The 57671-nt window shown below is 41.0% G+C and carries 36 protein-coding genes and 1 pseudogene (2 of these 37 only partly in view); 17 read left to right on the top strand and 20 right to left on the bottom strand.

Annotated features, from left to right (window positions below; translation table 11 throughout):
• The 6 genes and pseudogenes from ureC to H8S90_RS04555 form a co-directional block, all read right to left on the bottom strand.
• Nucleotides 1-1826 carry the 5' portion of an urease subunit alpha gene (gene ureC / locus H8S90_RS04580; protein WP_187341408.1) on the bottom strand. 28 nt of this gene lie to the left of the window's left edge, so 1826 of the gene's 1854 nt are visible here — the first part of the coding sequence; the start codon lies at nucleotides 1824-1826; the stop codon falls past the left edge of the window.
• Nucleotides 1827-1934: 108 nt separating this feature from the next.
• Nucleotides 1935-2231 (bottom strand): annotated as a pseudogene (gene ureB / locus H8S90_RS04575) (urease subunit beta); the annotation flags it as partial.
• A 19-nt stretch (nucleotides 2232-2250) separates the two neighbouring features.
• Nucleotides 2251-2553 carry an urease subunit gamma gene (ureA, locus tag H8S90_RS04570; RefSeq protein ID WP_187341406.1) on the bottom strand — a complete coding sequence of 101 codons (303 nt, stop codon included), beginning with the start codon at nucleotides 2551-2553 and terminating at the stop codon, nucleotides 2251-2253.
• A gap of 88 nt (nucleotides 2554-2641) precedes the next feature.
• Nucleotides 2642-3865, bottom strand: coding sequence for a porin (locus H8S90_RS04565; protein ID WP_187341405.1), 1224 nt, complete (start codon nucleotides 3863-3865; stop codon nucleotides 2642-2644).
• An 89-nt stretch (nucleotides 3866-3954) separates the two neighbouring features.
• On the bottom strand, nucleotides 3955-5358 hold the full coding sequence (locus H8S90_RS04560; protein ID WP_222852237.1) for a cell wall metabolism sensor histidine kinase WalK: 1404 nt from the start codon (nucleotides 5356-5358) through the stop codon (nucleotides 3955-3957).
• Nucleotides 5342-6034: a response regulator transcription factor gene (locus tag H8S90_RS04555; protein WP_187341403.1), complete on the bottom strand. Its 693-nt coding sequence runs from the start codon at nucleotides 6032-6034 to the stop codon at nucleotides 5342-5344. Before H8S90_RS04555 ends, H8S90_RS04560 begins: the two co-directional genes overlap by 17 nt.
• Before the next feature lie 255 nt (nucleotides 6035-6289).
• Here H8S90_RS04555 and aspS point away from each other — a divergent pair, with 255 nt between their 5' ends.
• Entirely contained in the window at nucleotides 6290-8035 is a 1746-nt protein-coding gene (gene aspS / locus H8S90_RS04550; protein ID WP_187341402.1) for an aspartate--tRNA ligase, read from the top strand.
• Between the two features lie 89 nt (nucleotides 8036-8124).
• On the opposite strand, the gene H8S90_RS04545 is transcribed toward aspS, so the two are convergent.
• Together H8S90_RS04545 and mutY are read right to left on the bottom strand one after the other, a co-directional pair.
• A complete protein-coding gene (locus tag H8S90_RS04545) occupies nucleotides 8125-8577 on the bottom strand; it encodes a single-stranded DNA-binding protein (RefSeq protein ID WP_187341401.1) in 453 nt (150 codons plus the stop codon).
• Entirely contained in the window at nucleotides 8538-9647 is a 1110-nt protein-coding gene (mutY, locus tag H8S90_RS04540) for an A/G-specific adenine glycosylase (protein WP_187341400.1), read from the bottom strand. Before mutY ends, H8S90_RS04545 begins: the two co-directional genes overlap by 40 nt.
• Before the next feature lie 355 nt (nucleotides 9648-10002).
• Between mutY and H8S90_RS04535 the strand changes: the two genes are divergently transcribed.
• The 7 genes from H8S90_RS04535 (at nucleotide 10003) to H8S90_RS04505 (ending at nucleotide 21072) form a co-directional block, all read left to right on the top strand.
• Entirely contained in the window at nucleotides 10003-10287 is a 285-nt protein-coding gene (locus H8S90_RS04535; RefSeq protein ID WP_187341399.1) for an HU family DNA-binding protein, read from the top strand.
• Nucleotides 10288-10315: 28 nt separating this feature from the next.
• Entirely contained in the window at nucleotides 10316-11158 is an 843-nt protein-coding gene (locus H8S90_RS04530; RefSeq protein ID WP_187341398.1) for a tetratricopeptide repeat protein, read from the top strand.
• Nucleotides 11159-11553: 395 nt separating this feature from the next.
• Nucleotides 11554-13107, top strand: coding sequence for an Rne/Rng family ribonuclease (locus H8S90_RS04525; protein WP_187341397.1), 1554 nt, complete (start codon nucleotides 11554-11556; stop codon nucleotides 13105-13107).
• Between the two features lie 99 nt (nucleotides 13108-13206).
• Complete coding sequence (radA, locus tag H8S90_RS04520; RefSeq protein WP_187341396.1) at nucleotides 13207-14586, top strand: DNA repair protein RadA; 1380 nt, start codon at nucleotides 13207-13209, stop codon at nucleotides 14584-14586.
• A gap of 73 nt (nucleotides 14587-14659) precedes the next feature.
• Nucleotides 14660-15055 (top strand): hypothetical protein, encoded by a 396-nt coding sequence (locus H8S90_RS04515; RefSeq protein ID WP_187341395.1) that lies wholly within the window; start codon nucleotides 14660-14662, stop codon nucleotides 15053-15055.
• A 186-nt stretch (nucleotides 15056-15241) separates the two neighbouring features.
• On the top strand, nucleotides 15242-16387 hold the full coding sequence (locus tag H8S90_RS04510) for an efflux RND transporter periplasmic adaptor subunit (protein WP_187341394.1): 1146 nt from the start codon (nucleotides 15242-15244) through the stop codon (nucleotides 16385-16387).
• A 65-nt stretch (nucleotides 16388-16452) separates the two neighbouring features.
• Nucleotides 16453-21072 carry an efflux RND transporter permease subunit gene (locus H8S90_RS04505; RefSeq protein ID WP_187341393.1) on the top strand — a complete coding sequence of 1540 codons (4620 nt, stop codon included), beginning with the start codon at nucleotides 16453-16455 and terminating at the stop codon, nucleotides 21070-21072.
• Nucleotides 21073-21386: 314 nt separating this feature from the next.
• Here H8S90_RS04505 and carB read toward each other — a convergent pair whose 3' ends face one another.
• Nucleotides 21387-24203 carry a carbamoyl-phosphate synthase large subunit gene (gene carB / locus H8S90_RS04500; RefSeq protein WP_187341392.1) on the bottom strand — a complete coding sequence of 939 codons (2817 nt, stop codon included), beginning with the start codon at nucleotides 24201-24203 and terminating at the stop codon, nucleotides 21387-21389.
• A 256-nt stretch (nucleotides 24204-24459) separates the two neighbouring features.
• Here carB and pnuC point away from each other — a divergent pair, with 256 nt between their 5' ends.
• The gene (gene pnuC / locus H8S90_RS04495) at nucleotides 24460-25059 is read left to right on the top strand and encodes a nicotinamide riboside transporter PnuC (protein ID WP_187341391.1); all 600 of its coding nucleotides are present in this window, start codon (nucleotides 24460-24462) and stop codon (nucleotides 25057-25059) included.
• Nucleotides 25041-25586, top strand: a complete 546-nt coding sequence (locus H8S90_RS04490; protein ID WP_187341390.1) for an AAA family ATPase — start codon at nucleotides 25041-25043, stop codon at nucleotides 25584-25586. The genes pnuC and H8S90_RS04490 overlap by 19 nt, the downstream gene beginning before the upstream one ends.
• Nucleotides 25587-25614: 28 nt before the next feature.
• Here H8S90_RS04490 and H8S90_RS04485 read toward each other — a convergent pair whose 3' ends face one another.
• From H8S90_RS04485 to H8S90_RS04435, 11 genes are all read right to left on the bottom strand, one after another.
• Nucleotides 25615-26670, bottom strand: a complete 1056-nt coding sequence (locus H8S90_RS04485) for a TerC family protein (RefSeq protein ID WP_187341389.1) — start codon at nucleotides 26668-26670, stop codon at nucleotides 25615-25617.
• A gap of 4 nt (nucleotides 26671-26674) precedes the next feature.
• The gene (locus H8S90_RS04480) at nucleotides 26675-27646 is read right to left on the bottom strand and encodes a polyprenyl synthetase family protein (RefSeq protein ID WP_187341388.1); all 972 of its coding nucleotides are present in this window, start codon (nucleotides 27644-27646) and stop codon (nucleotides 26675-26677) included.
• A 151-nt stretch (nucleotides 27647-27797) separates the two neighbouring features.
• On the bottom strand, nucleotides 27798-28643 hold the full coding sequence (locus tag H8S90_RS04475; protein ID WP_187341387.1) for a protein-glutamate O-methyltransferase CheR: 846 nt from the start codon (nucleotides 28641-28643) through the stop codon (nucleotides 27798-27800).
• Between the two features lie 3 nt (nucleotides 28644-28646).
• Complete coding sequence (locus H8S90_RS04470) at nucleotides 28647-29036, bottom strand: response regulator (protein ID WP_187341386.1); 390 nt, start codon at nucleotides 29034-29036, stop codon at nucleotides 28647-28649.
• Nucleotides 29021-33091 carry a response regulator gene (locus H8S90_RS04465; RefSeq protein ID WP_187341385.1) on the bottom strand — a complete coding sequence of 1357 codons (4071 nt, stop codon included), beginning with the start codon at nucleotides 33089-33091 and terminating at the stop codon, nucleotides 29021-29023. The genes H8S90_RS04470 and H8S90_RS04465 overlap by 16 nt, the downstream gene beginning before the upstream one ends.
• A gap of 9 nt (nucleotides 33092-33100) precedes the next feature.
• Nucleotides 33101-34210: a hybrid sensor histidine kinase/response regulator gene (locus H8S90_RS04460; protein ID WP_187342922.1), complete on the bottom strand. Its 1110-nt coding sequence runs from the start codon at nucleotides 34208-34210 to the stop codon at nucleotides 33101-33103.
• A 318-nt stretch (nucleotides 34211-34528) separates the two neighbouring features.
• Nucleotides 34529-34858: a hypothetical protein gene (locus tag H8S90_RS04455; protein ID WP_187341384.1), complete on the bottom strand. Its 330-nt coding sequence runs from the start codon at nucleotides 34856-34858 to the stop codon at nucleotides 34529-34531.
• Between the two features lie 131 nt (nucleotides 34859-34989).
• Nucleotides 34990-35643: a ligase-associated DNA damage response endonuclease PdeM gene (pdeM, locus tag H8S90_RS04450; RefSeq protein ID WP_187341383.1), complete on the bottom strand. Its 654-nt coding sequence runs from the start codon at nucleotides 35641-35643 to the stop codon at nucleotides 34990-34992.
• Nucleotide 35644: 1 nt separating this feature from the next.
• Nucleotides 35645-38083 (bottom strand): ligase-associated DNA damage response DEXH box helicase, encoded by a 2439-nt coding sequence (locus tag H8S90_RS04445; protein WP_187341382.1) that lies wholly within the window; start codon nucleotides 38081-38083, stop codon nucleotides 35645-35647.
• The gene (locus H8S90_RS04440; protein WP_187341381.1) at nucleotides 38084-39685 is read right to left on the bottom strand and encodes an ATP-dependent DNA ligase; all 1602 of its coding nucleotides are present in this window, start codon (nucleotides 39683-39685) and stop codon (nucleotides 38084-38086) included.
• A complete protein-coding gene (locus H8S90_RS04435; protein ID WP_187341380.1) occupies nucleotides 39669-40685 on the bottom strand; it encodes a ligase-associated DNA damage response exonuclease in 1017 nt (338 codons plus the stop codon). The genes H8S90_RS04440 and H8S90_RS04435 overlap by 17 nt, the downstream gene beginning before the upstream one ends.
• Nucleotides 40686-40771: 86 nt before the next feature.
• On the opposite strand from H8S90_RS04435, the gene dapF reads away from it, so the two are divergent.
• From dapF to H8S90_RS04400, 7 genes are all read left to right on the top strand, one after another.
• Nucleotides 40772-41596 (top strand): diaminopimelate epimerase, encoded by an 825-nt coding sequence (dapF, locus tag H8S90_RS04430; RefSeq protein ID WP_255501814.1) that lies wholly within the window; start codon nucleotides 40772-40774, stop codon nucleotides 41594-41596.
• Between the two features lie 682 nt (nucleotides 41597-42278).
• A complete protein-coding gene (locus H8S90_RS04425; protein ID WP_187341379.1) occupies nucleotides 42279-45512 on the top strand; it encodes a SusC/RagA family TonB-linked outer membrane protein in 3234 nt (1077 codons plus the stop codon).
• 22 nt (nucleotides 45513-45534) lie between these two features.
• Nucleotides 45535-46962 (top strand): SusD/RagB family nutrient-binding outer membrane lipoprotein, encoded by a 1428-nt coding sequence (locus H8S90_RS04420; protein WP_187341378.1) that lies wholly within the window; start codon nucleotides 45535-45537, stop codon nucleotides 46960-46962.
• Between the two features lie 1140 nt (nucleotides 46963-48102).
• Nucleotides 48103-51330, top strand: a complete 3228-nt coding sequence (locus H8S90_RS04415) for a TonB-dependent receptor (RefSeq protein ID WP_187341377.1) — start codon at nucleotides 48103-48105, stop codon at nucleotides 51328-51330.
• A 25-nt stretch (nucleotides 51331-51355) separates the two neighbouring features.
• Nucleotides 51356-52813: a RagB/SusD family nutrient uptake outer membrane protein gene (locus tag H8S90_RS04410; RefSeq protein ID WP_187341376.1), complete on the top strand. Its 1458-nt coding sequence runs from the start codon at nucleotides 51356-51358 to the stop codon at nucleotides 52811-52813.
• Between the two features lie 665 nt (nucleotides 52814-53478).
• On the top strand, nucleotides 53479-56730 hold the full coding sequence (locus tag H8S90_RS04405) for a SusC/RagA family TonB-linked outer membrane protein (RefSeq protein ID WP_187341375.1): 3252 nt from the start codon (nucleotides 53479-53481) through the stop codon (nucleotides 56728-56730).
• A 12-nt stretch (nucleotides 56731-56742) separates the two neighbouring features.
• Nucleotides 56743-57671, top strand: partial view of a RagB/SusD family nutrient uptake outer membrane protein gene (locus tag H8S90_RS04400; protein ID WP_187341374.1) — the 5' portion only. It continues 574 nt past the right edge of the window; 929 of the gene's 1503 nt are visible here — the first part of the coding sequence; the start codon lies at nucleotides 56743-56745; its stop codon lies off the right edge, out of view.

The following is a 57671-nucleotide window of genomic DNA, read 5'->3' as shown; positions in this document are numbered from 1 at the left end:
GGAAGCTCCTTGAGCGGTTCACACGTAGCCAGAACACCATCCACTTTAACTTCATAAGTCTCTGGGTCAACCTCTATATTTGGCGTAGCATTATTATGCACCATATCTTTTTTAAACACATTTCTACATCCTTTAACAGGCAAGGACGTGCGGGCAAGGCCTAGATTTTTGATATTGCCGTTTTCCAAAGAAACCGCCGAAACAAAATTCAGGCAGATCTTCGTCAATGCTTTGCCATAGTACCCAAACATCGGGCGATAGATGATGGGTTGTGGTGTAGGGATAGACGCATTGGCATCACCCATTTTCGATCCGAGGATCATTCCACTTTTGATAATGAGCTCAGGTTTAGCGCCAAACAGTTCAGGTTTCCATAAGACGAGGTCGGCATACTTGCCCGGCTCTATCGATCCTACATATTCGTCAATTCCATGCGCTTTAGCCGGATTTATGGTAAATTTAGAGACATAACGTTTTACCCGGAAATTGTCATTATCTCCTTTTTTATCTTCATCCAAGGCTCCTCTTTGCACCTTCATTTTATGTGCCGTTTGCCAAGTCCTGGAGATGACCTCTCCCACACGGCCCATGGCTTGGCTATCGGAACTCATGATGCTAAAGACACCCATATCCTGCAAAATATCTTCTGCTGCGATGGTTTGCGGACGTATCCTGGAATCAGCAAAGGCAACGTCTTCTTTAACGTTCTTATCCAGGTGATGGCAAACCATTAACATATCCAGGTGTTCCTCAGCGGTATTTACGGTATAGGGCTTTGTTGGATTTGTTGAAGCAGGGAGGATATTCGGATACATGGAAATCTTAATAATATCAGGTGCGTGACCGCCTCCCGCGCCCTCGGTATGGAACGTATGAATAACCCGGCCATCGATCGCGTTGACCGTGTCTTCCAGAAATCCGGCTTCATTCAACGTATCGGTGTGGATGGCTACCTGTACATCATATTTGTCGGCAACTTTCAAAGCGGCATCAATAGTAGCAGGAGTAGAACCCCAGTCTTCATGTATTTTCACACCTAAAGCACCCGCTTCGATTTGTTCTTCGATAGGCCTTGTGGTAGAAACATTCCCCTTACCGAAGAAGCCAACGTTCACCGGAAGGTTTTCAAAAGCTTCCAGCATGCGCTCGATATACCATTTCCCCGAGGTTACGGTAGTCGCCAAAGTACCGTCTACCGGACCTGTTCCTCCTCCGATAAATGTGGTCACACCGCTGTATAAAGCGGTTTCTACCTGTGTCGGGCTGATGAAGTGGATATGCGTATCCACACCGCCGGCAGTAAGGATCATGCCTGCTCCACCATGTACTTCCGTTGACGCACCGATGATCAATCCTTTGGTGATACCATCCTGAACATCGGGGTTACCTGCTTTGCCGATGCCCACAATCTTACCATCTTTTATACCTACATCGCCTTTAACAACACCCCAGTGATCAATAACGATGACATTGGTGATACAGAGATCCAGCACATCCTCATCCCTAAGTGCACGCGCAGACTGCCCCATCCCATCGCGAACCGTTTTTCCTCCACCAAATTTATTTTCCTCGCCGTAAACGGCATAATCTTTCTCAATTTCAATAAAAAGCTCCGTGTCTGCCAGACGCACCTTATCTCCCGTTGTAGGACCAAACAGGGCAGCATATTTATCGCGCGGGATATATAATTCGTTATCGATATATTTTACGGATGCTTCGTCTAAACCTAATCTTTCCAAAGCCAGAGCATCGAGCCCTAAAGCTGTTGTGCCGGCCGTGGTAAGGCCAACCACTTTAATCCATTTTCTTCTACTCCAATTTGACATAATATAAATCGTTTTTGTGAAAACCTATTTTGTAGCCTTTGTACTCTTGAATTTTTTATCTTTCACTTTAGCCAGTGCTGCAGATTTGACCTTTTCATCGGTATATTTACCGTTGGTAAGGCCGTTAAAACCGTGGATCTCTTTGTTTCCGCCGATTTCTACCAAGACAACACTTTTTTTCTCTCCGGGCTCAAACCTAACCGCTGTGCTGGCCGGAATATTTAAGCGCATACCAAAGGCTTTAGGCCGATCAAATGATAAGGCTTTATTTACTTCAAAGAAATGATAGTGCGATCCTACCTGAATGGGACGATCTCCCGTGTTGGTGACAGACAGGCTAAGGGTTTTATAGCCCTCATTCGCTTTTATATCTTCTTTCTTAAGGATGTATTCTCCAGGAATCATAATTATCTTATTTTAAAAGTTAACGTATAGGTTCGTGTACCGTAACCAGCTTCGTTCCATCAGGAAAGGTCACTTCCAATTGTACATCATGGATCATTTCGGGCACACCTTCCATTACCTGATCTCTTTTCAATAAGGTTGTGCCGTATTGCATCAGTTCGGCAACCGTCTTCCCGTCTCTTGCCTCTTCCATGAGCTGCGCACTGATGTAGGCAATGCTTTCCGGGTAATTCAGTTTTACTCCTCTTTTTAATCGCTTGGCTGCCAGCTCACCAGCCAGGTGCAGCAACAGTTTTTCAGATTCTCTTGGTGTTAAACGCATATGTGTAGATTTTGTAGACGATTTATTACTTTATAACAATATTAACAATTAGGTATTGGAGCTGTATCAGCGGCATATTAACACAATCTTAGAAGACTGGGATAGTGTAAAACAGTCCTAAGGAGACACGATTGAGCTCCGCTTTAGAAGCGTTTATTACCTGGCTATAATCTATGGTATTGCCGATGTACGCCAAATAGAAACGCAAATCCTGGCTTTCGTAGGGTTTATATTGAAGTGCAGCGGTATAGGTGTAATTCTTTCTGAAATCTTTTCCTATCGCTTCATCTTTCCTGGAAGAGGCCGTTTCGTATGCGCCCTTTAATGATATCTCCCAGTGATCTGTTAGCATCTGATCCAAGCGCAAGACAGCGGTTTTATATTGAATACCCCTTGCCAGCACCTGGTCGGTGCCACTGCGGCCGTAGTGCGTATTTAATACAGGGTTCACCACCATCGTATAATCTACCGGAAGGTAAGAATACTGTAGATCCAGGTAAACCAACGTTTTATTCAGGGCGAGTTTGTTAGCAAGAGAGATGTTGTGATTGGTATGTCCTTTAGCGAATTGCGAAATATTGTAAGACCACTTGGTATGGATCTTCTGGTCGGCAAAGGCTCCTATCCAGGTGAAGTAAGTGCCCAGAGGATTACTTGCCGCGTTTAGGTCTTCCTGGTTATAGCCCCTTGTTTGGAACAGGCGATCAAAACCCTCGTTGGTTGTATTATAAATCTGCACATTCAGGCTATGGTTCTTATCGACCTGATGAGACAAGGTACCGCCCACCACAAATAGATTCAGTATCCGGTCGACATAATCCGTAAACAGCAACTCATAGATCGGGTTATTTTGAAACTCATAACTCCCTACCAATGCACTCTGCTTACCAGCGGTAACAGACCATTTATTCTGGTTACCAAATTTATAATGCAGGTATGCCCAGTCCAACGCTTGGGATCCATTATCCTGACCGGTTTCGGCGAATGCCCTATTTAAGCGGTACCTGACCCGATAAGATAAGCGATCGTTGTAGTTTCCCCCTATATCGATACGCGCTTCATCCAGGCCTATGCTATTCTGTCCACCTTCATTGAAAAAGCTGTCGCCATGAAAAGCGGTACGCAATAGTGCGTTCATGAAAAAACGCTTGTCTGTTGCGGCCTGTTTTGCCGAAACCGTATCCATGCCCAATTGAGCAGTTTCATTAGCGTTTTTTACTTTTGCAGTATCAGTTGTAGCGGCGAAACCTTTAAAAGTTAAAGCAACTAAAACACATGGTAAGATGATAAAATGATAAGCCGTTGATCTCATGTCCTATACTTGTATTTTACGTACAATAATAGGCTGGAATGATAATAACGATATCAGCGCGATATGAGAGCCAAATAAGAAAGGCGGTCTTATCCGGAGTGCTGTGGAGCGGTATCTATAGCAATACGTAAAGTCACGAGCGTTCCTTCATTCACTTTTGAGGTGACATCTACCTCAATATCATGTAGTTCAAGAATATTCTTTGTCAACGATAGGCCAAGGCCGTTTCCATATATACCGGTGGTGTTGCTTCCCCGGAAAAAGGACTCGAATATATGTGGCAGCTCTTTTTCAGGGATACCGATACCCTCATCTTTAATCGTCACCACCACTTGCTGATTCTTCACCGTCAAAGAGATGACCACCGGCGCGCTCTTGCCGTACTTGCATGCGTTCAATACCAGATTAGATACGGCCACATGGAGCAGATCTCTGTTGGCCAAGATGTGCAATTCCTGACTATCATCCGGTATGGCATGAAAATCAAAATGAATGGGTGTGCTGGAGTACAGGCTATTGGCCGAAATCTTCACGCCATATAGCAATTCATCTATTCGAATGATTTGGGTGCGCTCGATTTGCCCTTCGTAACCCGTTCGTGCCAATAACAGCAGGTTTTTTACGATCAACACCATCTTGTCTACTTCGCGGGCAATAATTTCTAACGAGTACTGGCTCTCCTTATCTTCCTTTAAACGCTGAAGTACGATTTCGGCCTCGCCACCAATTACCGTTAAGGGTGTTCTCAGCGAGTGTGAAGCATTCCCTATAAAATTTTGCTGAGATTTGACCGCAATCTGCAATCTATTCAGCATATCGTTGAAATTATTGATCAGGTTTGCGATCTCATCGTGTTTATGCGACTTTGTATTCTGTAAGCGCAGACTGAGATTGCTGATGTTGATCTGACGCACATTTTCATTAATCGTTGCGATGGGCGTAAGGATGTGATCGGCAAAATAGAAAGCGATAACGATACCGAGTGCCAAGGCAATGAGGCCGCCCGAGAGTAAGGTCTTGTCGAGATCGGCCTGTTCTGCATGCCCGTAACTATCCCTACCGGAAGAAATCACCAGGAGATCATCTTTGTGCAGTGAATCTGCAAAGTACATGGCAAAATACGCGGTATCATTATGCAGGTATTCTGCTTTACCATTGGTGATCGCCTCGCTGTAGAACGACTTCGGCATCGGTAAGTTCGGGTCAAAACGTAATTCCGTACTTCCCTTCGCAATCCGTAACAGGTAATCATTTCCTTCCGATAGCAAAGCAAGATACTTCCTTTTGACCTCGTAATACATTTTGGTATTGTAGGAATCTCCGGCTATGGTATGCGTACCTACAATTCTGGCATTCTCTTCCAAGCGTAGGAAGAATTTCGTTTTTAGACTATCCCAGGTAAAGTAAGATGCATAAATAGCAAAGAAGGTAATAATCAGCGTTATTATTCCCGAGAACAAAAGAATGATCTTCGTTCTAATCTTCATCTTCATATTGCACACGCATTACGTAGCCCATACCAATGACCGTATGGATCAGTTTGGGGCTAAAATTTTTATCGATTTTCTTTCTGAGATAGTTGACATATACATCAACTACGTTTGTACTCAAATTAAAGTCCATTCCCCAGACTTCTTCCAGTATATCCAGGCGAGGTAGAATCTTGTTATGATTAACCATCAGGTGTTCCAACAAGCGATATTCGGTTGCAGTTAAGGCTATTGATTTTCCCGCCCGTGTGACGTCTCTACTCTCGATATCCAAAGAAAGATCGGCAAGTTTTATTACTTTCTGGGCGACCCGCTGTCTTTTTGCCCTTCGGGTATGCCGTTTTATTCTTGCTTTTAGCTCCTCAAGTTTAAAAGGCTTAATGAGATAATCGTCGGCATCACGCTCAAATCCCGCCACGATATCTTCGGTTTGGTCAAGTGCCGAAAGGATAAGTATCGGAATATCTCTATTAGCCATTCTTATGTTATGGCATACCTCCAAACCATCCATACCAGGCAACATAATGTCTAAGATGATTAGGTCATATGTATTCATACCGGCCATCTTTAATCCGGTATATCCATCCATGGCAACACTTATATTATATTTTTCATCATTGAGCCCTCGCTTGATTAGCGAAATAACAGTTGGCTCATCTTCTATTAATAGTATTTCCAAATTGATTGAGGCTTATTTGTGGGTTTAAGAATATTCTCCAAAAAGCTGTTATTGTTTGCTCAGTAACAAAAATATACTTTTATTTTTTAGTGTATAGCAACTACAACACATATTTTACCTTTCTTTTTAACGTGTTTTTTGAGAAATGGGGTGCTGTCCAAACAGTTTTCAACCTAAAACAATAACTTTGCAAAAAAATGCCACTGCACTAATCGGTAATGGTATCAACCCAATGTTTTAAAGATATAATAAAATATGTATAGAACACATACTTGCGGCGAATTAACGATGGCCGACTTAGGAAAAGAAGTTGTATTATGTGGATGGGTACAAAAGTCGAGAGATCTGGGTGCGATGACGTTTATTGATGTGAGAGATCGATACGGCTTGACACAATTGGCATTTGATACGGATGATAACGAAGCGCTGCGTGTACAGGCGAGGGCTTTGGGACGAGAGTACGTCATTAAAGTGTCGGGTACAGTGATCGAACGATCGAGTAAGAATATTAAGATAAATACTGGAGAAATTGAGATAAAAGTAAGCCATTTAGATGTCCTTAACGCTTCCAAATTACCTCCTTTTCTGATTGAAGATGAAACAGATGGAGGGGAAGATCTTCGTATGAAATATCGTTATTTGGACCTTCGTAGAAATCCCGTAAGAAACAACCTGGTTTTACGTCATAAAATAGCACAAGCTGTACGCTCATATCTTGATGGCCAGCAGTTTATCGAAGTAGAGACACCTGTACTTATTAAGTCTACCCCTGAGGGGGCGAGGGACTTTGTCGTACCAAGTAGGATGAATGCAGGTGAATTTTATGCGCTGCCACAGTCACCGCAAACGTTCAAACAATTGCTGATGGTATCTGGATTGGACCGTTATTTTCAACTGGTGAAATGCTTTAGAGATGAAGATTTGCGGGCAGATAGGCAACCCGAGTTTACGCAGATTGATTGTGAGCTGTCTTTTGTTGAACAAGAAGATATTCTAGTACTTTTTGAAGGACTGATAAATTACTTGTTTAAGAAAATAAAAGGTGTGGAGATTGGCGAATTACCCAGAATTTCTTATGCTGACGCTATGCGTCTTTATGGTTCTGATAAACCTGATACGCGCTTTGGTATGCAATTCGTTGAAGTTAATGATCTGTTGAAAGGTGCAGGTTTTCCGGTTTTTGATAATGCCGAACTAATTGTGGGAATAAAGGCGGAAGGTTGTGCCTCGTATACCAGAAAGCAGTTGGATGCCTTGACAGATTTTGTCAAGCGCCCGCAAATAGGGGCAACAGGCTTGGTGTATTTGAGGGTGAGTGAGGACGGAACCTTGAAATCGTCAGTGGATAAATTCTATGGACAGGAGCAGCTAAAAGCCTGGGCAAAAGCATTTGATGCAAAATCGGGCGATTTGATCTTAGTGATGGCTGGTGATGCGGAAAAAACCCGTAAACAATTGAACGAGCTTAGGCTAGAAATGGGCAATCGACTAGGCTTACGAGATAAAAATAAGTTTTCAGCACTGTGGGTGGTTGATTTTCCGCTGTTAGAGTGGGACGATGAGACTAGTCGTTATCACGCTATGCACCATCCATTCACTTCCCCGAAGCCTGAGGATATAGGGTTGCTGGATACCGCACCGGGAAAGGTTAGGGCCAATGCTTATGATATGGTAATTAATGGTACTGAAGTTGGGGGGGGATCTATCCGTATTCATGATAAAGGTAAGCAAGAACTGATGTTTAAACATTTAGGTTTTAGTGAAGCCGAAGCACAAAAGCAGTTTGGGTTCCTAATGGAAGCATTTACCTACGGTGCTCCGCCACATGGAGGTATTGCTTTTGGTTTTGATCGCCTGGTGTCTATTTTCGCAGGATTAGATTCTATTCGAGATGTGATCGCTTTTCCAAAGAATAATGCCGGTAGGGACGTGATGATCGATTCTCCAAGTGTAATTTCTCAAGAACAGTTAAATGAATTAAAAATTGCGGTTAAAGTGTAAAGCTATTTCGCTGATCAAAAAGAAGGGCGCGGTTTCCAAAACCGCGCCCTTCTTTTTGATCAGCTATTTTATTGTCTTCCTACTTAAAATTAAAAGGGTAAATCATCATCTTTATTTTCATCAAAATTTACTGTATTACTGCTCTGGTCTCCGGAGTTTGTCGATGTGTTTTTATTGGCAGTATCTCCATTTCCCGCTGGAGGCTCAAAATCACTCCTACGACCTAACATCGTAAAGTTCTCGGCAACAATTTCAGTGGTATATCTTTTTACTCCCTCCCTGTCTTCGTAAGAACGTGTACGAAGTTTCCCCTCTATATATACGAGTTTTCCTTTTTGCAGATATTTCGCAGCGACATCCGCTAGTCCTCTCCACATTACAATGTTATGCCATTCGGTCTGCTCTACCTTTCTACCGTCTTTGTTGAATGTCTCCGATGTTGCCAAAGGAAAACTCGCAACTGAGACATTACCATCTAAATGGCGAACCTCGGGATCCTTGCCTAAGTGTCCAACCAGAATAACTTTGTTGATTCCTGACATAGCTTGTAAGTGTTTTTATTGCAAATATTGTAATCTCTTAAAAATGTGAATATTAATTTAGGTTTAGCTAATGTATCTAAATCTTTTATAAAAACATAATTCCACGGCCTTTTTTTGCCACTATCTGGCTTTATATGAGTAAGCTCTATAAATGTTGCATAGATGTTTTGGTGACTTAATACATGCTTTTTTGGCGTGCTTAAAACTTTTAACTGCGTGTTATCTCCAAATAACCCGGTGAAGATGTCTAGTTGTTTTAAGTCTTCCATGCTAACTTGTTCGGTTAATTCCAACATTGGAAATTGATACATATTTTCCCATATATCTTTAGGACCTCTTTTCTGCACTGCTATTTTATCTTGGTTAGTAATGATGAAATAATAAAAGTATCTATTCCTTGAGGGCTTTCCCTTTAGTTTAACAGGTAAAAAATTTACTTTGTTTGTTTTTATTGCATAACAGTCTATCTGCAATGGGCATATGTGGCAATCTGGCTTTCTAGGTTTGCATTGAAGAGCGCCAAACTCCATGATCGATTGATTGTATATTGCCGGATTGTTCTCACCCAACATCTCTTGTGCGACTTTATAGAATATTTTTTTCCCCTGGGGTGTATTAATCGCTTCATCGATACCAAAATATCTCGAAAGCACTCTAAATACGTTTCCATCTACTACTGGTTTTGCTTCGTTGGCCGAAAAAGATGCAATGGCTGCAGCGGTGTATTCGCCTACGCCCCTAAGCGTCAGTAGACTTTTGTAAGTTGTAGGAAAAATACCTCCATATTCATTTACCACCATTTTAGCAGCCTTATGCATATTTCTGGCCCGGGAGTAATATCCCAATCCTTGCCATAACCTTAGAATATTATCTTCCTCTTCATTGGCAAAAGCGGTAACCGTGGGGTATTTTGATAGGAAGCGATTAAAATAGGGTAAACCTTGTTCAACGCGGGTTTGTTGTAGAATAATTTCGGAAAGCCATATCACGTACGGATCTGTTGTATGGCGCCAGGGTAAGTCTCTTTTATTTTGATGGTACCAGCGGATAATTTCTGTTGAAAACGACATGATGCAAAGGTAATAATTAACAATAAGCCTTCAGGTGTGCACCTTAGCGTTACTGCATTTTTTACGCTTCGGTTTTTCATGTCACTTTCTGTCAAGAAAAAGTTGATAATAAAATGTTTTTTTTAAATGTGATTGCCTGCTGAGTGTGCGGTGTATGAAGTGTTTGTAAACAAATTACAACTTCTTAAAGCATAGCTAAATAGTTTATTTTTTTGCGCTAAAAGTATAAGTTGTATATATTTTACATAAAAATTAAGGATTTATTTTTGTAAATCATTTAAAAGCAATACTTTTGCATCCCCAAATCGAATGATCTGGCGCATTTTAAGGAAAAAACAATTAGAAAGAATATAACATGACTAAAGCAGAAATTATCGCAGAGATTTCTAACAAAACAGGTTTAGAAAAAGTAGACGTACAGGAAACTGTTGAAGCATTTTTTAAAGTAGTTAAAGGTGCAATGGTAGAAGGCGAGAATGTGTATGTTAGGGGGTTTGGTAGTTTTGTGGTTAAGAAAAGAGCCAAGAAAACTGCCCGTAACATTTCAAAAAACACCGCTATCATTATTCCAGAACATTATGTTCCTAGCTTTAAACCGGCAAAGGTTTTTGTTGAGAAAGTAAAAAACGGCAATAAATAGTCTGCTTTAAAGATTTAGTAATCAAGTCATGCATCAGTCAAAACAAATAATAGTTATAGCGTTGGTAGTGTTACTCATGGGAGTGTTGCTGGCGCAACCTATTAAAGGTTTAGTGAAGCAAGATGAAGAGATGGAACAAGCGCAGCCAACAGGTAATGCTGGAGCCGAGCTGGTAAATTTGGAATCGGTATCCGCCGTTGCCAAGCAGGGGTTAGATGCGGGATTGGTTCAGGAGATTGCAGCAGTTGAAGCGGCGTTGTCTACCAGCGAAGGAACAGAACGGTTAAATCTTCTAAAGGAACTTGCAGGGCACTGGGATGACGTGGAGAAATCTGCACCATTGGGTTTCTCTTATGAAGAAATAGCCAAGATTGAACCTTCTCTGGAAAACTGGATGAAAGCTGGTGATGCTTTTACGGCGGCCTATGAAAATTTACAAGATACTGTTGTAGCACCAGTGCTGGTTCACCATGCACAAGAAGCTTATCAAAGCGCGTTGGAGCTAGATGCAGATAACTTAGATGCCAAAACAGGTTTGGGTACGGCAATTGTAAATGGGGGTGGGGCTCCTATGCAGGGGATAGCAATGTTAATGGAAGTTGTTCAAGAGGAACCGAAAAATTTAAAAGCTAACATGAACCTTGGCTTATTTTCAATGCGTTCCCGTCAGTTTGATAAAGCAGTTGACCGATTTAAAACAGTTGTTGAAGTAAAACCTAGTGCTGAGGCGTGGTTCTATCTAGCCACCAGTTACGAAAATATTGGCTTGAAAGCTGACGCTATTAAGGCTTTTCAGGAAAGCAAAGCTATAGCGGCAGACCCAAGTTTATCACAGTTCATAGACCGCAAGGTTGATGAATTAAGCAAGTAATTAATCATTAAATAGAAAACATTTTAAAAATTTAAGCTATGCCAAGCGGAAAGAAAAGAAAAAGACATAAAATGGCTACTCATAAACGTAAAAAACGTTTAAGAAAAAATAGACATAAGAAAAAATAGAGGGTACTTACGTATGCCGAACATGGTAGCCTGCATCTTATCGTTTGAGGTGCAGGCTATTGTGGTTGGTGGTGTCCCTCTATTGCGCTGATCGTATCTATAGGTATGATGTAGTAGTATGTTTGTTTTTTTAGAACAATCTTTATGGTTTAACCGAAGGTTCCATGAGCGCCTGGAATATTAGCTCACTGCTGAAGAAAAGTAAATTAAGTGAGGTTGGGCTTGGGTGCTTATATATTGATAGGACCTTCTAAAAAGAAGTAGCTGTTGGTAAAGGAGTTAATTGTAGATTCTTCCCCGGAGACGGGGACAACTATTGCTTTACTGCAGGATAAACAGCTTGTTGAGTTAAATAAGGAACAGGTAAATAATAATTATGCTGTTGGGGATATTTACCTAGGGCGCATTAAAAAGATAATGCCGGGCCTCAATGCTGCATTTGTAGATGTGGGTTATTCAAAAGATGCATTTTTGCATTACTTGGATCTAGGACCACAGGTACAATCGCTTATCAAGCTTACCAAGTTAGTAAAGAATGGCAGTTACAAAGATAAACTGCTCAATAGTTTAAAACTAGAAAAAGATATCAATAAGGCTGGGAAGATCTCCGAGATCTTGAGCCGCAATATGTTGCTTCCTGTACAGATTGCTAAAGAGCCAATCTCAACAAAAGGTCCCCGGTTAAGTTCTGACTTATCTATCGCGGGCCGATTTGTAGTACTGGTACCTTTTTCTGACACGGTTTCCATCTCGAAGAAAATTAAAAGTAATACAGAGCGGAATCGTTTAAAAAAAATAGTTGAGGCAATAAAGCCTCCCAATTTTGGAGTTATTATCCGTACGGTTTCGGAAGGTAAAGGTGTTGCTGAATTAGAAAAAGATCTGCGTGATCTGATAACCAAGTGGGAATCATTCAGTAAACGCTTGGCGTCATCCGAACCAGCCAAGAAGGTTTTGGGCGAGATGGATAGGACTTCTACCATTTTGCGTGATATTCTAACCGATGAATTTTCGCATATTTATGTAAATGATCACATCATTTATGAAGAAACACGCACGTACATTCAGGATATATCGCCTGATTTAGAAAAAATCGTTAAGTTTTATAAGCATAAAGATCCGATCTTTGAGTACTTTGGTGTTGAAAAACAGATAAAGGCAGCTTTTGGTAAAATTGTCAATTTACAAGGTGGTGCTTACCTGGTAATTGAGCATACGGAGGCACTACACGTAATTGATGTAAATAGCGGTAACCGTACGGCCAATAAAGAAAACCAGGAAGATAATGCCTTGCAAGTAAATAAAGAAGCTGCCAAAGAAATTGCAAGACAACTGCGACTGCGAGATATGGGAGGTATAGTGGTGATCGATTTTATCGATATGCACAAACCTACCAACCGGAAGGAGCTTCACGATTATCTTAAAGAATGTATGGGCAATGATCGGGCGAAGCATACTATCCTACCACCTAGCAAATTCGGATTGGTGCAGATTACAAGACAAAGGGTAAGGCCTGAAATGACAGTGGTTACCAGCGAAAAGTGCCCTGCTTGTGGAGGAACAGGAGAGATCAGAGCGAGTATTGTACTGATGGATGATATCGAAAGTAATTTGAGTTATGTACTTAATGAGCAAAATGAAAGGCGTATCACCTTATGTGTGCATCCTTATATTGAAGCTTATATCAAGAAGGGGATTATCTCCCGCCGTATGAAATGGTTTTTTCAATACGGCAAATGGATTAGGATAAAAGCAATTTCGTCGTACTATATGAATGAATTTCATTTCCTTAACTCGAAAGAAGAAGAAATAAAACTTTAGTGCTGTTATACTATTATTGCAAATAAAAGCCCTGTGATGTTTTAAACACCACAGGGCTTTCTATTGAATTATTGATATCTTTATCACGATACAAAATTTATGGCAAAAACTAAATCGGCTTACTTCTGTCAGCATTGTGGGTATGAGTCTCCCAAATGGTTGGGTAAATGTCCTTCTTGCCAAGAATGGAATTCTTTTGTTGAAGAATTGGTGGAAAAGGGAGGAAATAGGACGCCTGAATGGCGTAATGGAGATGTTTCTATAAAAAAGACAAATAAAGCAGCCGTTATCCATGAGATTGTTTATGCTGAGGAACCTCGGATAACAACGATAGATAAGGAGTTGAACAGAGTACTTGGAGGAGGCATAGTTGCCGGTTCTTTGGTACTTATAGGTGGGGAACCGGGTATTGGTAAGTCTACGCTGATGCTGCAATTGGCGCTCACGTTGCCGGGATTGAAGACGCTCTACGTTTCGGGCGAGGAAAGTGAGCAGCAGATAAAAATGCGAGCAGAAAGGCTAGTGCAGTCGTCAAAAGCAAACTGTTATATTCTTACGGAAACTTCTGTACAGCATATATTTAAACAGATTGAACATACCGCACCCAATTTGGTGATTATTGATTCCATCCAAACACTCTATTCTACGCACATAGACTCAACTCCTGGAAGTGTTTCCCAAGTGCGGGAATGTACAGCAGAGTTGTTACGTTTTGCAAAAGAGTCGGGTACTCCAGTATTTATTATTGGTCATATAACAAAAGATGGTGCTATTGCCGGCCCAAAAGTACTGGAGCATATGGTTGATACCGTATTACAGTTCGAGGGCGACCGGCATCATATGTATCGTATACTGCGGGCGATGAAAAACCGTTTTGGCTCATCATCTGAATTAGGTATTTACGAAATGCATGGTGCAGGCCTAAGGGAAGTGTCTAATCCCTCTGACATTTTACTTTCGCAGCGAGAGTCGGCGTTAAGTGGGATAACCATTGCTGCTATGCTGGAAGGTGCCAGGCCCGTATTGATTGAGGTACAGGCATTGGTGAGTAATGCTGCATATGGTACGCCGCAACGGTCGTCGACAGGTTTTGATACCAAACGGTTGAATATGCTGTTGGCTGTTTTGGAAAAGAGATTCGGCTTCAGATTGAGCGCTCAGGATGTATTTTTAAATATTGCTGGTGGCTTGCGGGTGGAAGACCCGGCGATCGACCTGGCAGTTATCAATGCTATTATTTCTTCTCAGCAGGATATTGCGGTATCGACCAATATAGCTTTTGCGGGAGAAGTTGGTTTATCTGGTGAGATAAGAGCTGTTAATCGAGTAGAACAGCGGATTGCTGAAGCGGAAAAATTAGGATTTGAACAAATCTATATCTCTAAATATAACAAAAAAGGTGTGGATACCTCAAAATATCAGATAGAAATAAAATGGGTTGCCAAAGTTGAAGAGGTATTTAGTGCAGTTTTTGGATAAGTAAACAATAATATTACATATAGTTCGTGTTAAAAAGACAATAAGTACTAAAAAAATACTAATTTTGCAAGTCATGTCTTTGTTTAAGATAATAAATATCATTGTACTTATTGGGTTTGTTAATACTACAACCTATTTCCCATGTTATATTAATGATAATTTATTGCAATATGTTGATGTTAGCGAAGCCCAAACCAGAGATTTCGACGGAGACACCCTGTTAGAGTGTTTCTTTGATGATGTATTAGACTTACCGATGTCAGGTAGTGACTATGATCCGGACATCTTTTTCGACAATTATAACTTTCTGGTTAACATCATAGACATTTCCATCAAAGTACTTGATAGTTTTATATTAACTGTTAAGCCTATATTGTGTTCCTTAATGAGTAGTGAGAGTTATTTTGTTTCGAAGACTACGCCACTATTGGGATACTACACATTTTTATTTAGGCTAAAACCTTTCTAGCTTCTTCCCTTTCATGCCATTAGGTGCTGTAAAGCCATACCGATAAGAGTTGTTTGACGTTTATGGCGCAATCAATTAATCGTTCATGTAAACTAAATGGCTTAGCTAATAGTTATTATTAGGTAGTTTACATCAATCTTTATAGAATTATTAAAAAATATTAGTCATAATTATTATAGAATCTTAATGAAAGATACTGTTTATATAGGCATATGCTGTATATTGCTTGCCCTGGTTTTGGGTTGCACATCGAGTGACGGAAGAAGCACCAACGAAGAGGAAAACCTTCGTCAAGTTCCTTTTACGACGTTAAAGACTATCGACACTATTCTATATGCAGATTACGTTGCAGATGTACAAGCTGTTAGAAATGTTGAGGTAAGGTCGAGGTTGCAGGGGTTTCTAGATCATATTTACGTTGATGAAGGAACGACTGTTCGTAAAGGTCAAATCCTTTTTAAAATTAATGATGATGAATATAGGTCGGCAGTTTCTAAAGCACAGGCGGCACTGAACAATGCAATTGCCGATGCAAAGACAGTAGCGGTTGAGTTAGAAAGAGTTAAAGTGTTGGTAAGTAAGAATATTGTTGCCAAGACCGATTTAGATGTTGCACAGGCACAGCTGAAAGCGGCGGAAGCAAGAATTGAAGAAGCACGTTCCGATCTCCAGCACGCCAGGACAAGATTAGCCTATACCAATGTACGGGCACCGTTTGATGGCCGAATTGACCGGATACCTTTAAAAGTTGGAAGTTTGCTTAATGAAGGTGCATTACTAACTTCGGTTTCAGATCTCGAGGAGGTCTACGCTTACTTTGACATCTCTGAGGCTGAATACCTCCGTACCATAGGCAACAGTGAACAGGGTAAGACTTTTTTTGCTAAGCAAGTTAAGCTGATGCTTGCCGATGGCCAGGAGTATCCCTTTATGGGAAAACTGGAACTTGCCGAATCAGAATTTGAAGCTTCTACCGGAACCATTGCCCTGAGAGCAAGGTTCCCTAATCCAAAAAATATGCTAAAGCATGGTTCAACCGGTAAAATCATGCTGCCAACCGATATAAAAAATACATTAATTGTACCACAGAAATCAGTTTTTGAAATACAGGATCGATCTTATGTATACGTGCTTGATTCTGCTAATAAAATAAAAATGACCAGCTTCAAGACAGGGCCAAGGTTTGGACATTTTTATCTGGTAAAATCAGGATTGAAAGAAAACCAACGGATTGTTTACGAAGGTACTCAGAGCTTAAAAGATGAATCTGTTATTAAGCCTCGGGAAGTGCATTTAGATAGTTTATTGAATAGTCCGGAAATGGGTTTATAAGTCTATTCATTTTATTTTTGCTGTAGAAGGATAGTCTCATTTATCCTTAACAATAGATCGTTATTATGTTTGAAAGATTCATAAAAAGACCAGTTTTATCACTGGTAATCTCTTTATTTATAACGTTACTGGGTATTTTATCATTATTTACATTACCCGTAACACAATTTCCAGAAATTGTTCCACCATCCGTAATGGTGACGGCTGAATATACTGGGGCCAATGCGGAGGTAGCAACTGATGCCGTCGCGATACCTTTGGAGCGTGCTATCAACGGTGTGCCGGGTATGACCTATATGACCACTGTTTCTACTAATAACGGAACAACCTTGATACAGGTATTCTTCGAGGTAGGTACCGACCCTGATATTGCCGCTGTAACTGTTCAGAATAGAATATCCACTGTGCTTGATGAACTCCCTGAGGAAGTTATCCGTTCGGGGGTACGCGCGGAAAAGGACGTGAACAGTATGTTAATGTACCTGAATATCTATAGCGACGACGACAGCGCTGATGAACGCTTTATTTATAATTTTGCAGATATCAATGTATTAAAAGAGTTAAAAAGAATTGAAGGGGTTGGGTTTGCGGAGATCATGGGCTTTAAAGACTATGCCATGCGGGTGTGGTTGAAACCAGATCGCCTGGCGGCATATCAAATATCGAGCGAAGATATTATTACCGCTATTCGGGCACAAAATGTGGAAGCGGCTCCTGGTCAAACGGGTATTGGGTCTGATAGGCGACTTAATATGCAACAATATGTCTTGCGCTATCCAGGTAGGTTTAGTACACCTGAAGAATACAGAAGAATACCCTTACGGGCCAATCCAGACGGATCTATTTTGCGCTTACGGGACGTTGCGGAGATTGAATTCGGTTCTATAGAGTATGAAATGGCTTCAAAAGCTGAAGGCAAGCCTTCTGCCTCTATTATGATGAAGCAACTGCCAGGCTCCAATGCAAAAGATGTTATAAACCGGGTGAAGGAAAGGATGGCCGAATTACAGGGAACCTCTTTCCCTCCCGGCATGAAGTATACGATGGGCTACGATGTTTCCAGGTTTTTGGATGCTTCAATCAATGAGGTGCTCCATACGTTAGTTGAGGCTTTTATCCTGGTATTTTTGGTTGTGTTTATTTTTTTACAGGATTTTCGTTCGACTTTGATCCCCGGTTTAGCTGTACCTGTGTGTTTGATCGGGGCATTATTTGTGATGCAGCTCTTAGGGTTTTCCGTTAATTTATTGACTCTTTTTGCTCTGGTGTTAGCGATAGGTATTGTGGTAGATGATGCCATCGTGGTAGTAGAGGCTGTTCATGTTAAAATGGAAGAGGGGCTGGCGCCCATGGAGGCTACTATCGCCGCTATGCGAGATATTAGTAGTGCAATTATTGCCATCACGCTAGTTATGTCGGCGGTATTTGTTCCCGTAGCGTTTTTGGACGGGCCTGTGGGCGTATTTTATCGGCAATTTTCCCTAACATTGGCAGGAGCCATTATAATTTCCGGAGTAAATGCACTAACCTTAACTCCGGCTTTATGTGCGCTGATTTTGAAACCGGTGGATCATCATCATTCCTCGCCAAAAGGCCTGCTGGGAAATTTCTTTAAGCAGTTTAATCAGGTATACGACCGCGTTTCAGGTAAATATAGCGGCTTAGTGGGCAGAATTGCCGGACGGAGAAGCATTACGTTGGGTTTACTGGTTGCTTTTTTTCTGGCAACCTGGGGTATGAGCGCGATATTGCCTTCGGGGTTTATCCCGACGGAAGATCAGGGTATGATCTACGTTAATGTAACGACGCCTGCAGGGGCAACTGTAGAGCGTACAGAGGCCGTGTTAGATGAGATTGATCAATTAAGTAGAAAGTTCGATGCCGTAGAAAGTGTTTCTACGTTGGCTGGCTATAGTTTGGTGAATGAGGTTACGGGAGCCTCGTACGGTATGGGGATGATTAACTTAAAACCTTGGGAGGAACGCGATGAGTCGGTCAGTGATCTGATGAAGTTGTTGGATAAGGAAACAGCCGTAATTGCGGATGCAGATATCGAGTTTTTCCCTCCACCAACCGTGCCCGGGTTTGGCAATGCCAGTGGTTTTGAGCTCAGGGTGCTAGACCGAAGTGGGAGTGATGACCTAAATGAGCTGTCGAAAGTGCTGGCAGATTTTATTCAGGAACTGCAGAGTGAACCAGCTGTTGGAAATGCCTTCACGAGTTTCGATCCCAACTTTCCGCAATATTTGATTAAGGTGGACTATGATATGGCAGCCAAATTAGGTATCAGCGTTGAAAATGCGATGACTACTTTGCAGACCTTAATGGGTAGTTTTTATGCGTCTAATTTTATACGCTTTGGTCAAATGTATAAGGTTATGGTACAAGCGGAAGCTGATTATAGAGGTAAACCAGAGGACGTGTTGAAGATGTATGCAAAAAGTGATAGTGGAAAAATGGTTCCTTATTCTACGTTCATAGAAATGGATCGCATCTACGGGCCCGAACAGCTTACACGCTATAACATGTTTACCTCTGCTATGATTACGGGAGACGCAGCAGATGGCTATAGTTCTGGGCAAGTGATAGAAGCTGTAGAGCGTATTGCGGCGAAGCTCCCGCAAGGCTTTGATATTGAATGGTCAGGTATGACAAGGGAGGAGATTTTATCAGGAAATCAAGCAGTTTATATCTTCGCTTTATGTTTGTTGTTTGTGTATTTGTTGCTCGCCGCTCAATATGAAAGTTTTCTGTTGCCTTTGGGTGTAATCTTGAGTTTACCAGCGGGTGTTTTTGGAGCCTTTTTCCTATTAAAGGTAACCGGTCTTGAAAACAATATCTATGCTCAGGTCGCGCTGATTATGTTGATAGGTCTGTTAGGTAAGAACGCTATATTGATTATTGAGTTTGCCGAACTTCGCAGGAAAGAAGGAATGCCTATTCTGCAGGCAGCAAAAGAAGGAGCTGTTGCTCGGTTGCGCCCGATTTTGATGACGTCTTTCGCTTTTAATGCGGGGTTGATCCCACTGGTATTTGCAAACGGTGCGGGTGCTTTAGGCAACCGGTCGATAGGCACCGCTGCATTTGGAGGCATGATCATCGGAACAATAATAGGTGTGGTTGTAGTTCCGGGTTTATATGTGCTATTTGCTTCGCTGGGCAAAAGTAAAAAAGAAGGAAAATCTACTATTGCTAAAGTGAAAGAAGCAATCCTCCCAATGATGTTAATAGCTTTGTTGATGAGTGCCTGTGGGGTAAAAAAGGATATAGATTATCGACATCGGGAAATTCCCGAGAGTTTCACAGGAGGGAATAAACAGGATACTATACAAGGTGATACAACTTCTATTGCTTCTACGCCGTGGCATTCTTTTTTTCAGGACCAACACCTGATTGATTTAATTGATACAGCCATAGAAAATAACCCGGATATGCAGCAAGCACTTTATAGGGTGGAAATGGCTAGAGCAAATATGCGCATGCGCAAAGGAGCTTTATTTCCCTCTATCAGTGCAGAGGCGCAGGCGGGTTTAAGAAAATATGGTTTTTATACCATGGATGGTATTGGCAATTATGACACCAACTTTTCCGAGAACTTGAAGGATGATGAGCGCTTGCCTGACCCGCTGCCCGATTACCTTTTGGGTTTACGAGCTTCTTGGGAAATAGATATCTGGGGTAAGTTGAAGAATAGGAAAAAGGCAGCCTTTGCTCGTTTCCTTTCATCCTATGAAGGCCAACGATTGGTGAGTACGCAGTTAGTTGCGGAGGTTGCCTCTTCTTATTATGAGTTACTGGCTTTAGATAATGAGCTGGCTATACTGGAGAAAAATATTGGGCTACAGGAAGAATCTTATGAACTTATTCAAGTACAAAAGGAGGGAGGAAGAACTACCGAGCTGGGTGTACAGCAAATGAAAGCCGTGCTCCTTAACTCGAAAGGACTGAAAGAGCAGGTGCTCCAAGATATCAATGCCCAAGAAAACTACCTTAATTTCTTATGTGGTAAATTTTCTGAAGGAATAACAAGGAGCAAGGTAAATATTGAAGATTATCCCCTATCCCGAGGCTTAAACCCGGGAATACCTGCAAATATGTTGATTTTGAGACCAGATATACGCGCAGCGGAGTTGAATTTACTGGCCGCAAAAGGAGATGTTAAAGCTGCTCGTGCGGCGTTTTTGCCATCTTTACAATTTTCTCCCTATGTAGGTCTTCAAGCGTTTGATATCTCCAAGCTGTTCGTTACACCAAGCTCTATTGCTTACGGATTAGTAGGCGGGTTTACAGGGCCGATATTCAATCAACGTCTTATTCGTTCGGAGTATGAACAACAATTGGCCAATAGTGGAATTGAATATCAAGAATATGAAAAGACAGTGTTAAAAGCTTGGCAGGAAGTTGAAACCGGCTTAAAGGCACAACAGCACCTAAGAAATAGACAGCAACTGAACGAGGAAGAAGTTGAAGCGTTGATATTGGCGGTTGATGCCTCAGGAGAGCTCTTTAGGGCTGGAAGAGCGAGTTATCTCGATGTGATTACCTCACAGCGAAGTGTTCTGGAAGCAGAGATAGCGCTTAATAGAACATATAAAGAATATCTACAAACAGTAATTGATTTGTATAGGGCTCTAGGAGGAGGATGGAACGCACCTCAGGAAGAAGAATATCAAGTGAATAATTGATAGGCAGGTTTGGTTTGGATGCGCCTAAGCAACCTAGTGGCGTGAGCAGTGCGAGCGTTACCATTGTGTGGCGTATCCGAAATACTTAAAAAGCGGAATCCCATTTAACAAGATTGGTTGTGTGTCCGTTGCTCCACGTCTGGATCCGGGCGCGCTCCGCTGCCGTCTCCAAGGCCGTGTCTGCAACGGTCACACGACCCGTTCGGACTTCAATTGCAGGTTTGGATGCGCCTAAGCAACCTAGTGGCGTGAGCAGCGCGAGCGTTACCGTTGTGTGGTGCATCCAAAATGCTTAAATCACAAGGAGCTTTTTACTATTTACTCAAATACATGGATTTCTCAGCATATAGATGTCTGAAATAAGGGTCGTCAAGATCTTTAATGAAGCGTATAGCTTCTCCAGTTGAACGCATTTCAGGCCCTAATTGCTTATCAACATCCGGGAATTTATCGAAGGAAAAGACCGGTTCTTTAATAGCGTAACCCTTTAATTTCCGGGTAATGGTAAAGTCTTTTAACTTATTATGGCCAAGCATAACCTTGGTAGCGATATTGATATAAGGAACATCGTATGCTTTTGCAATAAATGGAACGGTTCGTGATGCTCTCGGGTTAGCCTCGATAACATATACCTTTTCGTCTTTTATCGCAAACTGGATGTTTAATAATCCGCGTACATTCAGTGCTTTGGCGATCTTTTTGGAGTATTCTTCCATTTTTTCCTGAACTGCAGTTGATAAACTGAAGGGAGGAAGTACAGCGCTGGAATCACCTGAATGTATTCCCGCCGGTTCAATATGTTCCATCATGCCGATAATATGCACTTCATCTCCATCACAGATGGAATCAGACTCGGCTTCTTCCGCCCGATCTAAGAAATGATCGATCAAAACACGGTTACCGGGCATATTTTTCATGATTTTAATGACTGCTTTTTCAAGCTCTTCGTCATTGATCACAATGCTCATCCCTTGTCCACCTAGCACATAGCTCGGGCGTACAAGCACGGGATATCCCACCTCATTGGCTACCCGGATGGCTTCCTCAGCGTTTTCTGCGACGCCATATCTTGGATAAGGAATAGCTAATTCTTTTAATAGATCAGAGAATCGGCCACGATCTTCGGCAAGGTCCATATCGTCAAAAGAAGTACCGATAATTTTAATGCCGGTTTCTTTGAGCTGCTTTGCCATTTTAAGGGCTGTTTGTCCGCCAAGTTGTACGATTACGCCTTCAGGTTTCTCCAGATCAATGATCTCACGTACGTGTTCCCAGAATACAGGTTCAAAATACAACTTGTCGGCCATGTTGAAATCTGTGGAAACCGTCTCAGGATTACAGTTGATCATGATGGCCTCGTAACCCGCTTCTTTAGATGCAAGTAAACCATGTACACAAGAATAATCGAACTCAATACCTTGGCCGATACGATTGGGGCCGGAACCCAACACAACTATTTTCTTTTTCTCGCTCGGAATCGATTCGTTTTCTTCTTCGAATGTTGAGTAATAGTAAGGGGTTAAAGCGGGGAACTCTGCCGCGCAGGTATCCACCATCTTATACACTCGTTTGATACCGAGCTCTCTTCTGCGATGATACACCTCATCTTCTTCAACATTGCCTAACAGCCAGGCAATCTGTCCGTCAGAGAATCCTTTTTGTTTGAGAGTTAAGAAAAAGTCTTTTGGTATATTATTCAGCGCATAACGCTTGAGTTCGGTTTCGAGCTCTACGAGCTCTTGTATTTGTACGAGAAACCATTTGTCTATCAATGTTGCTTTACGTATAGACTCTAATGGTACCCCCATCTCAAAGGCATCTTTAATATGGAATAAACGGCCACTGCTGGGATGCTCCAAGCTGTGCATAATTTCCTCCAAATTACGTACTTGCTTGCCATCTGCTCCTAGGCCTAACCGGTTGGTCTCTAGGCTTTGACAAGCTTTTTGTAGCGCCTCAATGAAAGTGCGGCCAATAGCCATTACTTCTCCCACCGATTTCATTTGTAATCCAAGCTCTCTATTTGCGCCCTTAAATTTAGCGAAGTTCCAGCGAGGAGATTTTACAATGACATAATCAAGTGTTGGCTCAAAATAAGCTGAAGTTGTTTTGGTGATTTGATTTTCGAGTTCATCTAAATTATATCCAATAGCTAATTTTGCAGCTATCTTAGCAATAGGATAGCCAGTGGCTTTAGATGCAAGAGCGGATGAACGAGATACCCTGGGATTAATTTCAATGGCAATAATTTCCTCGTTTTCAGGATTGACAGAAAACTGTACATTACATCCACCGGCAAAATTTCCAATGGCACGCATCATTTTGATAGCTTGATTGCGCATTTCCTGATAACAGGTATCGCTAAGTGTCATAGCTGGAGCGACAGTGATCGAATCTCCGGTATGAATTCCCATCGGATCAAAATTTTCAATGGAGCAGATAATGATGACGTTGTCGTTGCCGTCGCGTAATAACTCCAGCTCATATTCTTTCCAGCCTAAAACAGCTTGCTCCACTAATACCTCATGGGTTGGTGAAGCTTGTAAGCCACGGCTTAATGCTGCTTCAAAATCTTCTTTTTTATGCACGAAACCACCTCCAGTTCCACCTAAAGTATAACTTGGACGGATTACCAATGGAAAGCCAATTTCTTGGGCTCCCTCTTTACCTTCAAGAAAAGAGTTGGCAATTTTTGATTTTGCAACACCAACACCAATATCGATCATAAGCTGACGGAACGCTTCTCTGTTCTCTGTTTTTTCGATCGCGGCTACATCTACACCGATCACTTTAACACCATGCTTTTCCCAGATTCCTCTATTAGAGGCTTCGATGCAAAGATTTAATGCGGTCTGTCCGCCCATGGTAGGCAGTACGGCATCAATCTTGCGTTCTTCTAGAATTTGTTCAATACTATCTGCCGTAAGAGGCAAGAGGTAAACGTGGTCTGCTATGACCTTATCGGTCATGATTGTTGCCGGATTTGAATTGATGATAGAAACCTCAATGCCTTCTTCTTTTAAAGAAAGAGCTGCTTGAGAACCCGAATAGTCAAATTCACAGGCCTGTCCGATAATAATGGGGCCCGAACCGATAATCAGCACTGAGCGAATGGAGGTGTTTTTTGGCATTTTATATGTTCAAAAATATAGTTTTAAAAAAAGAACAAGAGAAAAAACAGTGCAGAAATGTCTGTTGCTGAAGAGATATTTTCCGACTGCTTTGTCGGAGTGCAAAGATAGGATTTTTTGATCAATAATTTAAAAAAGAATTGAAAATAGTGTGTTTGTTGCAAATTTGCGGATAAAAGTGATTTTCTTTATGTTTGGTGCAAAAGGTATTGCACTCTCCAAGCATATTTATTTAAAACAATAAAGAAAAGAATCATTGAACATTTTCAATCAACTGGCCACGCAATTTTTACAGACATCCCTTCTGGAATGGTTTGCAGTTATTACAGGTTTTGTCTGCATCTATTTGGCTGCAAAACAACATATTCTCAATTGGCCTATCAGCATGTTCAGTATATTGGCATACAGCGTACTTTTTTATGAAGGAAAGTTGTATGGAGAGATGCTTTTGCAGGGTTATTTTTTATTTACAGCCATCTACGGTTGGTATTATTGGATTAAGCGTAAGCAGGAGCATAAGAAGCCTGTAGTGAGCTTTTCCGTGAGAAATATCCTGTACTCCTTATTGGCTATTGGTATTTTATCTATTGGACTCGGATCATTTCTGTACCACTTTACAGATACGGATGTTGCCTATATTGATGGCACACTGGCATCCGTTAGTTTTGTCGCACAATTTTTGATGACCAGAAAGGTCTTACAGAATTGGTTGTTATGGATAGTAGTAGATGTTTTTTATATTCCTCTGTTTATATATAAAGGTTTTTTCTTGACGGCTATTTTGTATGCGGTACTAGTTTTAATTGCTTGGGAAGGTTATAAAGATTGGAAAAAAACATGGAGAACAAACCAATAAAAATCGCAATAGTAGGGCCTGAGTCTACCGGGAAATCAATTATTTCTGAACAATTGGCACGTTTTTATGGTACCGTTAGTGTACCCGAGTATTCCCGTGAATATTGTAGAAACCTCAACCGGGCTTACACCTTACAGGATGAACTAAACATATATTATGGACAATTGGCCTTGGAAAGAAGCCTGGAACCTTTTGCTGTAAATGGGCTAATGTTTTGCGACACTACATTTTTAACGGTCAAAGTTTGGTGTGATTATTTGTTTGGAAATACGCCTGAGGAGGTGCTAAGCAGGTTAAAATCTCATGCTTATGATTACTACCTGTTAATGAATATTGATCTTCCCTGGGAAGATGATCCCTTACGGGATTTTCCGGAACCGGAGCAACGCACGTATTTCCTTGATGTATGGAAACAGGAATTGACAGCACTACAGGCAGATTACCAAATCATTTCTGGCGTTGGTGAGGAGCGTTTTACCCATGCAAGGCAAGCTGTAGATCTGTGGTTGGGCAATCATAACTCATAAGCCATTATACAGCGGTGCATCTTGCTTGCTACGAGTTATTCGCTTCGGCTTTTTTAGGAAATAACAGTGAGGCGATTACACTTATAGCTAAGATTCCGACAATGACGTACAGTGAATGGGCCGTGGTAAAGCCCCACTCTTCGAGCCAGTGATGTGCGAGCATTTTTAGACCGATAAAAACAAGCAAGAAAGAGAGTCCTATTTTTAGATAATGGAATTTATGTATAATATTGACCAACAAGAAGAACATTGACCGCAAACCCAAAATTGCGAAAATATTGGAAAAGAATACGATATAAGGATCTTTCGTGACAGCAAAAATGGCAGGTATAGAATCAACGGCAAAGATTAGGTCGGTAAATTCGATCACCAGTAGCACTAGAAATAGGGGGGTGATATATTTCTTTCCATTTTCTTTGTGGAAGAAATGGTTATCAACAAAAGAAGGGTATACTGCAAAATATTTTGAGGCAAATTTTACTACTTTATGATTTTTTGGATCAATCTCTTCCTCTTCATTTCGATTGATAAACATCATTATCCCCGTGTATACTAGGAATAATCCAAAAACGTACAATATCCACTCAAATCTATTGATTAAGGTCGCTCCAAGAAAAATAAAGAGAAAACGTAAAACAATGGCCCCTATTATTCCCCAAACCAACACCCGATGGTAATATTTCGAAGGCACGCCGAAGGAAGTGAAGATTAAGACCATCACAAAAATATTATCGACGGATAAGGCATATTCAACGACGTAGCCCGTAAGATATTCCAGAGAAAGATTTTTCTTATATATTTCTATGCTTGCAGCAAAATCGTCCGGTATTAGCTTGATGTTATGTAGGTGTTTCTGCGTGATCTCTTGAAGGTGAGTAAAGTCTTGAATATCATGTAACTTATCTCCCCAGAGTCGAAGTACTACATAAAAAGCCAAAGCGAAACTTACCCAGATGGAGCTCATAATAGAAGCTTCTTTTAGGGATACTTCGTGATCTTTCTTATTAAAAAGGCCAAGATCGATGGAGAGCATTAATATAATAAAAGCTAAAAAGCCTAAGAAAAATAGCAGTTCGTTGGTCATTTGTTTACTTGTTTCTCTCTGTCGTAAAACGTACTAGTTGCTCCAATCCATCTCTGTATTGACTTTGTTGAAAGGTCTGTAAGATGTCAAAAGCCGCTGTTTGATAGTCGATCATCCTTTCTTTTGCATATTCCATTCCGCCACTGGATCTGACAAAATTGATAACTTCTGTTACCTTTTTTTGGTCTTCGTTTTGGTTTTTTACAAGGTTAATTATGTGTCTTTTGGTCGATTTATCCGTGTGATTCAGTGCATAAATCAATGGTAAGGTAAGCTTTTTTTCCTTGATATCTATACCGAGGGGTTTACCCACGTCGTCAAATCCAAAATCGAACAAGTCGTCTTTAATCTGAAAAGCAATACCTACTTTTTCACCAAAGGCGTGCATTTTTCTTATCGTTTCTTCGGAAGCATTGGTCGATGCGGCACCGCAGGCACAGCATGATGCAATTAAAGAAGCTGTTTTCTGCCTGATGACTTCAAAGTAAACCTTTTCATCGATGTCTAAGCGACGCGCTTTTTCCATTTGTAATAACTCTCCTTCACTCATTTCGGTTACTGCTTCATTCAATATTCTCAGGAACTCGAAATCTTGATTCTTTACCGATAGCGACAATCCTTTGCTTAGTAAAAAATCACCCACGAGCACAGCGATCTTATTCTTCCATAATGCATTAACCGAAAAGAAACCACGACGCTGATAGGAGTTGTCAACCACGTCATCGTGTACAAGTGTTGCCGTATGCACTAGCTCGACCAACGCTGCTCCTCTATGTGTTGATTCATTGATATCTCCACAGGCACCGGCAGCAAAAAAAACAAACATTGGACGCATTTGTTTGCCTTTTCTTTTTACTATATAATGGGTTATACGATCTAGCAAAGGAACGGAGCTTCGCATAGATTCTTTGAATTTTGCTTCAAAGATATCGAGTTCGGCAGCGATTGGTCTCTTAATCTCCTCGAGTTTTAACATGTAAGCATCTGATTTATTACCGCTTCTATTTTATTCTGCTGCTTCTTTTAAGCGCAATAGAATAGCCTCAAAGGCCTGACAAACATAAGAAAAATCATTAAAATATTACGTTATGCTTTCGAGACCTATGGTATATTTTTGGCTATACCGTTTATCCGTGATCAGTTAGCGTTCCCTGTTTACGCCATATTTTCATATGTTGCTGTACCTGTCTATAATGGTTGGCGACTTTCGAAAATATAACGGTTTCTTTTGTGCCTAATGCGAGGTAGCCCAAACGGGCCAAACTATTATCAAACAGATGGAAGACACGGTTTTGCAGGCTGCTGTTAAAATAGATAAGTACATTTCGGCAGGAGATTAACTGGAATTCATTGAATGAACCATCAGAAACCAGATTGTGCTGACTAAAGATGATGCGATCTATGAATTCTTTATTAAACTTTGCATAATGGTAGTTTGCCGTGTAGTAAGAAGAAAATTCTGAACTACCACCTGCTTGTATATAATTTTCAGAATAGCGTTTCATGCTTTTTATAGAGAAAATACCTTCCCGAGCATGATCCAACACTGAAGGGCTTAGGTCGGTAGCATATATCAAGGTTTTTTGGAGTAAGTTAGCTTCTTTCATCAGTATTGCTAATGAATACGCTTCCTCGCCTGTAGAACAGCCTGCTACCCATATACGAATAAATGGGTAAGTGCCTAAAGTTGGGATAATATGGTTCCGGAGATAAATGTAAAAATCAGCATCCCTAAACATTTCAGTAACATTGACGGTAATTTCTTCTACAAAGCGCCTGAAGTAGGATCGGTCAGTTTTTAGGTGATAGCGCATTTCTGCGAAGCTGGGGAATTTATCTTTGGTGTATAGTCTATTTACCTGCCGTTTTAACGATGCTTTACTATAATCTCTAAAGTCATAGCCATGAATCTCCAGGAGGTCGTTAACGATAATATCCAGGTCATTGTCTTGTATCACAGGAGGCTGCCACATAAATTATTTTATATGCTTTTTTATAACCAATGATAATACATCAATATCAATAGGTTTAGAAACGTAATCATCAACTCCAGCCGCTAAACATTTTTCCCGATCATCGGCCATAGCTTGCGCTGTTACAGCGATAACAGGAATATGGCCACAGTGTTTACTCTTTTTGATGCGTGTTGTTGCCTCGTAGCCGTCTATATCCGGCATCATCATATCCATGAGCACTAGTTTGATGGTGTTGCTTTGGTCGAGCATTGCTAGGCCCTCTGTAGCACTGCCAGCTGTTAGCGGAGTATATCCTCTTGATTTCAGAACTGCGCAAAGTGCCAAAATATTTAAGGGTTCGTCATCAATGATCAATATATGGATTGACTCATCATTTATTGGTATAGCCATACTCTTAGTAAAGAAATTAGTTGATCAATATCGACCGGTTTGGATATATAGTCAGAAGCTCCGGCAGCGATACACTTTTCCCGATCGCCTATCATGGCTTTTGCTGTAACAGCCAGAATAGGTAAATTTTTAAAGCGTTTATCCTGTCGAATCCGTGTGGTTGTTTCGTATCCATCCATTTCGGGCATCATCATGTCCATTAGTACGATGTCTATTTTGCTTGGAGTATGCTGTAAAATGTTCAATGCTTCCCTTCCATCATCGGCGGGGATTACATTGATTTTATAACGTTCTAATGCCTTTGTCAAAGAAAAAATATTTCGAATATCGTCATCTGCAATAAGCACTGTTTTTCCATTCAACACCTCGTTCAAACTACTGTTAAGTTTTGATTTTTCCTTCTTTTGTTCCGATTTGTCGTTGTTTTCTTCTACTATATGAAGAAATAAAGCAACTTCATCTAAAATACGCTCATACGAATGCGCCGTTTTCACAACGATAGAATCTGCATATTGTTTGATTTTAAGTTCTTCTGATGGCGATAGGTTTTTACCGGTAAATATAATAACCGGAAGATTTTCCATTCCTGCATCGGCTTTGATGGTCTCGAGCGCTTTATATGCCGTAGCATCGGGTATGCCCATATCGAGAATAACACAGTCTGCTTCATGGCTTTTTAATGTACTAACACCTGATTGAATGTCTTTGCGGATATCTGTTTTTACATCAAAACTTTCTAGGTAATGTGCTAGGGCCTGCGCATGCTTGAGATTGTCTTCTATGATAAGTACTTTACGGGAACCTACGGATAGCGCTTTCTCAACCCGGTTAAAAATTTGGCCAAGTTGCTCTAGAGCCATCGGCTTGCGGATAAAATCGATTGCTCCTCTTGTAATGCTTTCCCTTTTGACCTCATGGGATGACATGATATGTACAGGTATATGACGTGTATTAGGGTTACTTTTCAACTCATCCATCACCTGCCACCCATTTTTTACAGGAAGTTCTATATCCAATAAAATGGCGTGAGGTAGGTATTTCTCGGCTAATTCGATGCCGACATCGCCTCTAACGGTAGTGATGACTTTGTAGTTATTTTGACGTGAGAAATCTATCAGCGCCCGTGCAAAATTCGTGTCATCTTCAATAATGAGTACGACGCTGTCGCCTTCCTGAATCTCTCGCCGATCATCGTCCAGTTCATTGGGAATATTTTTGCTGATGAAAGGTTGGGCGACAGTGGGTTTTGCGGGTGAATTTTTCTCTTTTGACGCAGAGGGGGTTTCCTTTTTTTCTGGTGTCGCCTGAAGAAGAAAAGAAGGGCTAGTCTGTTCCTGTTTCTCTTTAATAGGGGTTTTAGGAATATTGAGAATAAATTCGCTTCCTTTGGTAACTTTACTATTAATAGCAAGGGAACCTCCTAATAACCTTGCTAACTCTTTGCTGATAGATAATCCCAGCCCCGTACCCCCAAACTTTCGTCGGGTTGATCCGTCCGCCTGCTGGAAGGCTTCGAATATCAACTGTTGTTTCTCTTCTGGAATACCGATGCCAGTATCTCTCACGCGAAATTCGATGAACTCCTCCTTTTCGGTATTTTGAGAGACGCTGATGCTGACAGATCCTTTTGAAGTGAATTTGAGCGCATTGGAGACAAGATTCCGTAGTATCTGCTGAAGCCTTAGGTTATCAGTAATTATTGTTGTAGGTGAATTTTTGGCTATTTCTGTTTTTAGCTGTAATCCTTTCTCGTTTGCCATAGGTCCGAAGAGTACCTGTATATCGTTGACTATCTCACTCAGAGGCAATTCTTCATTTGTTAGGGTCATTTTTCCAGCTTCGATCTTGGAAAGGTCAAGTATCTCATCGATTAAGGTGAGTAAACCATTGCCTGAAGTTTGGATCACTTTTGCATACTCTATCTGGTCTTCCAATAGATTTCCTTCATTGTTCTCACTTAATAATCTGGATAAAAGCAGGATGGAATTGAGTGGTGTTCGGAGTTCATGCGACATGTTCGCGAGAAATTCAGACTTATATTTAGTACTTAATGCGAGGTCCTCCGCCTTTTTCTGGATTTCAAGATTGCGTTCTAAAATTACCTGATTTTTTTCTTCCAAAGCTTGTGACTTTATCTCAAGTTCTTGATTGGCTTCTAGAAGTTCTTCCTGTTGCACACGAAGCTCCTCTTCAGAAGCTTGAAGTCTATTTGCCTGAGCTTCCAGCTCTACATTGAGGTTTTCCAGTTCACTCTGTTGTGCTTGTAGTTCCTCAGTTTGTGCTTGTGTTTCTTCCAGGAGTTCTTTCAGTCGGATACGGCTTTTAACCGCATGAATGGCAGCGCCTAAGTTTTTCGAGATGCTGTTTGCTAAATGGAGTGTAGATTCGTGGCCATGTTTGAGTGAAGCAATCTCGATCACGCCTTCCACTTCATTTTCATGTACTAATGGTATAATCAATACCCAGCTCGGTTGGCTTGTGCCTAAGCTGGAGGAAACCTTTAAATAGTTCTCCGGGAGATTCGTGATTAGGGTAGCCTCTTTATTGAGTGCGGCTTTGCCAAGTAGTGTTTCTCCCATATTTATACGCTGAGGTATTTCTAACGTATTGTCCACTCCCACCGCGCATACGAATTGAAGGGTTTGATTGAATTCCCCTATATAGTAGGTGCCGATGTCTGCTTGCAGGTGTTCTACCAGAGCCTTTAAAATATCCAGGCCAAATGCATTAAGCTCTCTTCTGCCTATCAACAGATTGTTTATAATATTTTCGCCGCTTTGAATCCATAATTGCTGTTTATCTTTTTGTGAATGGGATTCCAATGACTGCTTCATGTTTAACAGCGCGTTCCCTAAAATATCATGTGCGCCCTTCGGGTTTATCTGTACTTCGTAGTTTTCGCGACCAATTTCGTTGGCTACCCTTGCAATTTCTTGATTACTTTGGTCGATTCGTCTAATGGAACGGGCTACCACGCCTAGGTCATCCTTGGCAAAGATTGGCATAGGGATATTTGTATACCCCATTGCTATTTTTGTCGCAGCCTCTTGAAGCTCGAAAAGATGATTGGCAATATTCTTTATCACCAAATATATCAAGCTCAGAACGATTAACGACCAGATGATGAGGGCGGCTCTGGTAAAGTTTCGATCATGCAGCTCTTCCTGATAAGTATGATTTGCATTTTCAGCGATTTCCTGAATGGTTGTTGCTAGGCCTGCTCTTAAAAAATCCATTGCAGCCCCCGAAATATTCCACCAGTCGTCTGCATTAAATCGTTCAGGGAGTTTGCCAGAATCGTGAATTTCCGCGAAGAAGTTAATCGTAGTGCTGAATGATCGGTTTGCTAATAATTTTTCGAGATTGTTTTCTCCATAACGCTTATCTAAGCTTTCCAATTCTTTCAGGTAAGAATCAAGTAGTTCATAATTTATATTGAAGTTTCCGAGATCAAGGGTGTCAATCTTTTCGTCGGCAATTGTGAAAAATAAATTAAGACGTAAAGAGGCAACGTAATTTACCGCTTTTGATAGTACTTCACGTAACGCGATACTGGAACCGAGACTTTCGTTTATATTACTATAATCAGTTGACACCTGCGAAAGGCTACTAAGTCTTTCGGTGATTTTCTGGTAGTGATTAAAAACCTCTTCATAGGAAATCTCCCCATTGTTAATCTCCGTTCTCCATTTGGGCAATTCATTTAGAAAGGTGTAATTGCCGTAATCCGCGATTAACCCCTTATCTATGTATGCGTTTAACTGCTGGATGGCCTCGTCTGTCTTTAACTGTTGTACACTCAGTCCACCTTCGTCCTGCTGATTGAATATTTTACTAACGCTCAGACGTCTTTCTTGCTGTAATTGCTCAACAAGCTTGTCTGTTGCGAGTGTGAGATCAATACGGGCAATAAAACTATTTGTGCCACTAATTCGGTCGGCTTTCCCTTTTTCTACAATATAAAAGAAAAAAATAAGCGCTAATAAAGGTACAAAACCTAGTAAAGCTAACTTGTAATTCAAGGGTATGAGGTTGAAATAATTTCTTTTCTTCATGGGTATGTATCAATTAAGAGGCAGCCTGAAATAAAACAAAGACCCTTTGTTAAGTTCACTTTCAACGCCGTATTCGCCTTTGTGCCGTGCAATAATCTCTTTACAAATGTATAAGCCCATTCCTAAGCCTTGGAATTTGTATGAAGATTCTTCAACCCTATAAAATTTGTCGAACAAATTGCTGATTTTATCTGGCGGAATGCCTATTCCAAAGTCGCGAACACCGATCTGTACTTTATGGTCATGGGTCATTTTGCTTTCAATATGGATTTCGGTCGAATTAGGTGAATATTTAATGGCATTAGTTAGGTAATTGATCAATACCTGTTCTAGGCGCATTTCATCTCCGTAAATAAATGTATCGACATCTCCATACCGTTTAAAAGTATGCTTAGGATGCATTTGACTGATGTTTTCTATGGTGTTATCGACTAATTTCTTTATCGGAATATGTTGAAAGTTAAATTTCATTTTTCCGCTTTCGATTTTAGAGATATCCAATAAGTCGTCAATTAGATCGCGAAGCTTATCCAGTTGGGCGCTGGTTTTGGCCAAGTATTTTTTGTATTTTTCGTTGTTTGTGGTTTCAGGAAGGCGTTCCAGTAGCTGTAGGTACCCCCTAACGCTTGTTAATGGTGTTTTTAATTCGTGACTCGCAATACTGATGAACTCGTCTTTTTTATTCTCTAATAGCTTGCGATGTTCAATTTCCTGTTTCAGGGTTTCCTGCATATTGTGCATCGCTTGAGCCTGCTCAAATAATCGATAGAAGGTTTTTACTTTCAGCAATAGTATGTCGGGATCAAATGGTTTGGTTAGGTAATCTATACCTCCGGTTTCATATCCTTTAGTAATGAATTTTTTCTCGGTATTTACTGCGGATAAGAAAATAATCGGGGTATCTACCGCTTTGCTGTAACCGGAAATAAGTTCGGCAACCTCAAAGCCGTCCATGCCAGGCATTTGAACATCTAATATAATGAGGGCATAGGTAGTTTTTAATACCTTCTTAAGAGCGTCTTCTCCTGATGATGCAGTATGTACTTTAAAATTGTTCGATTCTAGAAATTTTTTTAGAGAAATTAGATTCTCCTGCTTGTCGTCAACGATTAGTATCATGTTTGGATAGCCCTTCTTTTGTTTGATGCGTGTCTCTTGCACAGGTATACAATTTTAGTGATTTATTTTAAGATAATAAAACCTAGGCAGGTGTCGCTAAGCAGCAAATATTTAGTTGAAAACCTGTTCTGTTACCTAAAGCACACGCTGGTGTAAACAAGAAGGACGGTCAGTATGGTCAAGGAGGCAGGTTATGGTTTAGAAAGCTATAAAAAAAGGTCTCCGAAGTTCTTCGGAGACCGTTAATTTCTTTGTTAACAAATCCGTATATTCAGAATTTTACCTTATAAAAAAGCAATTGACATTTTACTAGCTTATCTATAAGATTAGAATCAATACCAATATAATAATAATGATAGCTCCCACAGAAAGGTAAACACCTCCACTACCCATAGCCCTAGCCTTCTTGTTCATTTCCTTTAACTCTTTCTTTAAAGCCTTGCGTTCATCTTTTGACATCGTTGATTTATCCATGGCCTTAATTTCCTCTACCCTTTTACGCATTTCTCCCATACGTCGAGCTACTTCTTCTTCAGAAAGTTCTGTTTTTTTGGCATTTTTTTCACTGTTTGCCATAGCAGAAAGCGGGGTGCTAAAGGTAAAGGCAAGCATGAAAACGGTCAATAGTGAATAGATTTTTGATTTCATAGTATTATTGTTTAAGTGTAAGACTTGTCATTAAGAGCAAAAATGAGGCCATTGCGCGCTATGTAATATCGATTGCTTTATTTTTATAGCTAAAGCTAATTAATTGTTTTTGATTCCAGAAATAAATAATTTTATAAAGCCACTACAGATTTATTGGTAACAACAAATTGTTTAGCGTTCCCTTTAGGCAATATAAAGGTGCCGGTTAAATCACCGAAAGCAGGGAGTAGAAACAAAGGGGGCTGATAATGAAAGCACGGTAGCCTCAGTTTTTGTTTTCCTTTTCCCGTCAAAATAGTCGCGGGGTGTACATGGCCAGCTATATTAAGCATTCCACTGGGAACTGCTGCTAGCGGAGCATGCGAATAGATGATAAATTCTTCTTCAAGTTGCTCTTCCCACAACGCTAAATTAGCTTCCTGATATACGTTCTCCGGCAAGATATCATGGTTGCCTCTAACTAAAATCAGTTTTATTTGAGGATAAAGGTGAAAGAAGTCTAAAAAGTGTTGCCAGGATTTGTTCGTATCGCTGTGAAAAAGATCACCTAAGAATAAGATTCGTTTTGGCTGGTATTTTGATATCAAGCGATGCAGTTTAGCGTAGTCTTGTAACGTGCCTGCATTAGCGGGAATGATGATTCCAGATTTCCTAAAATGAGCAGCTTTTCCGAGATGTATATCTGCAAGGACCAGGGTTGCATTTTCGGGTAGAAATATGCATTTCTCAGGTAGCAAGTAAACAGTTTTGCCGCCTAAAAAGAAGGTATGAAGAGCTTCGTTCATATTAGAGTTGCGCTATGATCTTGTTCAGCCGGTCTTCCAATGCTTCATTACTGAACCGTTCCCGAAACGACTCAGCAAAGATAGGAAAAGCAAATGGCGTTAGTTTACTTGGATGTTTTATAAGTATCTTCTGCATAGAAATGCGATTAAGCGCATGATGTAAACGAGCATAATCCAGTTGGAAATCAAACACCTCATCGTAGGCCTCGCGAAGTAGTAAGTTTTCCGGCTCGTATTCCTCAAAAACCTTAAAAAAAAGGCCGGCATTTGCCTGTAGGTGTTTTGTTTTGATTTTTCTTTCCGGGAAGCCTTGAAATACTAATCCCGCAATGCCCGCAATATCGCGAAATCTTTTACGGGCCATCTCCGTCATATTAACACTCTGCTGAATGTCAGTACTTAGGTTTTCCGTTGATAATAGACCATTCGAAATAGCTTCTTCTATCTGAATTTCCTGATCACTCAGCAGCTCGAAACCATAGTCATTCATGGCGATGGAAAAGGTATATGGCCGATGGAGACTTAGACGGTGGGCGAATAATGCTGCCATGCCTTCATGTACAAATTTACCTTCAAAGGGATAGAAGAACAGGTGATAACCTTCCTTTGTTTGCGTTTTCTCAATAACAAAGCTTTCGCCGCTTGGAAGAGCACTACGTCGTTCCTGTTCCTTAAATAATGGCCTAAGAAAGGTCATTTCTGGCATGGTGTTGGGGGTATTCTGTTGCCATTCATCCAACATATGTCGGATGGCCATGGAAAGGTGTGTGGAGAGGGGCAACCGACCTCCCATCCATGAAGGAACAATTCCTTTTTTACGATTGGACAGCCGGACGATAGCCTGCAGATCTTTTACGCGAATAAGTTCGAGATTTTTTCCTGCAAACCAAAACGTATCGCCTATATGCAAGCGGGAAATAAACCACTCTTCAATGCTGCCAATGTATCTGCCGCTTGGATATTTAACACTCATCATCGTATCGCTTACGATAGCTCCAATGCTTAGACGATGCCGCATAGCTATCTTTCTGCTGATGACTTTATATAGACCATTTTCGATAACCACTTTATGAAATTCATCATAGGCATCTAAGGTTTTTCCGCCTTGGGTAATAAGTAACAAACATTGATTAAACTCGTGCATGGAGATAGATGCAAAGCAGTGTGTTTGTTTCACTTCGTTAAAAATTTCCATGGGGTAGAACCCATCCGATACCGCGAGTGTCACCAAATACTGAATCAGTACGTCAAATGAGCGGATGTAAGGAATTCTATTTTCCATTAATTGATGGTTTTCGGCATAACGCAGTGCCGCTCCTTCGATGATTTCAAGAGAATGAGTAGGCAAAAACCAAATTTTGCTGGTTGCTCCTGGCTGATGCCCACTGCGTCCGGCACGTTGAAGAAAGCGAGCAATTCCCTTTGCCGAGCCAATCTGTACTACAGTATCTACCGGTCTAAAGTCTACGCCGAGATCAAGACTGCTGGTGCAAACTACGGCCTTTAATTTTCCTAAATGCAACGATTGTTCTACCCACTGCCTAATTTCTTCACTTAACGAACCGTGGTGCAGCGCTAATATACCTGCAAGATTGGGTTGAAGTTTCAAAAGCTCCCGGTACCAGATCTCGGCTTGCGAACGCGTATTGGTGAATATCAGGCAGGTACCGGCATGTTCAATAATTTTTATTACTTCCGGAGCAAGGTATACGCCGAGATGACCGGCCCAGGGGAACTTATCTAGTTTTTCGGGCATAATTGTAGTGATCTCGGTTTTTTTCGGAAGATTAGCTCTGACAATACATCCGTTGTTTGTTTCCTTTGTTCCCAATAAGATGTTTTTGGCCTCCTCCAGATTGCCAATGGTAGCTGAAATTCCCCAGATTTGCAGTGTCGGGTTTAATTGCTTCAATCGAGATAGTGCAAGTTCCGTAAGTACACCTCTTTTGCTCCCGAGCAACTCATGCCACTCGTCAACTACGACAAAGCGGATACCGTTCAATCTCTTCGCATAGCCTTTTTGCGCCAGCATAAGATGTACGCTTTCTGGCGTGGTAATCAAAACATCTGGATGTTCTTTCGCCTGTCGCTGTCGCTCTTTAATTGCCGTATCGCCGGTGCGGAGGGCAATATCTAAACCTAATGATAAATCCTGGTTCACCCGGTTCAATGCCAAGAACATTTCTTGTGATAAAGAACGCAGGGGTGTTAACCATAAGCAGTATGTTCCACGTGACACTTCTTTTGACGCTCGAGATGCCAATAAACGTTCTAATATGCCGAACCACATGGCATAGGTTTTTCCATAACCTGTTGGGGCGTTTAGCAGGCCTGATTTTCCAGAAGCTATCGCCTGCCAGGTTTCTTTTTGGAATTTGTGGGGCGACCAGTTTTTCTGGCGAAACCACTTTGCTGCCAAAGCCATGTTTTGTTTACGCATTTATCTATTGTTATTACTTTCTTTCAAAAGGGCTAAGAGATCCGCTTTAGTATTCGCTTCTTGAGCTGTTTTGTCTTTTCGCCATCGCAGAATACGCGGAAAACGAAGAGCAATGCCAGATTTGTGTCTGGGAGAGGCGCTGATACCCTCAAAAGCCAGTTCAAAAACCAAGGATGCGGTTACACTTCTCACAGGACCGAACTTGTCAATGGTATGGCGTTTTACCCAAGTATCTACAGCCTGAATTTCTTTATCTGTGAGACCGGAATAGGCTTTGGCAAAGGGTACCAGTGCATCGCCGTCCCAAACAGCAAAGGTATAATCCGTATAGAGGTTTGCTCTCCTGCCATGCCCGCGTTGTGCATATATTAACACCCCGTCGATCGTATAAGGATCTATCTTCCATTTCCACCAGCTCCCTCGTCGTCTTCCTGTTTCATAAATACTATCCTTTCGTTTTAACATTAATCCTTCACAAAAATAAGCCCTCGACTGTAAGCGTTCTTTTTTTACCTCTTCCCATGATTGGCAATGAACGATGGGCGACAACTGTAGCGGGGACGGTGTAGGCATGTTTTTCAGGAGCCTCTGTAACATGGTGCGTCTCTTTAGCATAGGCAACCGACGGGTATCCTGGCCGTCATGTTCTAAGAGATCGTAACAAATCATAATCAGCGGAGCATCATCCAAGATTTTTTTACTGAGCTTCTTGCGTCCAATACGTGTTTGTAAAAGTGAAAATGGAAGAATCTGTTGGTTTTTGGAGGGAAGGATTTCACCGTCAATCACTGTTCCATTAGGAAGCCAGCGCTTTAAGGGATGAAATTCAGGGAATTTGTCTGTGAGCAGATCCTCACCACGGCTCCAAATATAAATTTCCTGATTACGTACGATAATTTGTCCCCTTATGCCATCATACTTGCGTTCAATAAACCAATCCTGTACATCCCCCAGTTTGGCTGGTTCTTGATCCAGTGGGTAAGCTAAAAAGAAAGGATAGGGCTCGTAGCTTCTTTCCTCTGCACGTTCATTTAGTAATAAATGCGCTAAGGTGACGGAATTGGGGTGCCAATTCCCCATTAAACGATGTGTTAACTCATTGGTGGGTTTACTGTAGGTAATTGCGAGCGCTTTAATAACCAACTGTTTGGAGACTCCCACCCTGAAGTTTCCAGTGATTAGTTTATTGAAAATAAAGCGTTCTTCGGGAGCAGTTTCCATCCAGCGTTCGCTAATGGCTTTTTCTTTTTCTTCGTCGGGCAAGGTGGGCATGTTGGATAAAAAGCGCATGGTTTCACTAAGTGTATACGCTTTTTCTATGATTGGCGGGGGTAAAGATAATGCAATGGTTTCAGCTAAGTCGCCAACGATATGATAAGACTCTTCAAATAGCCAAGCCGGGATTCGCGATAAGTGGATAGCCGCCTGGCGCATGATGGCGGTTTTGATTACCCGACCACTTGATTTCCCGATTAAGAGATAAATACTCCATAACACATCATCTATAGGCGCCGAGCGAAAATAGTTTACCAACGCCTCTACCTTCTTATTAGTGGAAGTTGTTTTGTCGATATTTTGAAACAATTCATTGAAGTGTATCACCGTTGGCCTCCTCGTTTAGCAATTGATCGTCATATAGTGTATCTACTTCAACGGCATTTAATTGATATTCTTCCCTCAGCCATTTGGCATATATTGACTTATAGCCATGAGTTACATAGATGTTTTCTGCTTGTGAAATTTTGATGGCATTATTGAGTTGGTTCCAATCGGCATGATCTGATAAAATAAACCCACGGTTTACATTTCGCCGCCGCCGGGCGCCTCGGAGTTGCATCCAACCACTATAGAAAGCGGTTTCATAAGGCATAAACTTCTTTAACCAAGGTGTACCGACTGCACTGGGAGGCATGATAACTAGGTAGGGGCTACCTATCGATTGGATATTTTCTACCGATGCATAGGTTACCGGAACTAATGGCTTACCCAAGTGGATCAATTGGTTTTGAATAGTTGTAATTGCCCCGTGAGCAAATATGGGCATATCTACTTCCTGCAATTGCTGAATAATACGTTGCGCTTTCCCAAGAGAATAACCTACCAGGAGCGAATTTATTTTTTGTTTTTGGTTATTCGCGATCCAGTCTAATGTCTGTGTTTTGATAAGTGCCGGATCAGGGAAATGGTATATGGGTAGTCCAAAAGTAGACTCGGTGATGAAGTGATGACATCTGAGGGGTTCAAAAGGAGTAGATAAATTATCGTTTTGTAATTTATAATCGCCGGAAACAACCCATATTTCTCCTTTGTATTCTAGGCGAACCTGAGCCGAGCCAATGATATGGCCTGCGGGATGCAAAGATATGCGGACTCCGTTGATGTGGATAGGCTCATTGTACTGGAGCGCCTCGGTTTTAATATCTTTCCCTAACCTCAATCTCAATAAGGCTTCGGTATCTTTATGGCAGAGGTAATGCTGGTGTCCACTCCTCGCATGATCAGCGTGAGCATGTGTAATGATCGCCTTGTTTACCGGTACCCAAGGATCGATATAGACTTTAGCCTGTTTGCAATAAATACCTTTTTTATTAAATGTAAGCATATGATAATCCTAATAACATAGCGAGTTCGGGCAATGCGCAAGATACATAACAAGGAAAGCGGACTTTAAGTTTTTGGAGGTATAGGATGAATTCGATAAGTTTGCATGTTTATTACGGAGAAATATTACGGATGAAATTCTATAAATACCAAGGTGCCGGAAATGATTTTGTATTGATCGATAACCGAGACAATAACTTTAACGCTGAGGATACAGCCTTGGTTGCCCATTTATGTGATAGACGCTTCGGTATCGGAGCCGATGGCTTGATGTTATTGCAGGAAAAGGGGGGGTATGATTTTGAGATGCTTTATTATAATGCTGATGGTAATTTGGGGAGTATGTGCGGAAATGGAGGCCGTTGTATCGTTGCCTTTGCTAAGCATTTAGGTATTATCCAGACTAAAACAACTTTTCTGGCGGTGGATGGTGCTCATGAGGCAACTATTAATCAGGAGGCCGATTGGGTAAGTTTAAAGATGATCGATGTTTCACAGATTAGAAAAGACGGCGACGCCTATGTGTTGAACACAGGATCTCCTCACTATATCAAGACAGTTAAAAACCTTCAGCAGTTTCCGGTAGTAGAAGAGGGGCGGGCCATTCGTTATCACCCTACGTACAAAGAAGACGGTATTAATGTAAACTTTGTAGAGGCTATTGATAAAGGCTATGCTGTACGTACCTATGAAAGAGGAGTGGAAGATGAAACGCTGGCGTGTGGTACCGGTGTAACAGCGGTAGCCCTTGCTATGGCTTATGTCTCAAACCAGACAGGTATCCTTAATACCCCCATAAAAGCACAGGGCGGGGCGCTTAATATTCAATTTCATCATCAGGGAGATGGTATTTTCCATGAGATCTATTTGGAAGGCCCGGCACATTTGGTTTTTGAGGGGGATATTAATTGAATGCAGGTGGTTTACGCTGATTTTTCTGACCATGGTCGAGTATTTTTTGCTGTTTTCAAAAAAAGACCAAGATTGCTGCAAAATAACGGCTGAATTTTTGTCGGAAAAACGGCGATCGGCTGGGAATATCTTTTTTTTGCGTAAAGAATAAAAATGTAAACATTTCCAAATGTTACATTTAAAATAAAATCTGCTTATATAAGTCTGTTAAGCTAGTTCTTTTGTAACAATTGTTTTTTCCATTTGCATTTACAAAAATAAGGACGAATATTTGCTTATGTCATCCTAATGTTTGTAACATTTTTATATACATTAACGTATGACTTAAATAAAAAACAGGACATATAAGTTGATTTTTACATTTACAATTATTTCGTTTTTTGCTGTGTTAGCTGGGCAAAAATGTTTAGCATGTCGAACCAAAACAGACAATTTCATGGCTTAATCTGCTGATACCTAATGAATATGGAGTATAGTGTCAATATACACCTTTTATTTGTTTATATTTTTTTACCGAAATGGAATTTCCTGTTACGGCGTTTCGTATTAATTACAAAACCGGCAGAATGATTATGCTTATTGGTATGCATATTTTTACAAGCTGAATTCTACTTATTACAAATAATCTAGTGTTATCTACTATTTATTACATTTTTAATTTTAAACCAAATACATCAAACACATGAAACAAAAACTACTAAGTTTCTTTTTTGTATGCATGGTACTGATTGGATCGGTATATGCGCAGGAAAGAAGAATTAGCGGTAAAGTAATCGCTAAAGACAGCGGGGAACCGTTGCCAGGCGTTTCGGTAATCGTCTCTGGAACGACCTCTGGTACTACAACTGATGCTGACGGAAGGTATAGCCTAGGCGTACCTGCGAACGGGGAATCATTAATTTTCTCGTACATCGGTTTTGTTAGGGAAAGCATTGAAATAGAAGGCCAAACCCAAATCGATGTTGAATTATCTCAAGATGCACAAGCCCTAAGCGAAGTTGTTGTGACTGCATTGGGTATCGAACGTAATCGAAATGAATTGGGTTATGCTGCCCAGGAAGTACGAAGCGAAGATATTGTACGTACTAGAGATAATAACTTCACCAGTGCCTTATCAGGTAAAGTAGCAGGTTTGGAAGTCAAACAATCGGGCACCATGGGGGGATCTACCAATGTGGTGATGAGAGGGTACAAATCTGTTATGTTTAACAATCAGGCATTATTTGTAATAGATGGTACACCAATCAATAACGAGACAACCAACACATCTGATCAAGAAACTGGTCGTGGAGGATATGATTATGGTAACCCCGCTGCGGATATTAATCCGGATGATATTGCGTCGATTAACGTATTAAAAGGTGCTGCTGCGTCTGCGCTTTATGGGTCGCGAGCTTCCAATGGAGTGATTATGATCACGACCAAAAAAGGAAAGAAAAATTCTAGCAATATAACCGTCAACAGTGGCGTAAATATAGGACGTATAGATAAAAGTACTTTCCCGAAATACCAAAAGGAATACGGAGCAGGTTACGTTAATCAATATAGCGAAGAAGGATATCCTTCACCTGACGGAAACTTTTGGTATAATACGGTATTTGGAAATTCAGGACCAGCTTTAGTAACACCTTTTACTGAGGATGCCTCATACGGTGCCGCTTTTGATCCAAATTTAATGGTTTATCAATGGGATGCATTTGACCCTGCATCACCTACTTATGGACAGGCAACGCCTTGGGTCGCTGCAAAAAATGATCCTTCTGCATTTTACAAGACCGCAGTAAATTCTATGCAGAGTGTAACCATTGACGGAGGAGGAGACAAGACCACTTATAAAGTAGGTTACACAAGAAATGACGAAACTGGTGTATTACCTAATAGTAAGATTACTAAAAACATGTTTAATTTCTCTGGCTCACATGACATCACAGACAAATTAACGGTGGCTGCTAATGCAAACTTTTCTAAGATCGATGGTCTGGGGCGTTTTGGAACAGGATATGATGGTAGAAACCCGAACCAAACCTTTAGGCAATGGTGGCAGACGAACGTGGACATAAAAGATTTGGAGAATGCCTACAATCGTGAAGGAAAAAATATCACTTGGAATTGGGCTAATATCGATGCTACAAATCCTATCTACTCGAATAACCCATATTGGGAGCGTTATGAAAATTATCAGAACGATACGCGGAACCGTTATTTTGGTAATGCTACCCTCAATTGGAAACCCTTAGAATGGCTCGATGTATTGGGGCGTGTGAGTTTTGATGGATCAAATGAGTTCCAAGAAGAACGTTTAGCGATAGGTGGCACAACAATTCCTGAGTATGCGCGCTTTGATCAAACTTATAGTGAAGCGAACTATGATCTTTTATTGAATTTCAAAAAGAATATCACGGATGACCTCTCGTTTACTGGACTTTTGGGCGGAAATATTCGTAGAAACTATTTATCATCCATCCGCGCTCAGACAAATGGCGGTTTATCATATGAGGGTTTATACTCCCTTTCGAATTCTGTGAACCCTATTGAAGCGCCGGTTGAAATTTATGAGCGGAGAGGAGTAGATGGTGTGTTTGCAAATGCCAACTTTGGTTATAAAGAAACATTTTTCGTTGAAGGATCGATCCGTCGTGACCAGTCGACCACTTTACCGGAAGGTAGTAACGTCTATTGGTACCCATCAGTTGCGGGTAACTTTTTATTCTCTAATTTGATGAAAGATTCCAATTGGTTGAGTTATGGTAAATTCCGGGTCAATTATGCAGAGGTTGGTAATGATGCCCCTGCGCTTAGTCTTTTGAATGTCTATACCATCAATACAATCTTTGCTGGTAACCCGATGGCGTCTATTGCGACCGAATTACGGAACGCCAACTTACGCCCCGAACGTACGAAAAGTTTTGAAATAGGTGCGGAAATGAATTTTTGGGATGCCAGAGTAGGGTTTGACGCGACTTATTATAGAGCAACTTCATTTGATCAAATCATACCTGTTGAAGTATCTGCTACTACTGGTTATCAGAGACGTTGGGTAAATGCTGGTTCCTTAAGGAATGAAGGCGTAGAGGTAAGTGCTTTTGTAGTACCTGTACGTACCAACGATTTCTCATGGACATTGAACCTTAACTTTGCCACTGTAAAAAGTCAGATGGTGGAACTTTACGAAGAGAACACTAATATTCAGTTAGGCACTTTCCAAGGAGGTATCTCACTTAACGCTACTTTGAATCAACCATATGGAACCATTCGAGGTCAGGATTACGTGTATAGCGACGGACAACGTGTAGTCGGTGAAGACGGCTATTACTTGTTTTCAGAACCTAATCAGGTTTTGGGAGATATCATCCCCGATTGGACTGGAGGGATACAGAACAACTTTAAATATAAAGATCTTTCATTATCGTTCTTGCTGGATATCAAGAAAGGCGGTAGTGTATTTTCATTAGATCAGTATTATGGGATGGCCACCGGTATATATCCAGAAACAGCGGGTTTGAATGACCTAGGTAATCCTGTGCGTACGCCAGTTGCGCAAGGCGGTGGCGTTGTGCTGCCTGGAGTAAAAGAGGATGGTACACCTAATGATATTCGCGTAGAGGCTTATGATAATTCCGTAACACCTTACGGCTATGCCAATAACCCACAGGCAGGATTCGTATACGACGCCAGTTATGTGAAATTGAGAGAACTAGCTTTAACATATGCTTTGCCGAACAGGTGGTTGGCAAATACGCAATTCTTTAAGGGAATTGATGTTTCGTTAGTAGGAAGAAATTTGTGGATTCTACACAAAAATGTACCATATTCTGATCCAGAGGCCGGATTGGCTGCAGGGAACCTACAAGGGGTTCAAAGTGGAGCGTATCCTTCAGTAAGGAATTTTGGATTTAATGTTCGGATGAGATTTTAGGAATTAGATTAAGCGTTTTAAAATGAAAAAACTTATTATATATATCGTACCAATGATCCTATTGGCATCGTGTGCGAAAAGTCTGGATGATTATAATATTGACCAGAAAAATCCAGGGGAAGTTCCGCAAGGTCCGCTATTTAGCAACGCCTTAAAGGAACTAACCGATAATGTGACGAGTCCAAGTGTGAACATCAATGTTTTCCGCTTTTGGATGCAGCAATGGACGGCTACAACTTATCAAGATGAGCCACGGTATAATTTCGTAACTAGAAACATTCAACAAAACTTTTGGAATCCGTTTTATCGGGAAGTTTTGCACGATTTGCTTGAGAGTAAAAGGATTGCGCAAGAAGATGTGGAAATTGAAGAAGATGTGCGAAATAATCAAATAGCTGCTACTGAAGTTGCTTCAATCTACGCTTGGGCTGCTTTAGTTAATACCTATGGTGACGTGCCTTATAATGAGGCTCTTACTGACGTGAATCAACCGGCTTATGACAATGCCGAAGACATTTATGCTGATTTGCTTAATCGGTTGGACGCTGCAATAGAACAGATTGACCCTGCCGCCGAGGGTTTTGGAAGTGCTGACCTTCTTTATGGAGGAGATATGTCGGCTTGGTTAAAGTTTGCTCATAGCTTGAAGCTTCGTTTAGCTATAACTTTGGCAGACATAGATGAGGCGGCTGCGCAACAAGCAATATCTGCGTCTGCCGCGTCTGCATTTACCAGTAATAACGACAATGCGGCTTTCGCCTATCAGACCTCAACTCCAAACAACAACCCCGTATCAGCGAACTTAAATTCGTTGTTTACAACACGTCAAGATTACGTTGCAGGACGACCTTTTATAACCGTTTTGAATAATTTAGACGATCCACGTAGACCAGAATTTTTTACTTCCGTGAATGGAAATTATGTTGGTGGTGTAATTGGCTCTAATAATGTTTATTCGGACAACAGTTCACCAAGTACAAAAGTGATTGCTCCGGATTTTGAAGCGTTATTAATGGATTATTCGGAAGTAGAATTTATTCTTGCCGAAGCTGCTGAAAGATGGGGAATCCTTGGTTCTCCAGAAGAGCATTATAATAACGCAATAAGTGCGTCAATCATTTATTGGGGAGGAACACAAGCGCAAGCAGATACGTATCTCGCTCAAAGTGAAGTGGCCTATGGTACTGCGCAAGGCAACTGGCAACAAAAAATTGGCACGCAAAAATGGATTGCGTTATACAATCGTGGTTTTGATGCCTGGAACGAATGGAAGCGTCTAGACTATCCTGTCTTACAACCCGCCAGTGGAGCAGTAAGTCCGGGTATAATTCCAAACCGTTTAACATATCCACCAAGTGAATATACATTGAATGAATCTAATGTGAATGAGGCAGTCTCGAGATTAGGCGCAGATAATGTGAGGCAGAAGGTTTTCTGGGATGTGAATTAATAAAGCTGAAACGTAAATAAAAAGGCGGTTAACTGCAAAAAGTTAACCGCCTTTTTTATGTCCCGTCGTATGTTTGATTTAGCTAATGAATCATCTCATTAGCTAAATCAAACATACGACGGGACAGATCTTACAGCTAAGGTCTCGTAGGCTTAGGGTGCTGTATCTTTATGTCTGTAGATTTAACATATTCTACACCATCAATTTTGAAATACGTAGTGAGCTTTTCGGGATCATTACTGTAGAAATAACAATCAGCTCAAATATTTACAAAATTGTTACCCGCGCTTACTTGCCAAAACCCTTCCTCCTTTAGTTCCGATACTTTTAATTAAAGCATTAGGACTCTTGTTACGGGCAGATCTACTTTCACATTATATCCGTTTTACCATTGCATGTACTATGAAGCGAGCAGATTTTGAATCCTTATCGACATGTATTATAATTGCCGGGGCATATCTGGCCTTTAAGATGGAGCTATGTTACAGCAGTCTGCGGCATCAGGAATGCTGTTCACTGGGTAGGCTATAAACGCACTTTCTGTTGTATCATGGTGAAAAGCAGCTAAAAACAATTGGAATACGTTAATGCCGTAAGCCTGCTTGTTACAAAGGGAACCCGATTTGTAGGAAAACATAGCTATTTCTGACTACGTGAAAGGATCTTTTTCGTTATTTTTTAAAAAAAAGTTGTAAAATATTTGCTAAAGATTACTTTTGTGAAAAAGTAAGAAATTTTTTTAAAAAAACTTAAATAATATAAAAATATTGAAGCAAGTTTACGATATCGTATTTTTTTGCAAAAAATAGGCGCAAAGAACATTGGTTTTCCAGAATATTGTGCCTTATTTCTTGTGGGTGACCTAAATTTCCTTCGAATCTCAGCCGCTTGCTGTCAAAATTACTTTGGAATGTAAAAAATATGGGAGGATTTAGCTGATTTATGATGAGAAAAATTTACGATCATTCTATTCTTTCTGGTTTATACCGTATAAAACATCAATTGGGCGTGTATGTGCTCGTTATTAAGCCCGGTGAATGAGGTCTCCTAAACCTATTCTTGCCTTATGTAGCAAATTTACCATAATCATATACTTTACTTTTTAATCAATTTAATTTTTTAACCCAAACAAACAAACACATGAAACAAAAACTACTAAGTTTCTTTCTAGTGTGTACCATGCTCTTAGGAGTGGTATATGCGCAAGAGAGACGCATTAGCGGGAAAGTAACTGAAGAGAATGGCAGTGGCTTGCCCGGTGTGTCTGTTGTTGTGACCGGAACAACTAGTGGTACACAGACAGACAATGAAGGAAATTACTCAATTTCGGTTCCGGCCGATGCTAGAACGTTAACCTTTAGTTATATTGGCTATCGGTCTATCACGGAGGAAATTGGAGGAGAGAGTACGGTAAACGTTACCTTATCGCTCGATGCTTCTGAACTGTCTGAAGTGATCGTCACCGGTTATGGTACGCAGCGCAGGCAAGAGTTTACCGGATCTGCATCTTCTGTAAGAGGGGATGTAATCAAATCTATGCCTATTCAGAGTTTTGGGCAGGGATTAACAGGACAAGCAACAGGTGTAAATGTGGTGCAACCGAACGGTCTCTTAAATAACCCGCCTGTTATACGCGTACGTGGTTTGAGTTCCCTGTCGCTGAGTTCATTTCCATTGGTTGTGGTTGATGGTATCCCAATTACTACCGATAACGTTACACAACGTGATGGGGCGAATTTAAATTCGGCAACAAATAACCCTTTGGGGGATATCAACCCGGCAGATATCGAATCAATGGACATCCTGAAAGATGCTGCGTCGGCAGCAATCTATGGATCGAGAGCCGCTGCAGGGGTCTTGGTGATTACCACAAAGAAAGGGAAGCAAGGAAGAACCAACGTTACTTACGATGGATGGATCGGCAACACGCAGGCGATACGCTTACAGGACGTGTTAAACGCAGAGCAGTATGTAGCACATAAAAACACCGCACTGGCCAACGCCTTAGCGATTAATCCAAATGCGGTGCCTGCCAACCAGCGTGACGAAGAAGGCCGTGCGTTTTTCTTAGACTATTATGACGACGGTTCTTTAGTAGATACCCGCTGGTATGATGAAGTTTACCGTTCGGCTTGGCAACAAAACCATAACCTAACCGTATCAGGCGGTACAGAAAAAACAAAGTATTATTTTTCTGCGGGACTGACAGATCAGAACGGATTTTTAAAAGCTAATACTTTCAAGCGTAAAAGTGCACGGATGAATATTGATCATCAGGCTACGGATTGGTTAAATTTGATGGCCAATGTAAACTATACCAATGCACAAAACAATGCGCCGAATAGTGGTTCCATCGATGGTGGAGCTTACGCTTCTTCTGGTCTGGGCCGTATCGCGATGTCTCAGATGCCAAACGTAAGACCGTTCAATTCAGATGGTAGTTACGCCATGGAAAGTAATGCCATCCATCGAGGTGCTAACTTAGTGCCTGCGCAATGGTCAAATCCATATCCCCTAATTGACTTAGATAGGAACTCCTCAGAAACTAGTCGCTTATTGGCTAACTTAGGAGCTACATTGAAACTCGCTGAAGGCTTAAATTTCCGTACAACTTTCTCTTGGGATTTAAGAAATATTGAGAATAAGCGTTTTTGGAACCCACTACAGGGAGATGGATGGAGTAGCACCGGTCAGGCATTTAATAACAATATTCGTTCGGAAAACTGGAACTGGGTCAATACCCTAACTTATGATAAAACATTTGCTGACGTACATAACCTGTCTTTATTAATTGGTTCAGATGCACAGAAAAGAAGAGATGATGCTTGGGGAGCGAATCGTGCGCAGCTAGCAGATCCATTTTACGATCAGTTTCAAGGTGTTTTTCTTCAAAATACGCCCGGCGGGAATTTCATAGATGAAATCGCCTATGAAGCATATCTGGGAAGTGTAAGTTATAACTACGATAACAAATATTACATTAGCGCTAACTACCGTAGGGACGGAAACTCGGCCTTATCTCCTAATAACAGATGGGGTAATTTTGGCGGCGCTTCTGTCGGTTATACCATATCTAACGAGGAGTTCTTTAAGAATTCGAACTTAGCGAATACGATGTCAAATCTTCGGTTAAAAGCAAGCTGGGGAAGGGTTGGTAATGGTAACCTAAATAATTTCTACGGTGCTTATAACTTGTATCAATCAGGAATTTATGGCGGTGTTTCCAGAAACTACTACATTCAGGCTGGTAACGAAGACTTAAAATGGGAAACTAGTACACAGATGAATATTGGTTTGGACGTAGGTTTCTTTAATAACCGCTTGAATTTAGAGGCCAATTGGTACAACAAAGATATAGACAATATGATACTGGGGGTGCCGCAATCACCTTCGAAAGGTATTCCGAATCCGGTGACTGAAAACGAAAATACCATACTGATGAATGTTGGCTCAATGTATAACCGTGGTTTTGAATTCAACATTAACGCTACACCAATTGACAGAGGGGATTTTACATGGACAACAAGTTTGAATTTTTCAACATTGAAAAACGAAGTGACGAGCTTAGTTGACGAAAGTACACCGTTGCTTGCTTATACGTCTGGCTTAGAGTTAACAAGTATTACGAGCGTTGGTTATTCGGCGGCTAGTATCTTTGGGGTAAAAACTGTGGGAGTGAATCCGGAAAATGGGCGTAGAATTTTTGAAACAGTTGATGGCAGACAGGTGCAATATTTGCATGGTGGCGAAGAGTTCGTGGATGCTAACGGTAATACGTTTAGGGCTTCATATACTAATTTAGATGGTACGCCGGCATCTGGTGTAAATATCGCTACTGAGCAACAGATTCTAGGTAATACTATTCCGACTTGGTTTGGTGGTTTTAACAATAATTTCCGCTATAAAGCTTTTGATTTGGGCTTAATTTTTACCTTCTCAGGAGGCAATTATATTTATAACGGAACGCGTGCGGGCCTGTTAGATCAAAGGGTATGGAATAATTCTACCGAAGTATTAAATGCTTGGACACCAGAAAATACCGGGAGTTCCATTCCACGTGCTGTTTATGGTGATAATGTCTCCAATGGTTCTTCGTTCCTGATTTCTGAACATGTGGAGAAAGGAGATTTTCTTCGTCTTCAGAATATAAGTTTAGGATATACCTTACCAACTAGATTATTTGGTAATAGCGGTATTCAATCGGTAAGAGTTTACGGTTCTGCTCAAAATTTATTTCTCATTACCGGATATAGTGGTGTAGACCCGGAAATATCAAGTAATGGTAATCAGAACTTATCTTCAGGTATTGAACGTAACTCAGTTCCGCAGGCAAGAACATTCACCATGGGATTGACAGTAGGATTTTAAATTAATTCAACAAAAAAATATTATAATGAAATCAATATATAGAAAGCACACAAGAAAACTGTTGAAGGTTTCTTTTGCTACGTTGGTTTTTACGGCAAGCTTATCGAGCTGTAGTAAAGACTTCCTAAACTTGAGACCGGAGCTGAATATTCCGGAGGATAATATGTTTGATACTCCTGAACGTATTCTTACGCATGTTCACGGGCTATATGCTTCGGCAAAGGATGGGCGCTTGATGGCAGGGCGGTATTTTATATACAACGATATACGCGCCGAGGAGTTTGTGAATCGAACCACGAACGGTGTGACAGGATTAAATGTATATAATCATACCAATGATGCTGCTACAACCCAGGTTAATAATTTCTGGATACAGGGGTATATGACCATCAACCGGGTCAATAAATTCTTGGAGGATTTTGATTTATACCCAGGCGTTGTCAGCCCAGAGTTGGAAGCAAACTATCGTGCAGAAGCTAAGTTTGTACGTGCCTGGATGTATTACGCGTTGGTGCATATGTTTGCTACACCATATACACAAGACAACGGTGCTTCCCCCGGCTTACCTTTACGTTTACAGGCTGAAACCAATACAGAGAACAATTCCTTACCAAGGAGCACTGTTGCTGAAGTTTATCAACAGATTTTGACGGATCTTAACGAAGCCGAAGCAGACCTGCCTGAAAGTGGTAGCGCTGATAAAACGCGGGCTTACAGAAATACAGCAATTGCGCTTAAAACACGGGTATATTTAGCGATGGGAGACTATCCAAATGTTATTGCAGAAGCAAATAAGATTGTTTCGCCGGCAGCGCCGTTTACCTCTCCTGACGGAAGTTTGGGACTGGAAACTTCTGTCGAAATTGCATTTGCCACTCCTTACGCGGGTAACAATAGAGAAAATATTCTATCGATGCCTATGGAAGAGAATAATGCACCAGGAACACAGAATCAAATGGGTTATTATTATAATACTGGAAATGGTAATATTGAGTATTATCTTAATACCACAACTGGAAACTTAGGTGGTATCTATGCGCACCCGCAGTGGGGAGAGAATGATGCGCGTAAAACGCAATTAACCGCAGAAGCCTCTGGTTTACAGATTTTGACTAAATGGGCCGGCGAAGCGCCTTTTATCGATTGGATTCCTGTTATTCGTTATGCCGAAGTGTTATTGAACTTAGCAGAAGCTGAGGCTGAGGCGGGCGATCAAGCGCGTGCATTGGCTTTGGTAAACGCTGTACATACGCGCTCTGATGCTGAAAATCCATTAACAAGCTCAGGCAACGAAGACTTGATCGAAAAGATTCTAACAGAACGTCGTATCGAATTATTAGGCGAAGGCTTCAGGGCTCCTGATTTGATGAGGAGGGGACAAGCTATACCGTCTTATGGCGCAGGAGGGATGATTAGTCCTAACTCGTCTTCTTATGTTTTCCCGATTCCGGTAGGGGAAGTACAAACAAACCCTGATCTTTAACTATTAAAATAAAAATAATAAAGAGGTAACTTAAAATTACCTCTTTATTATTTTACGAGCTAATTTTTAATTGTTTAAGACCGCTACTTTTTTTCATAATAATTATTGTTAAAATGATTTAGCTAACGGTAAGAGTAGTTTTAGGAATAAATATTTCTATTTTTCCTTAGCCTTCCGGTTACAAGAACTTAATCTTTTTTGCATTTTTTTTACAAATAACTCTTGTAACTTCTCAGACAAATAGTATTTTTGTTAAAAATGTTAAATAATCACTATTAATATTACGACAATACTATTTGAGAAAAATTTACCAGAAAACCCATAATCAAGTATACAAGTCTTCTGTTTAAAGAGTGCCTTTCATTAGGTTTTCATTGCCGAAGTTTTAGCTCCCTATTAGCAAGCTTGTATTGCCATAAGCCGTTTCGTTTATTCCCAAATAGTCTTGTCATAAATCAACTGATATTGTAAAAAAACATGACAGGAAATTTTCTCTATTTCTGTGTTCCGGTTAAAAGGGTAAAATGCCAGTTAGGTGTTTACGCTTTAGTAATAAAACCGGGCGAATAATCTGCCTGCCTATCTCAATAGCCTTCCCAACGTATATTAGTTTACTAATTTATATTTTTTAATCAATTTAATTTTTAATCAAAACTAACAAACACATGAAACAAAAACTACTAAGTTTCTTTCTTGCATGTACATTGCTTATTGGAGCGGTACATGCACAGCAAAGAGTGATTAGGGGTAAGGTTACATCCGCAGCAGATGGGGCCACTCTTGCAGGAGCCACAGTTTCGGTAGTAGGAACGACTGTATCCGTACAGGTGAGTTCTGATGGTAATTATGAAATCAATGTACCTGGTGGCGCTACGGAGCTATCCGCTTTTTATCTGGGGTTTGATAGGCAGACTATTGCCACCGAAGATAAATCGGTTATTAACTTTGCTTTATCGGCGAGCTCTGAAATGCTGTCGGAGGTTATCGTGCATGTTCCCTATGGATCAATGCGTAAAACGGCATTTACTGGATCTGAATCTACCATTTCAGCGAAGAATTTTGAAAATCAGCAGGTATCGTCATTTACGCGTGCATTAGAGGGGGTCGCTCCGGGTGTTCAAGCAACGAATGGTGGTGGTGCTCCAGGAACGAGTGCAGACATACGTATAAGAGGTATAGGTTCTGTGAATGCTAACAGCAGTCCGCTTTACGTAGTAGACGGCGTTCCGTACGTAGGCTCGAATATATCATTATCAACAGATGATATAGAGACAACTACCGTTTTGAAAGATGCTGCTGCCACTGCGCTTTATGGATCTCGTGCGGCAAACGGTGTTGTCATGATCACAACAAAGAAAGGGCGTGATGGTAGTCCAGAGCTCGCCTTCACTGCACGGACAGGCTTTGTGAACAGAGCAATTCCAGAATACGATAGAGTAAATGTGCCTCAGTATTATGAAGGCATGTGGCATGCAACCTATAATCGAATTATAAGAACACAGCGAGCTGATGGAACTTTTCCTACAGCTGAAGAGGCAAGACAATCAGCTTCTACAAGTTTAATCCCGGGGAATCTGGTGTACAATAATACGGATCAGCCCAATAATTTGGTGGTACTGCCAAATGGTCAATTTAATCCTGATGCAAGTATCTTGTATCAAGACGACTGGCAAGATGTATTGTTTCGTTCACCTTTTCGCCAAGACTACAACTTAAATGTAAGAGGTGGTACTGATAAGGGAAATTATTACATATCTATGGGTTACCTAAACGAGCCCGGGTATGTTAAATTTACAGGCTATGAGCGTTTTACTGGTAGAGTGAACGTAAATAGCAAAATAAAAGAATGGCTTAGTGCAGGGTTAAATGCTGACGGTGCACTTGGTTACCAGGATAATCTCTTAGCAGACGGTACTTTTACTACTAACCCCTTCTACTATACTCGAATCATGGGGCCTATTTATCCGGTATGGCAGAGAGATCAATCCGGAAGTATCGTGATTGATCCGTTGACAGGCCAGCAAGTTTTAGATTGGGGAACCAATGCGCAGATGGGAGCTCGTCCATATGCGGGTAACTCCAATCTATTAGGGTCGTTGGATCTGGACGACCGCTCGGGCAAAACCGGAAATATGAACTTCAATACCTATTTAGAAGCACGGTTTTTAAATAATTTTACGTTTAGGACGACTTTAGGAGGTAACTACTTTAATAGATACGGTACCACGTTCCAGAACCCAGAGTTTGGTGACGCGGCAAATGTTTCAGGTCGTTCCACCAAAAATCAAACACGGCAATTGTCGTTTACTTTCAACCAAATTTTGACCTACGATAAAACCTTCAATGAGGATCACCATTTAAATGTACTAGTGGGGCATGAAAATTACCGCAATACTAGAAACTTTCTAAATGCTACGCGATCAGGTTTCCCTTTCCCAGGGAACACGGAGTTAGCACCAGCGGCAACATTAGAGGCGGCCTCTTCTTATGAAGATTACCATAGAATTGAGGGGTATTTAAGCCGTGCGAATTACAGCTATAAAGAGCGTTATTTATTTTCGGCTAGCTTTCGTCGTGATGGAACATCAAGATTTTTTCCCGGTATCGGTGGCGAATCCAGCAACCAGTGGGGTAACTTTTTCTCTATAGGTGCTGGTTGGAGGCTTTCAGAAGAAGCATTTCTACAGCATGCAACTTGGGTAAATGAGTTGAAATTAAGAGGAAGTTATGGTGAACAAGGTAATGAAGGGGTTCAAAGAACAAGACCGACAGGCGAAACAGATCAAGAAAATCCAGGCAATACAAATATTGATAATTTCTATGGTTGGCAGAGTCTTTACACCTTTGGATGGAATAATGTTAACTTCCCCGGGGTAATTCTAAATAGCTTACCTAATCAAGGGTTGACCTGGGAAAAGAACAGAAACCTGAATATTGGTCTCGATTTTCAATTATTTAATAATAGAATAGAAGGTTCGGTAGAATGGTATAACCGTGAGTCTTCTAATTTATTATTCCAAGTGCCGCTTCCCCTATCTACTGGTGGCCTCTCTACAGGAGATGCCAGTATTTGGAGGAACGTGGGTACGATGTATAATAGAGGTGTTGAAGTACAGTTGGGATACAACGCCATTCGCAAAACTGATTTTGACTGGAGAATTGATTTAAATCTAAGTCATTATCGCAATAAGGTGACGAGACTGGCTCCGGAAAATCGTGAAGGTGGGATTATTGAGGGTACCAAAAAAATCATGGAAGGTGAAGACGTATACAGATTTTGGCTTCGCGACTATGCAGGTGTAGATCCGGACAATGGAGACGCGCTTTGGTATCAAGATGTTTTAGATGATAGCGGTAACCCAACAGGAGAGAGAATAACGACCAATAATATCAACCAAGCTAGCTTCTATTATCACGGGTCGGCTATTCCAGATCTATTTGGAGGACTTACCAACTCTTTTAGATATAAAGGTTTTGATTTATCTGTGTTATTGACGTTCCAATTGGGAGGGCAGTTCTATGACGGTAACTATGCTGCTCTAATGCATATGGGAAGTTACGGATCTAATTGGCATGCCGATATTTTAGATGCCTGGAAACAGCCTGGTGATGTTACTGATGTACCTAGATTGCAAAATGCCATTGCTGCCGCAAATGCTGGAAACTCGCAATCGTCTAGATTTTTATTCGATGCATCTTATTTGAACATTAAAAACATCACTTTCGGGTATAACCTGCCGCAACAAGTAGTTAATAATATCGGGTTGACACGTTTGCGCGTATTTGCGAATGTGGACAATGCCCATATTTTTACTTCCAGAAAAGGAATGGATCCTCAAAGGGCATTTACGGGTGTATCGGATTTTACATACCCAACGATGCGTAATTTTACTTTTGGTGTTACTATTGGATTATAATCAGTAAAAGAAATGAAAAGAACTATAAAGAAATTATACCCTTTTGCAATTGCGATAGCTTTAACAGCTACGGCTTGTAAAAAGGAATATCTGGAAACGTCTCCCACTTCTAGCATTGATGCTAATGAAGTTTTTACGACAACAGACGGCGCAATGGTTGCCTTAAATGGTACCATAAGATCAATGTACAGCTCGCTGACCAATCACGGCAATTTTGGACAGAAGTCCTATGATTTGGTATTGGACCTAATGGGTGAGGATATGGTAGTACATAAGCAGGGATATGGCTGGCTGAATACCGATTATAACTACTCCGCTCCAAGTAATGCTAATCCTGACCAGCGACCGGACCGTACCTGGTTTTATTATTACAGAATTATAAGCAATGCGAATCGAATTATAGACGGTTTAGATGAGGCAATCGGTTCTGAAGAAGATAAAGCATCAATAAGAGGGCAAGCATTGGCTTTGAGAGCACATTCTTACTTTTATCTAGTGAACTTTTTTGGACACAATAGCTTGTCAGGAGCAGGGGTGCCCTTATATACGGAACCTACATCGGAGGGAAATCCAAGGTCGTCTGTACAGGAAGTTTACAACCTTATTTTTAGTGATTTAAGTGAAGCTGAAACCTTATTAGAGGGTAAATCGAGAATTCATAGGTCGCACGTGGATTTGGCAGTAGCTCAGGGTATTCATGCACGTGCAGCATTGCAAATAGGTAACTATGATGCTGCTTTGGAATACGCAACTAAAGCTATCGAATCAAGTGGACTGTCTCTTTACACCGCGCAGCAGCATACTGCGGCTGGATTTAATACCTTAAGTGCACCTGAATGGCTGTGGGGACTCGAAGTGATCGTTGATCAAGCGACGATTTTTGCATCTTTCTACTCTCATATAGATAATCGTGAGGCAACGGGAGGTTATGCTGCTTTAGG

Origin of the sequence: Olivibacter sp. SDN3, assembly GCF_014334135.1 — a bacterium.
In the GTDB taxonomy this organism is placed as follows: domain Bacteria; phylum Bacteroidota; class Bacteroidia; order Sphingobacteriales; family Sphingobacteriaceae; genus Olivibacter.
The sequence above is the reverse complement of the archived record's forward strand: the minus strand, read 5'-3'. Positions and strand labels throughout refer to the sequence as shown.

Coding starts and splice junctions, on each gene's coding strand:
- H8S90_RS04475 (WP_187341387.1), bottom strand. CDS start 28,643: ATGTGGCAGCCTCCTGTGATACAAGACAATGACCTGGATATTATCGTT.
- H8S90_RS04480 (WP_187341388.1), bottom strand. CDS start 27,646: ATGTTAAAACTCGAGGAGATTAAGAGACCAATCGCTGCCGAACTCGAT.
- H8S90_RS04415 (WP_187341377.1), top strand. CDS start 48,103: ATGAAACAAAAACTACTAAGTTTCTTTCTAGTGTGTACCATGCTCTTA.
- H8S90_RS04515 (WP_187341395.1), top strand. CDS start 14,660: ATGTCTTTGTTTAAGATAATAAATATCATTGTACTTATTGGGTTTGTT.
- H8S90_RS04510 (WP_187341394.1), top strand. CDS start 15,242: ATGAAAGATACTGTTTATATAGGCATATGCTGTATATTGCTTGCCCTG.
- H8S90_RS04505 (WP_187341393.1), top strand. CDS start 16,453: ATGTTTGAAAGATTCATAAAAAGACCAGTTTTATCACTGGTAATCTCT.
- H8S90_RS04530 (WP_187341398.1), top strand. CDS start 10,316: ATGCATCAGTCAAAACAAATAATAGTTATAGCGTTGGTAGTGTTACTC.
- pdeM (WP_187341383.1), bottom strand. CDS start 35,643: ATGAACGAAGCTCTTCATACCTTCTTTTTAGGCGGCAAAACTGTTTAC.
- aspS (WP_187341402.1), top strand. CDS start 6,290: ATGTATAGAACACATACTTGCGGCGAATTAACGATGGCCGACTTAGGA.
- H8S90_RS04435 (WP_187341380.1), bottom strand. CDS start 40,685: ATGCTTACATTTAATAAAAAAGGTATTTATTGCAAACAGGCTAAAGTC.
- carB (WP_187341392.1), bottom strand. CDS start 24,203: ATGCCAAAAAACACCTCCATTCGCTCAGTGCTGATTATCGGTTCGGGC.
- H8S90_RS04470 (WP_187341386.1), bottom strand. CDS start 29,036: ATGGCTATACCAATAAATGATGAGTCAATCCATATATTGATCATTGAT.
- H8S90_RS04465 (WP_187341385.1), bottom strand. CDS start 33,091: ATGAAGAAAAGAAATTATTTCAACCTCATACCCTTGAATTACAAGTTA.
- H8S90_RS04455 (WP_187341384.1), bottom strand. CDS start 34,858: ATGAAATCAAAAATCTATTCACTATTGACCGTTTTCATGCTTGCCTTT.
- ureA (WP_187341406.1), bottom strand. CDS start 2,553: ATGCGTTTAACACCAAGAGAATCTGAAAAACTGTTGCTGCACCTGGCT.
- H8S90_RS04445 (WP_187341382.1), bottom strand. CDS start 38,083: ATGCGTAAACAAAACATGGCTTTGGCAGCAAAGTGGTTTCGCCAGAAA.
- dapF (WP_255501814.1), top strand. CDS start 40,772: ATGAATTCGATAAGTTTGCATGTTTATTACGGAGAAATATTACGGATG.
- mutY (WP_187341400.1), bottom strand. CDS start 9,647: ATGTCGTTTTCAACAGAAATTATCCGCTGGTACCATCAAAATAAAAGA.
- H8S90_RS04565 (WP_187341405.1), bottom strand. CDS start 3,865: ATGAGATCAACGGCTTATCATTTTATCATCTTACCATGTGTTTTAGTT.
- H8S90_RS04545 (WP_187341401.1), bottom strand. CDS start 8,577: ATGTCAGGAATCAACAAAGTTATTCTGGTTGGACACTTAGGCAAGGAT.
- H8S90_RS04460 (WP_187342922.1), bottom strand. CDS start 34,210: ATGATACTAATCGTTGACGACAAGCAGGAGAATCTAATTTCTCTAAAA.
- H8S90_RS04535 (WP_187341399.1), top strand. CDS start 10,003: ATGACTAAAGCAGAAATTATCGCAGAGATTTCTAACAAAACAGGTTTA.
- H8S90_RS04490 (WP_187341390.1), top strand. CDS start 25,041: ATGGAGAACAAACCAATAAAAATCGCAATAGTAGGGCCTGAGTCTACC.
- H8S90_RS04485 (WP_187341389.1), bottom strand. CDS start 26,670: ATGACCAACGAACTGCTATTTTTCTTAGGCTTTTTAGCTTTTATTATA.
- radA (WP_187341396.1), top strand. CDS start 13,207: ATGGCAAAAACTAAATCGGCTTACTTCTGTCAGCATTGTGGGTATGAG.
- H8S90_RS04405 (WP_187341375.1), top strand. CDS start 53,479: ATGAAACAAAAACTACTAAGTTTCTTTCTTGCATGTACATTGCTTATT.
- H8S90_RS04560 (WP_222852237.1), bottom strand. CDS start 5,358: ATGAAGATGAAGATTAGAACGAAGATCATTCTTTTGTTCTCGGGAATA.
- H8S90_RS04425 (WP_187341379.1), top strand. CDS start 42,279: ATGAAACAAAAACTACTAAGTTTCTTTTTTGTATGCATGGTACTGATT.
- H8S90_RS04410 (WP_187341376.1), top strand. CDS start 51,356: ATGAAATCAATATATAGAAAGCACACAAGAAAACTGTTGAAGGTTTCT.
- H8S90_RS04420 (WP_187341378.1), top strand. CDS start 45,535: ATGAAAAAACTTATTATATATATCGTACCAATGATCCTATTGGCATCG.